At 71.1% G+C, this 56,701-nt stretch carries 52 protein-coding genes and 5 tRNA genes (1 of these 57 cut by a window edge); 21 read left to right on the top strand and 36 right to left on the bottom strand.

Annotation, left to right across the window (positions count from 1 at the left end):
* Positions 1-261 carry the start of an ammonium transporter gene (locus KWI83_RS20870; RefSeq protein WP_218515887.1) on the bottom strand. Its footprint begins 1,080 nt before the window's first position, so only the first 261 of its 1,341 coding nucleotides appear in the window; the start codon lies at positions 259-261; its stop codon lies off the left edge, out of view.
* A gap of 339 nt (positions 262-600) precedes the next feature.
* Positions 601-2,076, bottom strand: a complete 1,476-nt coding sequence (locus KWI83_RS20865) for a hypothetical protein (RefSeq protein ID WP_218515886.1) — start codon at positions 2,074-2,076, stop codon at positions 601-603.
* 446 nt (positions 2,077-2,522) lie between these two features.
* Here KWI83_RS20865 and KWI83_RS20860 point away from each other — a divergent pair, with 446 nt between their 5' ends.
* Positions 2,523-3,185 carry a bifunctional DNA primase/polymerase gene (locus KWI83_RS20860; RefSeq protein ID WP_218515885.1) on the top strand — a complete coding sequence of 221 codons (663 nt, stop codon included), beginning with the start codon at positions 2,523-2,525 and terminating at the stop codon, positions 3,183-3,185.
* A 127-nt stretch (positions 3,186-3,312) separates the two neighbouring features.
* Here the strand turns inward: KWI83_RS20860 and ftsY are convergent, their stop codons facing one another.
* Positions 3,313-4,521 carry a signal recognition particle-docking protein FtsY gene (gene ftsY / locus KWI83_RS20855; RefSeq protein ID WP_218515884.1) on the bottom strand — a complete coding sequence of 403 codons (1,209 nt, stop codon included), beginning with the start codon at positions 4,519-4,521 and terminating at the stop codon, positions 3,313-3,315.
* A 157-nt stretch (positions 4,522-4,678) separates the two neighbouring features.
* Between ftsY and KWI83_RS20850 the strand changes: the two genes are divergently transcribed.
* Positions 4,679-5,650: an LLM class flavin-dependent oxidoreductase gene (locus KWI83_RS20850; protein WP_218515883.1), complete on the top strand. Its 972-nt coding sequence runs from the start codon at positions 4,679-4,681 to the stop codon at positions 5,648-5,650.
* A gap of 88 nt (positions 5,651-5,738) precedes the next feature.
* Here KWI83_RS20850 and KWI83_RS20845 read toward each other — a convergent pair whose 3' ends face one another.
* The 4 genes from KWI83_RS20845 to KWI83_RS20830 form a co-directional block, all read right to left on the bottom strand.
* Positions 5,739-7,157, bottom strand: a complete 1,419-nt coding sequence (locus tag KWI83_RS20845; protein WP_218515882.1) for a sugar porter family MFS transporter — start codon at positions 7,155-7,157, stop codon at positions 5,739-5,741.
* Between the two features lie 221 nt (positions 7,158-7,378).
* Positions 7,379-11,002, bottom strand: a complete 3,624-nt coding sequence (gene smc, locus KWI83_RS20840; RefSeq protein ID WP_218515881.1) for a chromosome segregation protein SMC — start codon at positions 11,000-11,002, stop codon at positions 7,379-7,381.
* A 207-nt stretch (positions 11,003-11,209) separates the two neighbouring features.
* The gene (locus KWI83_RS20835) at positions 11,210-11,416 is read right to left on the bottom strand and encodes a hypothetical protein (protein ID WP_053762838.1); all 207 of its coding nucleotides are present in this window, start codon (positions 11,414-11,416) and stop codon (positions 11,210-11,212) included.
* A 380-nt stretch (positions 11,417-11,796) separates the two neighbouring features.
* Positions 11,797-12,078: an acylphosphatase gene (locus tag KWI83_RS20830; RefSeq protein ID WP_218515880.1), complete on the bottom strand. Its 282-nt coding sequence runs from the start codon at positions 12,076-12,078 to the stop codon at positions 11,797-11,799.
* Positions 12,079-12,237: 159 nt separating this feature from the next.
* Between KWI83_RS20830 and KWI83_RS20825 the strand changes: the two genes are divergently transcribed.
* Positions 12,238-13,377, top strand: coding sequence for a CAP domain-containing protein (locus KWI83_RS20825; protein ID WP_218515879.1), 1,140 nt, complete (start codon positions 12,238-12,240; stop codon positions 13,375-13,377).
* 96 nt (positions 13,378-13,473) lie between these two features.
* Positions 13,474-13,869 carry a helix-turn-helix domain-containing protein gene (locus tag KWI83_RS20820; RefSeq protein ID WP_218515878.1) on the top strand — a complete coding sequence of 132 codons (396 nt, stop codon included), beginning with the start codon at positions 13,474-13,476 and terminating at the stop codon, positions 13,867-13,869.
* On the opposite strand, the gene mutM is transcribed toward KWI83_RS20820, so the two are convergent.
* The 8 genes from mutM to recG form a co-directional block, all read right to left on the bottom strand.
* Positions 13,842-14,702 carry a bifunctional DNA-formamidopyrimidine glycosylase/DNA-(apurinic or apyrimidinic site) lyase gene (gene mutM / locus KWI83_RS20815; protein ID WP_218515877.1) on the bottom strand — a complete coding sequence of 287 codons (861 nt, stop codon included), beginning with the start codon at positions 14,700-14,702 and terminating at the stop codon, positions 13,842-13,844. The genes KWI83_RS20820 and mutM overlap by 28 nt on opposite strands.
* Positions 14,703-14,817: 115 nt before the next feature.
* On the bottom strand, positions 14,818-15,732 hold the full coding sequence (gene rnc, locus KWI83_RS20810) for a ribonuclease III (RefSeq protein ID WP_218515876.1): 915 nt from the start codon (positions 15,730-15,732) through the stop codon (positions 14,818-14,820).
* Positions 15,733-15,751: 19 nt separating this feature from the next.
* A complete protein-coding gene (gene rpmF, locus KWI83_RS20805) occupies positions 15,752-15,925 on the bottom strand; it encodes a 50S ribosomal protein L32 (protein WP_003951102.1) in 174 nt (57 codons plus the stop codon).
* Between the two features lie 2 nt (positions 15,926-15,927).
* Positions 15,928-16,575, bottom strand: coding sequence for a DUF177 domain-containing protein (locus tag KWI83_RS20800; protein ID WP_218515875.1), 648 nt, complete (start codon positions 16,573-16,575; stop codon positions 15,928-15,930).
* 128 nt (positions 16,576-16,703) lie between these two features.
* Entirely contained in the window at positions 16,704-17,747 is a 1,044-nt protein-coding gene (locus KWI83_RS20795) for an ATP synthase F0 subunit B (protein WP_218515874.1), read from the bottom strand.
* 73 nt (positions 17,748-17,820) lie between these two features.
* A complete protein-coding gene (gene coaD / locus KWI83_RS20790; protein WP_218515873.1) occupies positions 17,821-18,300 on the bottom strand; it encodes a pantetheine-phosphate adenylyltransferase in 480 nt (159 codons plus the stop codon).
* Between the two features lie 26 nt (positions 18,301-18,326).
* Positions 18,327-18,914 carry a 16S rRNA (guanine(966)-N(2))-methyltransferase RsmD gene (gene rsmD, locus KWI83_RS20785; protein WP_218515872.1) on the bottom strand — a complete coding sequence of 196 codons (588 nt, stop codon included), beginning with the start codon at positions 18,912-18,914 and terminating at the stop codon, positions 18,327-18,329.
* Positions 18,915-19,080: 166 nt separating this feature from the next.
* Positions 19,081-21,288 (bottom strand): ATP-dependent DNA helicase RecG, encoded by a 2,208-nt coding sequence (gene recG / locus KWI83_RS20780; protein ID WP_218515871.1) that lies wholly within the window; start codon positions 21,286-21,288, stop codon positions 19,081-19,083.
* 188 nt (positions 21,289-21,476) lie between these two features.
* Between recG and KWI83_RS20775 the strand changes: the two genes are divergently transcribed.
* Positions 21,477-23,321: an HSP90 family protein gene (locus KWI83_RS20775; protein WP_218515870.1), complete on the top strand. Its 1,845-nt coding sequence runs from the start codon at positions 21,477-21,479 to the stop codon at positions 23,319-23,321.
* A complete protein-coding gene (locus KWI83_RS20770; protein ID WP_218515869.1) occupies positions 23,318-26,284 on the top strand; it encodes a tetratricopeptide repeat protein in 2,967 nt (988 codons plus the stop codon). The genes KWI83_RS20775 and KWI83_RS20770 overlap by 4 nt, the downstream gene beginning before the upstream one ends.
* A gap of 49 nt (positions 26,285-26,333) precedes the next feature.
* Here the strand turns inward: KWI83_RS20770 and KWI83_RS20765 are convergent, their stop codons facing one another.
* Positions 26,334-28,034, bottom strand: coding sequence for a DAK2 domain-containing protein (locus KWI83_RS20765; RefSeq protein ID WP_218515868.1), 1,701 nt, complete (start codon positions 28,032-28,034; stop codon positions 26,334-26,336).
* A 268-nt stretch (positions 28,035-28,302) separates the two neighbouring features.
* On the opposite strand from KWI83_RS20765, the gene rpmB reads away from it, so the two are divergent.
* Positions 28,303-28,488, top strand: a complete 186-nt coding sequence (gene rpmB / locus KWI83_RS20760; protein WP_003993230.1) for a 50S ribosomal protein L28 — start codon at positions 28,303-28,305, stop codon at positions 28,486-28,488.
* An 80-nt stretch (positions 28,489-28,568) separates the two neighbouring features.
* Here the strand turns inward: rpmB and thiD are convergent, their stop codons facing one another.
* Both thiD and KWI83_RS20750 read right to left on the bottom strand, forming a co-directional pair.
* Positions 28,569-29,360: a bifunctional hydroxymethylpyrimidine kinase/phosphomethylpyrimidine kinase gene (thiD, locus tag KWI83_RS20755; RefSeq protein WP_218515867.1), complete on the bottom strand. Its 792-nt coding sequence runs from the start codon at positions 29,358-29,360 to the stop codon at positions 28,569-28,571.
* Complete coding sequence (locus KWI83_RS20750) at positions 29,357-30,325, bottom strand: thiamine-phosphate kinase (protein WP_218515866.1); 969 nt, start codon at positions 30,323-30,325, stop codon at positions 29,357-29,359. Before KWI83_RS20750 ends, thiD begins: the two co-directional genes overlap by 4 nt.
* 225 nt (positions 30,326-30,550) lie before the next feature.
* Here KWI83_RS20750 and KWI83_RS20745 point away from each other — a divergent pair, with 225 nt between their 5' ends.
* Positions 30,551-30,784, top strand: coding sequence for an Lrp/AsnC family transcriptional regulator (locus KWI83_RS20745; protein WP_003997603.1), 234 nt, complete (start codon positions 30,551-30,553; stop codon positions 30,782-30,784).
* Positions 30,785-30,804: 20 nt separating this feature from the next.
* Entirely contained in the window at positions 30,805-31,305 is a 501-nt protein-coding gene (locus tag KWI83_RS20740; protein WP_218515865.1) for a DUF3515 domain-containing protein, read from the top strand.
* 18 nt (positions 31,306-31,323) lie between these two features.
* Here KWI83_RS20740 and KWI83_RS20735 read toward each other — a convergent pair whose 3' ends face one another.
* Genes KWI83_RS20735 through KWI83_RS20725 form a run of 3 tightly spaced genes read right to left on the bottom strand, consistent with a single transcriptional unit; the run spans position 31,324 to position 34,531 of the window.
* Positions 31,324-32,481: a D-alanine--D-alanine ligase family protein gene (locus KWI83_RS20735; protein ID WP_218515864.1), complete on the bottom strand. Its 1,158-nt coding sequence runs from the start codon at positions 32,479-32,481 to the stop codon at positions 31,324-31,326.
* 59 nt (positions 32,482-32,540) lie between these two features.
* On the bottom strand, positions 32,541-33,551 hold the full coding sequence (locus KWI83_RS20730; protein ID WP_218515863.1) for an NAD(P)H-dependent glycerol-3-phosphate dehydrogenase: 1,011 nt from the start codon (positions 33,549-33,551) through the stop codon (positions 32,541-32,543).
* Positions 33,548-34,531: a lysophospholipid acyltransferase family protein gene (locus KWI83_RS20725; protein WP_308122122.1), complete on the bottom strand. Its 984-nt coding sequence runs from the start codon at positions 34,529-34,531 to the stop codon at positions 33,548-33,550. Before KWI83_RS20725 ends, KWI83_RS20730 begins: the two co-directional genes overlap by 4 nt.
* 144 nt (positions 34,532-34,675) lie before the next feature.
* On the opposite strand from KWI83_RS20725, the gene cofC reads away from it, so the two are divergent.
* Together cofC and KWI83_RS20715 are read left to right on the top strand one after the other, a co-directional pair.
* Entirely contained in the window at positions 34,676-35,314 is a 639-nt protein-coding gene (cofC, locus tag KWI83_RS20720; RefSeq protein ID WP_218515862.1) for a 2-phospho-L-lactate guanylyltransferase, read from the top strand.
* 9 nt (positions 35,315-35,323) lie between these two features.
* Positions 35,324-35,527, top strand: a complete 204-nt coding sequence (locus KWI83_RS20715) for a hypothetical protein (RefSeq protein ID WP_218515861.1) — start codon at positions 35,324-35,326, stop codon at positions 35,525-35,527.
* Between the two features lie 98 nt (positions 35,528-35,625).
* Here the strand turns inward: KWI83_RS20715 and KWI83_RS20710 are convergent, their stop codons facing one another.
* The 4 genes from KWI83_RS20710 to leuC form a co-directional block, all read right to left on the bottom strand.
* On the bottom strand, positions 35,626-36,264 hold the full coding sequence (locus tag KWI83_RS20710; RefSeq protein ID WP_218515860.1) for an HU family DNA-binding protein: 639 nt from the start codon (positions 36,262-36,264) through the stop codon (positions 35,626-35,628).
* 138 nt (positions 36,265-36,402) lie between these two features.
* Positions 36,403-36,633: a hypothetical protein gene (locus tag KWI83_RS20705; protein WP_141311571.1), complete on the bottom strand. Its 231-nt coding sequence runs from the start codon at positions 36,631-36,633 to the stop codon at positions 36,403-36,405.
* Between the two features lie 267 nt (positions 36,634-36,900).
* Positions 36,901-37,494, bottom strand: coding sequence for a 3-isopropylmalate dehydratase small subunit (gene leuD, locus KWI83_RS20700; RefSeq protein ID WP_218515859.1), 594 nt, complete (start codon positions 37,492-37,494; stop codon positions 36,901-36,903).
* A 5-nt stretch (positions 37,495-37,499) separates the two neighbouring features.
* Positions 37,500-38,930 carry a 3-isopropylmalate dehydratase large subunit gene (gene leuC / locus KWI83_RS20695; protein ID WP_218515858.1) on the bottom strand — a complete coding sequence of 477 codons (1,431 nt, stop codon included), beginning with the start codon at positions 38,928-38,930 and terminating at the stop codon, positions 37,500-37,502.
* Positions 38,931-39,131: 201 nt separating this feature from the next.
* Between leuC and ndgR the strand changes: the two genes are divergently transcribed.
* Positions 39,132-39,848 (top strand): IclR family transcriptional regulator NdgR, encoded by a 717-nt coding sequence (gene ndgR / locus KWI83_RS20690; RefSeq protein ID WP_026278050.1) that lies wholly within the window; start codon positions 39,132-39,134, stop codon positions 39,846-39,848.
* Positions 39,849-39,919: 71 nt separating this feature from the next.
* On the opposite strand, the gene KWI83_RS20685 is transcribed toward ndgR, so the two are convergent.
* Positions 39,920-40,402 carry a DUF4188 domain-containing protein gene (locus KWI83_RS20685; protein WP_256362584.1) on the bottom strand — a complete coding sequence of 161 codons (483 nt, stop codon included), beginning with the start codon at positions 40,400-40,402 and terminating at the stop codon, positions 39,920-39,922.
* A 102-nt stretch (positions 40,403-40,504) separates the two neighbouring features.
* Between KWI83_RS20685 and KWI83_RS20680 the strand changes: the two genes are divergently transcribed.
* Positions 40,505-41,152, top strand: coding sequence for a MerR family transcriptional regulator (locus KWI83_RS20680; protein WP_218515992.1), 648 nt, complete (start codon positions 40,505-40,507; stop codon positions 41,150-41,152).
* 50 nt (positions 41,153-41,202) lie between these two features.
* Here KWI83_RS20680 and KWI83_RS20675 read toward each other — a convergent pair.
* From KWI83_RS20675 to KWI83_RS20635, 9 genes are all read right to left on the bottom strand, one after another.
* Positions 41,203-41,275 (bottom strand) — tRNA-Glu (locus KWI83_RS20675).
* A gap of 28 nt (positions 41,276-41,303) precedes the next feature.
* A tRNA-Gln gene (locus tag KWI83_RS20670) sits at positions 41,304-41,375 on the bottom strand.
* Between the two features lie 20 nt (positions 41,376-41,395).
* A tRNA-Glu gene (locus KWI83_RS20665) sits at positions 41,396-41,468 on the bottom strand.
* A gap of 33 nt (positions 41,469-41,501) precedes the next feature.
* Positions 41,502-41,574, bottom strand: a tRNA-Glu gene (locus tag KWI83_RS20660).
* 39 nt (positions 41,575-41,613) lie between these two features.
* Positions 41,614-41,685, bottom strand: a tRNA-Gln gene (locus KWI83_RS20655).
* A gap of 91 nt (positions 41,686-41,776) precedes the next feature.
* Positions 41,777-42,508: an HAD family hydrolase gene (locus KWI83_RS20650; protein ID WP_218515857.1), complete on the bottom strand. Its 732-nt coding sequence runs from the start codon at positions 42,506-42,508 to the stop codon at positions 41,777-41,779.
* 93 nt (positions 42,509-42,601) lie between these two features.
* Complete coding sequence (gltX, locus tag KWI83_RS20645) at positions 42,602-44,086, bottom strand: glutamate--tRNA ligase (protein ID WP_218515856.1); 1,485 nt, start codon at positions 44,084-44,086, stop codon at positions 42,602-42,604.
* Positions 44,079-44,855: a fumarylacetoacetate hydrolase family protein gene (locus tag KWI83_RS20640; RefSeq protein WP_218515855.1), complete on the bottom strand. Its 777-nt coding sequence runs from the start codon at positions 44,853-44,855 to the stop codon at positions 44,079-44,081. Before KWI83_RS20640 ends, gltX begins: the two co-directional genes overlap by 8 nt.
* 127 nt (positions 44,856-44,982) lie before the next feature.
* Positions 44,983-45,171 carry a hypothetical protein gene (locus tag KWI83_RS20635; protein WP_218515854.1) on the bottom strand — a complete coding sequence of 63 codons (189 nt, stop codon included), beginning with the start codon at positions 45,169-45,171 and terminating at the stop codon, positions 44,983-44,985.
* Between the two features lie 590 nt (positions 45,172-45,761).
* Between KWI83_RS20635 and KWI83_RS20630 the strand changes: the two genes are divergently transcribed.
* From KWI83_RS20630 to KWI83_RS20595, 8 genes are all read left to right on the top strand, one after another.
* Positions 45,762-49,562 carry a nitrate- and nitrite sensing domain-containing protein gene (locus tag KWI83_RS20630; RefSeq protein ID WP_218515853.1) on the top strand — a complete coding sequence of 1,267 codons (3,801 nt, stop codon included), beginning with the start codon at positions 45,762-45,764 and terminating at the stop codon, positions 49,560-49,562.
* Between the two features lie 9 nt (positions 49,563-49,571).
* On the top strand, positions 49,572-49,985 hold the full coding sequence (locus KWI83_RS20625; protein WP_218515991.1) for a roadblock/LC7 domain-containing protein: 414 nt from the start codon (positions 49,572-49,574) through the stop codon (positions 49,983-49,985).
* Positions 49,986-50,096: 111 nt separating this feature from the next.
* Positions 50,097-50,495, top strand: coding sequence for a DUF742 domain-containing protein (locus KWI83_RS20620; RefSeq protein ID WP_218515852.1), 399 nt, complete (start codon positions 50,097-50,099; stop codon positions 50,493-50,495).
* Complete coding sequence (locus KWI83_RS20615) at positions 50,476-51,051, top strand: ATP/GTP-binding protein (protein WP_218515851.1); 576 nt, start codon at positions 50,476-50,478, stop codon at positions 51,049-51,051. Before KWI83_RS20620 ends, KWI83_RS20615 begins: the two co-directional genes overlap by 20 nt.
* A gap of 389 nt (positions 51,052-51,440) precedes the next feature.
* Complete coding sequence (locus KWI83_RS20610) at positions 51,441-54,695, top strand: nitrate- and nitrite sensing domain-containing protein (RefSeq protein WP_218515850.1); 3,255 nt, start codon at positions 51,441-51,443, stop codon at positions 54,693-54,695.
* Positions 54,696-54,705: 10 nt separating this feature from the next.
* Entirely contained in the window at positions 54,706-55,119 is a 414-nt protein-coding gene (locus KWI83_RS20605; protein ID WP_004983065.1) for a roadblock/LC7 domain-containing protein, read from the top strand.
* 94 nt (positions 55,120-55,213) lie between these two features.
* Entirely contained in the window at positions 55,214-55,783 is a 570-nt protein-coding gene (locus KWI83_RS20600) for a DUF742 domain-containing protein (RefSeq protein WP_218515849.1), read from the top strand.
* Positions 55,764-56,345: an ATP/GTP-binding protein gene (locus KWI83_RS20595; RefSeq protein ID WP_044384251.1), complete on the top strand. Its 582-nt coding sequence runs from the start codon at positions 55,764-55,766 to the stop codon at positions 56,343-56,345. Before KWI83_RS20600 ends, KWI83_RS20595 begins: the two co-directional genes overlap by 20 nt.
* Before the next feature lie 99 nt (positions 56,346-56,444).
* On the opposite strand, the gene KWI83_RS20590 is transcribed toward KWI83_RS20595, so the two are convergent.
* Positions 56,445-56,642: an acyl-CoA carboxylase subunit epsilon gene (locus tag KWI83_RS20590; RefSeq protein WP_218515848.1), complete on the bottom strand. Its 198-nt coding sequence runs from the start codon at positions 56,640-56,642 to the stop codon at positions 56,445-56,447.
* Positions 56,643-56,701: the final 59 nt, after the last annotated feature.

The raw sequence follows: 56,701 nt of genomic DNA, 5'->3' as shown, positions 1-56,701 counted from the left end.
GGAAGACCAGCCGATGATGCTGCCGGAGTCCGTGCCGAACGCCATGGAGAAGCCGTACAGCACCCACAGGATGGTGACGATTCCCAGGCTGATGAAGCTCATCATCAGCATGTTCAGGGTGCTCTTGACGCGGACCATGCCTCCGTAGAAGAAGGCCAGTCCCGGGGTCATGAGCATCACCAGGGCGGAGCAGATGAGCATGAAGCCTGTGTTGGCGGCAGAGAGCTCCGTCTCTGCGGCAAGCGTGATGGCTGGTGCCATCGGCGTCTCCTCGTCGTTGGATACGGCCCCGTGCGGGCGAAGCCTTGAGCGGTCATGAGGGGTGGGCCGGTTATGCGCCACGAGATTGGCGCAGCGCCGTTTCGGTGGAAGCCCCTCGTTGTTTCGCCGCGGTGACGAAGGCGCCCTGTGTGTTACGCGTCGATGAACTGCCTGCTGCCGCGCTGCGCGATCGTTATCGTGGCGCAACCTTCCGTGGATGTTGCCGCGGGGCGCAGCGAACCGGCCGCGGGCGGCCTTCCGATGACCTGGCACGGGGGAGCCGAGTCGGGCAGTTCGGGAGGGCCGGCCGCGGCCGGAGTCAGGGGTTTCGGCGCTGTGCTAGACCGCCGCGGCGGTCTCCGGCAGCTCGACGGCGAGCTTGTCGGTGAGGTCCACGACCGCGGCGATGTCACCGAAGTCCCGGGCGGCGGTGTCCACGGTCTTTCGAATACGAGTGTTGACGCGCTCGGAACGGACGTTCTTGGCGACCGTCATGGCCCGGTCGGCGAACACGGCGCTCTGCTCGGGCTCACGCTGGAGCAGGTGCACGGTGGCCATGCCGATGAGGTTGAGCGCGTACGACCGCTGGTGCTCGGTGTCCTGCGCGAACAGCTCCACGGCCCGCCGCATCAGGGGCTCGGCCATGGAGGCGTAGGCGGGGCTGCGGCCGGCGACGTAGGCGAGGTCGCGGAAGGAGTGGCTGTTCTCGGCGTACAGCTCGGCCTCGGAGAAGAAGCGGATCCAGTCGGGGTCCGGCTCGTCCCAGTCGTCGGCGTCGGTGAAGGTGTCCTCGGCCATGCGCACGGCCCGCTTGCACTTGCCGGGCTGGCCCATGTTGGCGTACGCCCGGGCCTCCATCGCATACAGCATCGACTGGGTGCGCGGGCTCGCGCAGTCCCGGCTGCCGTACTGCGCGAGGTGGATCAGCTCCAGGGCGTCCTCGGGCCGCCCGAGGTGGATCATCTGGCGGCTCATGCTGGACAGGATGTACGAGCCGAGCGGGCGGTCGCCGGCTTCCTTGGCAGCGTGCAGGGCGAGTACGAAGTACTTCTGCGCGGTGGGCTGGAGCCCCACGTCGTACGACATCCAGCCGGCCAGTTCCGCCAGCTCGGCGGCGACCTTGAACAACTTGCGGGTGGTGGCCTCGGGCTGGGGCTCCTGCAGCAGGTCGGTCACCTCGTGCAGCTGGCCGACGACCGCCTTGCGGCGCAGGCCGCCGCCGCACTGGGCGTCCCACTGGCGGAACATCACCGTGGTGGACTCCAGCAGGTCCAGCTCCGGCCTGGACAGCCGTCCCCGTGAGCGGGTGGACGGCACCGACGCGGGCTCGGGCCGGGGGGCGGGCGGCGCGGGGACCAGCCAGCGCTGCATGGGCTCGATCAGGGCCGGGCCGGCGGACAGGGCCAGCGACGTGCCGAGGAAGCCGCGGCGGGCCAGCATCAGGTCGCTGCGCGAGAACTCGCCGAGCAGGGCCACCGTCTGCGGGGCCGTCCAGGGCAGGTCGACGCCGGTGGTGGAGGGCGCCTGGCGGGCGGTGCGCAGCCCGAGGTCCTCGATCGAGACGACGCAGCCGAACCGCTCGGAGAACAGCTCCGACAGGATCCTGGGGATCGGCTCGCGCGGGTTCTCGCCGTCCAGCCAGCGGCGGACCCGGGAGGTGTCGGTGGAGATGTGGTTGGCGCCCAACTGGCGTGCTCTGCGGTTCACTTGACGCGCCAGCTCGCCCTTCGACCAGCCGCTGCGCACGAACCACGAGCCCAACAGCTCGTTCGGGCGCTTCTCAGCGTTCGCCCCGCCTCCGCCGTTGCCGCCCACTGGAACGCCCCCATCCCTCAGATCGCCTGTCACCGAGTGCGCCAAGCCTTATCAGAATGCCCGTCAATTCAGTCCCCCGTCCGGCAGTTCTCAGTCTTCGAACGAGGAACCGGCTTGCCTGCGGCATACCCACCGGTGCATGTGCCCCGACCGCCGTGCACACACGGTAATCCTACGATCACCCGCTCGGCCACGGCGATCCCGGAAACGCCACCATTCGCCACCCCTTCGAATGAACTACCGGTCGCCTCCGCGCGATTCACTTGACATAGGACAGACGGAAGTGGGCGGACGGGTGCACGCGGGAGCGCGAACACCTGGGCGCACCACCCGGGTTTGCCTCCGGAAGCCGTCTGGACCACGCGACAACCGGGAAGTCGAAAACGGAGAGTAACGTTCTGATTCCGTCTCGTAACCACCGGTGCGTCGGACCCGTTGGAGGGGGCATGGGCTTCACGATCGGCAGCAGTCGGGGGATCCGCGACATCCGGTCCGGCTCGCGCCGCCGCGGCCGCTCGTCCGAGTGCACCGCCGTGGCGGAGTACACCGGGCTGTGGGGCTGGGACGTCGTCCCCGGCGCCCGGGCCGCCGCGGGCACCTGTTCCTGCGGCCGCCCCGAGTGCCGGACGCCGGGCGCGCATCCGCTGGACTTCGCGCCGGAGGTCCCGGCCGGGGCGACGCTGGACGAGGTGACCAAGTCCTGGGCGGAGTTCCCGGGCGCGGCGGTGATGCTGCCGGTCGGGCGGGCGTTCGACGTGATCGAGGTGGCCGAGCCCGCCGGGCGGCGGGCCCTGGTCCGGCTGGAGCGCATGGGCCTTCCCCTCGGCCCCGTCACCGCCACCCCCGACGGCCGCGCCCACTTCCTGGTCGCCCCCGGCTCCACGTCCGAGCTGCCCGCGCTGCTGTACCGGATGGGCTGGGACGACCCGCACCTCGACCTGCGCGGCCTCGGTCCCGGCACGTACATCACGGCCCCGCCCTCCGACCGCGCAGGCCTCGGTCCGGTGCGCTGGCTGCGCCCGCCGGACCTGGACTCGGCACGGAAACCACCGGCGGCGCGACTGCTGCTGGGAACGCTGGCCTATGTGGCACACCGGTCGCGGCCGTAGCCGCACACAGCACCGACTGCGCATCCGTACACAGCACCGGCTGCGCATCCGTACACAGCGAAGCGCCCGCACCCCACTGCACCGTGGGGGCGGGCGCTTTTGGGCACCTACCGAATGTGGCAGGTGGTCACTCTCCGATAAGGGCGTCAACGAACGCCTCCGGCTCGAACGGGGCCAGATCATCGGCTCCCTCGCCAAGTCCGATCAGCTTGACCGGAACGCCCAGCTCGCGCTGCACGGCGACGACGATGCCGCCCTTGGCGGTGCCGTCCAGCTTGGTGAGGACGATGCCGGTGATGTCGACGACCTCGGCGAAGACACGGGCCTGGACGAGGCCGTTCTGACCGGTGGTGGCGTCGAGGACGAGCAGCACCTCGTCCAGCGGGGCGTGCTTCTCGATGACGCGCTTGACCTTGCCGAGCTCGTCCATGAGACCGGTCTTGGTGTGCAGCCGTCCGGCGGTGTCGATGAGCACCACGTCGGCGCCCATCTCCTTGCCCTCCTTGACGGCGTCGAAGGCGACGGAGGCGGGGTCGCCGGCCTCCGGCCCGCGCACGGTGTAGGCGCCGACCCGCTCGCCCCAGGTCTGCAGCTGGTCGGCGGCGGCGGCCCGGAAGGTGTCGGCGGCGCCGAGGACGACGCTGCGGCCGTCGGCGACGAGGACCCGGGCGAGCTTGCCGGTGGTGGTGGTCTTGCCGGTGCCGTTGACGCCGACGACCATCACGATGCCGGGCTTGGTGGTCTCGGGCTCGGTCTTCACGGTGCGGTCGAAGTCGGTGCCGACGAGCGTGAGCAGCTCCTCGCGCAGCAGGCCGCGCAGCTCCTCGGGGGTGCGGGTGCCGAGCACCTTTACGCGCTCGCGCAGCCGTTCGACCAGCTCCTGGGTGGGCTGCACACCGACGTCGGCGGTGAGCAGGGTGTCCTCGATCTCCTCCCAGGTCTCCTCGTCGAGGTGCTCGCGCGAGAGCAGCGTGAGCAGCCCCTTGCCGAGGGCGTTCTGGGAGCGGGACAGACGGGCGCGGAGGCGGACGAGCCGCCCCGCGGTGGGCTCCGGGATCTCGATCTCGGTCGGCGGAAGCTCGACGACGGGCGGCTCCTCGACGGCGGCCGGGGCCGAGCCGTCGGGAAGGTCCACCTCCTCTATCGTGCGGCGCGGTTCCTCCCGCGGCGTCTCGGCCTCGTCGCCGACGTGCGGCTCGGCCGGAGGGGCGGTGATGTCGGGCGTGGTGGGCGGCGGCGGGGGCAGCGGCTTCCTGCGCCGACTGCCGACGACGAGCCCGCCGATCGTGCCGAGCACGACCACGGCGATGACTACAGCAAGGATGACGATGTCCATAACTCGTCCAGTATCAGCCATAGGGCTCGGGCGGACCCAGTTTGTACCTTCGTCCAAGTGATCCGTGGCCCTGTGGCGGCAGCTCTGGCTACCTGACACCCCGTCAGCTACCGTCCCCCCTCACCGGAAGCCCACCCGCCCGGCGAAGGGGAACCCCATGCCCGTCTCGGTCGTCCGTTTCAATCTCGTCGAACCCGGCGCCACCCCCGCCTCCCTCCACGCCCGCTACAGGACGGCCCTGGAGATGGCCAGGTACGCCGACGACCGGGAGATCTCCGTCGTGCAGACGGAGGAGCACCACGGCGTGCCGGACAACTGGCTGCCGTCGCCGTTCGCGTTCGCGGCAGCGGTGCTCGGGGCCACGCGTCGCCTCGCGGTCACCGTGTCGGCGGTCATCGGGCCGTTGCACGACCCGCTGCGGCTGGCCGAGGACATCGCCGTACTGGATCTGCTGAGCGGCGGCCGGCTCGTGACCGTCGCGGGGATCGGGTACCGGCCCGAGGAGTACGAGCTGTTCGGCGTGGACTGGGCGCGGCGCGGGCGGTTGCAGGACGAGGTGCTGCAGACGGTGCTGAAGGCCTGGACCGGGGAGGAGTTCGAGTACCGGGGACGGAGGGTGCGGGTCACGCCGCGCCCGTACTCCGACCCGCACCCCCTGCTCCTGGTCGGCGGCTCCTCCAGGGCCGCCGCTCGCCGGGCCGCCCGCCTGGGGCTGCCCTTCTTCCCCAGCGCGCACCTGCCCGAGCTGGAGGCCTACTACAAGGAACGCCTGGTCGAGTACGGCACCGAGGGCTGGACCATGATGCCCGCCGCCGAGACGCCGCTGCTGCACCTCGCCGAGGACCCGGACCGGACGTGGGCGGAGTACGGCGGGCACTTCCTGCACGAGGCGCGCACGTACGCCTCCTGGCAGTCGGCCGACATCCGCTCGGCCGTGCGGTCGGCGGCCACGACGGTGGAGGAGCTGCGCGCCGAGGGCGTCTACCGGGTGCTCACGCCGGAGGAGTGCGTGGCGCTGGGGCTCGACAGCCTCGTGCTGCATCCGCTGGTGGGCGGGATGCCGCTGGAGGAGGGCTGGCGCAGCCTGCGGCTGTTCTGCGACAACGTGCTGCCCCGGCTCAGTGGCTGAGCCGGGGCGACACGTCTCTTACGAGACGAGGAGAGGGGCAGCGGGGACTTGGCCCGTCTCCTCGGGATCGAGGGCCTCGGGATGAGGCTCAGCCCATCTCCTCCAGCGTCTTGCCCTTCGTCTCCTTGACGAACTTCAGGACGAACGGGACGGAGAGCGCGGCGAAGACGGTGTAGATCACGTAGGTCACGGAGAGGTTCCAGTCGGCCAGCGACGGGAAGCTCGCGGTGATGGCCCAGTTGGCGATCCACTGCGCGGCGGCGGCCACGCCCAGGGCGGCGGCGCGGATCCGGTTGGGGAACATCTCGCCGAGCATGACCCAGACGACCACACCCCACGACAGGGCGAAGAACAGGACGAAGACGTGCGCGGCGATCAGGGCGACCCAGCCCTGGGTGGCCGGGAGCCTGCCGTCGACGAGGTCGAAGGAGAACGCCCAGGCCTCCAGCGCGAGGCCGATCACCATGCCGACCGAACCGATGATCGCGAGCGGCCGGCGGCCGACGCGGTCGACGAAGATCATCGCGATGACGGTGCCGACGATGTTGATGATCGACGTGGTGAACGAGTAGAAGAACGAGTCCGTCGGGTCCACGCCGACCGACTGCCACAGCGTCGAGGAGTAGTAGAACGCGACGTTGATGCCGACGAACTGCTGGAAGACCGACAGGCCGATACCGATCCAGACGATCGGCTTGAAGAAGAAGCTGCCGCCGAGCAGGTCCTTGAACGTGGACCTGTGCTCGCTCTTCATGGCGTGCTCGATCTCGGCGACGCGGACGTCGAGATCGATGTCCCGGCCCTCGACCTCGGAGAGGATCTCGCGGGCGCGCTCGCGCTTGCCGACGGAGAGCAGATAGCGCGGTGACTCGGGGATGGCGAAGGAGAGCAGGCCGTACAGGACGGCCGGGACGACCATGACGCCGAGCATCAGCTGCCAGGCCTCCAGGCCCATCAGCTCACCACGCTGGTCGCCGTCGGCGGCGTTCAGGATGCCCCAGTTGACCAGCTGCGAGACGGCGATGCCGACCACGATCGCGGCCTGCTGGAAGGAGCCGAGCCGGCCGCGGTACGCCGGCGGGGCGACCTCGGCGATGTAGGCCGGGCCGATCACGGAGGCCATGCCGATGGCGAAGCCGCCGACGACGCGCCAGAAGGCGAGGTCGTACAGCGAGAAGGGCAGGGCGGAGCCGACGGCGCTCACGGTGAACAGCACTGCGGCGATCTGCATGCACCGGATACGGCCGATACGGTCGGCTGTGCGGCCCGCCGTGGCGGCGCCGATGGCGCAGCCGATCAGCGCGACGGCGATGACCTGCGCCAGCGCCGCGGAGCCGATGTCGTAACGGTCCCGGATGGCCTCGACGGCGCCGTTGATCACGGAGCTGTCGTAGCCGAAGAGGAAGCCGCCCATCGCGGCCGCCGCCGCGATGAAGATGACGTGCCCGAGATGTTCGGGCTGAGCCGACCTGGCTCCTGGCGTGGGTGCCTGCGCTGTGCTGGTCACGTGTACTCCTCGGGCCACCGGCAACGCTGCCGGAGTGGGGTAAGCCCTCGCAGGTGGCAAACCTGAAGGTAAAAGCAACGTTGCAGAGACTATGCCTTCAAGTTTCGAAGTCAATATCGGGATGTTAAGAGTTTGACGCGAAGACGTGGCCGACCTGCGTTCATTACTTGAATGAGGGGCCCAGTTGGGCAGGTCGGAGCGGGTGCGGCTCCCGTACGCCCTCAGCGCAGCCGCTGGCTGATGACCTTCGACACACCGTCCCCTTGCATGGAGACGCCGTACAGCGCGTCGGCGACCTCCATGGTCCGCTTCTGGTGCGTGATGACGATGAGCTGCGAGGTCTCCTGCAGCTCCTGCATGATCCGGATCAGTCGCTGCAGGTTCGTGTCGTCGAGCGCGGCCTCGACCTCGTCCATCACGTAGAACGGGCTGGGCCGGGCCTTGAAGATCGACACGAGCAGGGCGACGGCGGTCAGCGAGCGCTCGCCGCCGGACAGCAGGCTGAGCCGCTTGACCTTCTTGCCCGGGGGCCGGGCCTCGACGTCGACACCCGTGGTGAGCATGTTGTCGGGGTCGGTCAGCACCAACCGGCCCTCACCGCCCGGGAAGAGGCGGCTGAAGACGCCCTCGAACTCCCGGGCCGTGTCCCAGTAGGCCTCGGTGAACACCTGCTCGACCCGCTGGTCGACCTCCTTGACGACCTGGAGCAGATCGGCGCGGGTCTTCTTCAGGTCCTCCAGCTGCTCGCTGAGGAACTTGTGCCGTTCCTCCAGCGCCGCGAACTCCTCCAGGGCCAGCGGGTTCACCTTGCCGAGCTGCTGGTAGGCCCGCTCGGCCGACTTCAGCCGCTTCTCCTGCTCGGCCCGCCGATACGGCTTCGGCTGGTTGCGCGGATGCTCGGGGTCCTCCGGCAGCTCCTCGCCCTCGGCGGGCAGGGACGGGGGTACGAGCTGGTGGGGGCCGTACTCCGCGATCAGCCCCGCCGGTTCGACGCCCAGCTCCTCCAGCGCCTTGGTCTCCAGCTGCTCGATCCGCAGCCGCTTCTCGGCGCCCAGCACCTCACCGCGGTGCACGGAGTCGGTGAGCTTGTCGAGCTCGGCCTTGAGGTCACGGCCCTCGGTGCGGGCGGCGGCGAGTTCCTGCTCGCGGAGCGCCTTGGCGGCCTCGGCGGCGGTGCGCTCCTCCTCGGCGCGGGCGAGGGAGACCTCGATGTGCGCGAGCAGCTGGCGGGCACCGGAGGCGACGGCTTCGGCGACGGCCGCCTCGTGTCTGAGGCGCGCCCGCCGCTGCTCGGCACGCGCGCGTGCCTCGCGTTCGGCACGGGCGGCCCGGTCGAGCGAGTCGGCCCGTCCGGCGAGCCCCTTGACCCGCTCCTCATGGGTGCGGACCTGGAGGCGGGCCTCCATCTCGGTCTGCCGGGCGTTGGCGCCGTCGGCGGCGAGCCGGTCGCGCACGGAGGTGTCGGGCTCCTCCTCGATCGGCATCTCCTCGGCGACGGCGAGCCGTTCGGCGAGTTCCTCGACCTCCATCAGCGCCTTGTCGACTGCCTCCTGCGCCCGCGCCGCCGCGGCGGCACTCCGCTCGGCCTCCCCGGCGGCGGCCCGGGCCTGCCCGGCGAGCCGCCCGAGCTGCTGCGCCACGGACGACTTCTCCCGGTCGGCGGCCCGCCGTCGCTCCCCCAGCTCCTCGACGAGCGCGGCCGCCTCCTTGCGCCGCTCACCGGCCGCCCGCTGCACCTCGGCGAGTTCCTCGCACCGCACGGCCAGCTCTTCGAGTTCCGCGGCGGCCTCGTCCACGGACGCCTGCACTTCGAGCAGACTCGGCGCCCCCGCGGAACCGCCGTGCGCGAAGTGCCCGCCCAGCAGATCGCCCTCGGCGGTCACGGCGGTGAGGTACGGGTGCGCGTAGACCAGGTCTTCGGCGTTCTCCAGGGTGTCGACCACGACGATGTCGTGCAGGAGGCGGTGTACGGCGGGCATGAGGTCGGGGGGGCCGTGGACGAAGTGCGCGGCGGGAGGTGCCGGTTCGGTGAGTCGGGCGTCTGCGGGGTCGTTGTGGTTGGTCGCGCCCACGTGGCGGCAGCCACATGTCGGACACAGCCCCGCGCCCCTCAGGGGCGCTTCCGTCGCCCCTGACAGCAACATGGCCGCCCGGCCGCCGTCCTGCTTGCGCAGCAGCCGGATGGCCTCTGCCGCCGAGGCGGGTGTCGTCACCGCGATCGCGTCCGCCGCCGCGCCGAAGGCCGCAGCCAGCGGTACCTCGTAGCCGGGCGTCACCGTCAGCAGCTCCGCCGCCGGGCCCAGGACTCCGGTGAGCCGGTCCCGCGCGCCCAGCAGTATTCCGGTGCCGTCCTTGCGACGCAGGCCCATGGCCAGCGCGTCGTGCCGGGCCTGGGTCGCGGCGCGCTTGCGTTCCGCCGCCGTGGCCGCCTCACGGGCCGCGGCGAGGGCGGACTCCGCCTCGGCCAGCCGCTGTTTGGCCGCCTCGTGCCGCTCGGCGAGTTCGGCGTCGCCGGCGTCGAGGCCGTCGACCTCGGCCTTGAGCGCCTCGTACTCCTCCTGCGCGGCGACGGCCCGCTCCTGTGCCTCGTCGCGGGCGGCGGCGAGGCGGTCGATCTCGGCCTGGGCGGAGGCCGCGCGTGAACGGGCCGCGCCGACCTGGCCGTTCAGCCGGGCCAGCCCCTCGCGGCGGTCGGCGATGGCGCGGGCCGCGTCCTTCAGGCGGCGTTCCTCGATCGCCAGCTCGCGCTCCAGTTCGGCGCGGTGGGCGACCGTGTCGTCGAGCGCACGCTGGGCCGCCTCCAGGGCGGCCTCCAGCTCGGCCTCCTGCTCGCGGATGCGGTGGGCCTCGCGCTCCATGTCCTCGGGGTCACGGCCGCGCCGCTCCTCGGGCGGGGCGGAGGTCGCGCTCTTCACCCGGGCCTCGGCCAGCGAGATCGTGCCGCGCACCCGTTCGGCGAGCTGGGACAGCTCGTACCAGGTCTGCTGCGCCCGCTGCAGGCGCGGTGTGAGGCGGCGGACCTCGTCCTCCAGGAGCGCCTCCCGCTGCAGTGCCCTGCGCAGCTCCTGCTCGGCGGCCTCCTTGCGCTGCTTCAGCGCGGCCTCGTCGGCGACCTCGGCCTGGAGCGCCTCCCGCAGCCGTACGAGATCGTCGGCCAGCAGGCGGAGGCGGGCGTCGCGCAGGTCGGCCTGGATGACGGCGGCCCTGCGCGCCACAGCGGCCTGACGGCCCAGCGGCTTGAGCTGTCTGCGCAGCTCGTCGGTCAGGTCCTGCACGCGCGCGAGGTTGGCCTGCATCGCGTCCAGCTTCCTGAGCGCCTTCTCCTTGCGCTTGCGGTGCTTGAGGACGCCGGCGGCCTCCTCGATGAAGGCGCGGCGGCCCATGGGGTCGGCGTGCAGGACGGAGTCCAGCTGGCCCTGGCCGACGATGACGTGCATCTCGCGGCCGATGCCGGAGTCGGACAGCAGCTCCTGGATGTCGAGCAGGCGGCAGGTGTCGCCGTTGATCTGGTACTCGCTGCCGCCGTTGCGGAACATGATCCGCGTGATGGTGACCTCGGCGTACTCGATGGGCAGGGCCCCGTCGGAGTTGTCGATGGTCAGCGAGACCTCGGCGCGGCCGAGCGGTGGCCGCCCGGTGGTGCCGGCGAAGATGACGTCCTCCATCTTGCCGCCGCGCAGCGACTTGGCGCCCTGCTCGCCCATGACCCAGCTGAGCGCGTCCACGACGTTGGACTTGCCCGAGCCGTTCGGTCCGACGACACACGTGATGCCCGGCTCGAACCGGAGCGTGGTCGCCGAGGCGAACGACTTGAACCCGCGGAGGGTCAGGGCCTTGAGGTGCACGCCGCTGGACTCTACCTTCCGGGGTTGTCTCACTCCATGAACCCGCGGTTTCGCCCCTGAACGCCGAGGGCACACCAAACGTTAAAGGCTCTGAAAGGATGCCGGGGGAAAGAAAGAAGGGACGCCGAAGCGTCCCTTGCAACTTCTGACAACTTAGCGGTTGATACGGGCAGCCCAACCACTGCGTGTCGTTGTGCGATGCAGTGATCAGGTGAGCGCAGGCTCCGCCTGGTGTGCGTCGACGCTCTCCATGATCCTGTCGTGGTGAGAAGCGGCAGCCGTCAGCGCGTCGTTCTCCGCCTGGATCCGTACGAGCTCGGATTCCAGGTCCTGTACACGCTGCTGGAGCCGTCGCATCTCGGCGAGGAGTCGAGGGTCGGAGCCGCCGACGTAACCGAGAAGCGCCTTTGCCATGATGGATGGTCCTCCACACTGAGTGACCGACCGATGCGGTGTGGGTCGTGAGGGATTCGCACCCGCGGCCGCTTGGCACTGTGGAGTTGTGCTGCCGTTCATCCATGCCAAACAGCTAAGGTGCGCGGGGCTTTCAGCGTCTCACCAAAAAGTTTGACGGTCAACACGATCACGCCCTGTATTGGGGGACAACCCGGTGGCACACGGCCGGACACGGCGGCGCGGCGACTGACGCGGGGCCCTCAGGGCGTGGCGGTCATCTTTGCGCCTGGAGCCTGCCACGGCAAGCGTTTCTTGGCAATCACCTGCTCGTTTTCGCTCCGGACAGCCGCCTTGGGCATGCTCCGGCACCGCCGCGAGGGTCCTCGTACCGTCAGATGTCAGCGGACGGCGAAGCCGTCGTAGCCGCCGCGAGGTGTGTCCCAGATCTCGGTGACGCCGTCCACGCGCCCGGGCGTGTCGTCACCCTGGAGCCAGTCCAGCAGCCCCTGACAGCCCTCGCGTGAGCCTTCCGCGACCACCTGGACCCGTCCGTCGTCCAAATTGAGAGCAAAACCACTCAGACCGCCGATCTCCAGGGCCTTGGCCCGGGTGTACCAGCGGAAACCCACACCTTGGACGCGTCCTCGCACCCAGGCGACCAACCGCACATCCTCGCTCATGGGTGCAACCTAACCGGCCGATGCCGCTCGGGACACTTCCTCCCCCAGCGCCATGCGGTACCGTCCAGCCCCAATGAATCTCATATGAAACCCACTCGATCGAGTGAGTTTTGTTGATCAAACGGACGAGTGGACCGCGAGGACGAGGAAGGCCATCACATGGGACGCCACCGACGCTCCGCCGCCGGCCGCGCCGCCACGGGCCGCGCCACGGGGGCCGACGAGACGAACAGCCCCGCCGTGGGAGACCAGACCCCGCAGCACTCGCCCATGGGCGACCCGGCGGCGCCGTATCCGAACCCGGAGGCGTACGCCGAGGCGGTCTCGAAGAGCGAGGCCTATCTCTTCGCCCCGGACGACGCCCACGCCGGGGGCCGCGGCACGGACCCGTCCGGAGCCACCGTGACCTTCCCGGCGGCCGAGGTCTTCGGCCCCGACGGCGCCTCCCGGAGCGGCCGCTCGCCCCGCCGCAAGAAGAAGGGCATGACGCCCGTCCGCACCGGTCTGCTCGGTGTCTCCGCCGCGGTCGCGATCGGCGCGGTCGCGGTCGCCACCGGCGTCCTGCCCGGCGGCGACACCTACACGCTCGGCGGGGGCGGCGCCGACAAGGTGCAGGCCGGTGACACGCCGATCAACACCGAGTCCCCGCAGGGCGGCACGTCCGGCACCGCCGAGACGCGCCCCAGCGGCGGCCCGTCGACCAGCCGCGGCACCGAGCGCTCCACGTCACCGTCGGCCTCCCCCTCGACCTCGTCGGCGAAGCCCACCACCAAGGCACCGACGACGAAGGCGCCGGTCACCAAGACCCCCTCCAAGAAGCCGACGACCACCCCGTCGTCGAAGAAGCCGACGCCGACCCCGTCCCGTACGCCCTCGCAGGTGCCGACGCAGCGGACCACCCCGCCGGTGACGATCTCCCCGGAGACCGCCGCCGAGGCCGAGGTGCTCAAGCTCGTCAACGACGAGCGCGCCAAAGCCGGGTGCAGCCCGCTGGCCGCGAACAGCGCGCTCGCGGAGCTGGCCGGGAACTTCAGCGAGGCCATGGCCGAGCAGGGCTTCTTCGCCCACACCGACCCCAGCGGGCGCACCCCCTGGGACCGCGCGGAGGCGGCCGGCATAACCAACCTCGGCGGCGAGAACATAGCCCGGGGCCAGGCGGACGCGGCGGCCGTCATGGAGGCCTGGATGAACAGCCCCGGGCACCGGGCCAACATCCTGAACTGCGACTTCAAGACACTCGGCGTCGGTGCGCACTACGGGCCGGGCGGCCCGTGGTGGACGCAGGCCTTCGGGTACTAGCCCCAATGCCGACGGCATTGGTACCAGCCCGGCCGAGCGCTCACTGATGGTGAGCGCAACCTATTGGTCAGCGCTGTCCGCCCGTACGCTTGGGGCATGACCGTCGGGCGCACACCTGAGCAGGACCTCCCGTACGACGTGTTCTCCAAGGCCTGCCCGTCCCGGGGCACGCTGGAGCACATCACGGGCCGCTGGGGCGCGCTCACCCTCGGCGCCCTGCACGAGGGCTCGCTGCGCTTCAACGAGCTGCGCCGCCGGGTCGACGGGGTGAGCGAGAAGATGCTCTCCCAGACCCTGCACGCGCTGGAGCGCGACGGCCTGGTGCACCGCGAGGCCCAGCCGACCAACCCGCCCCGCGTGGACTACGAGCTGACGCCCCTCGGACACGAGGTCGCCGAGCGCCTGCTGGCGCTCATCCATCACCTGGAGGGGCGGATGGACGAGGTCCTCGCCGCCCGGGCGCGCTACGACGAGATGCGCGGCGGCCGCTGACACTTCGGGCAGTAGTAGCTGGACCGGTTCATCCACGGGCGTCGGCGCATCGCCGTACCGCACCTGCGGCAGGGCAGCCCCTCACGTCCGTACGCGTCGAGCGAGCGGTCGAAGTAGCCCGACTCGCCGTTGACGTTGACGTACAGGCTGTCGAAGCTCGTGCCGCCCACCGACAGGGCGGCGTTCAGCACGTCCCTGATGTGGCCGAGGAGTTCGAGCGTGCGCGGGCGAGTGAAGGGGGACGTCGGGCGGTCGTAGTGGAGGCGGGCGCGCCAGAGGGCCTCGTCCGCGTAGATGTTGCCGACGCCACTGATCAAGGACTGGTCCAGCAGGGCGCGTTTGACGGTGCTGCGCTTGCGGCGCAGCGCCTGGTGGAAGGCCTCGTCGTCGAACTGCGCATCGAGGGGGTCGCGGGCGATGTGCGCGATGACGTCGGGCAGGCCGTCGGGGGTGGTGTCGTGCAAGGACAGACCGCCGAAGGTGCGTTGGTCGACGAAGCGCAGCTCGGTGCCGAGGGCGTCGGCGAACCGGACGCGGATACGCAAGTGCTTCTCGTCGGGTGCCGTGTGCGGCTGGACCAGGAGCTGGCCGCTCATGCCGAGGTGGGCGAGGATCGCCTGGCCGGTGTCCGCCAGCGGCAGCCACAGGTACTTGCCGCGCCGGCTCGGGGTGCCGACACGGTGGCCCTTCAGGCAGTGCGCGAAGTCGTCGGCGCCGGCGAGGTGACGGCGTACGGCACGTGGGTGCAGCACCTCGACGTCGGTGACGGTCCGGTGGGCGACCCACTGCTCCAGTCCCCGCCGGACGACCTCCACCTCGGGCAACTCGGGCATCGCGCCTCCCCCGTCCAAACCGTCGTACGAGCCGAGCGCCCGCCCCGGGGCTGGGGCGGGCGCTCGGGTGTGCTGTTCTCCTGCGTTTCCGCAGGTGCTGTGTGGCCGGAGCCGGTCAGCCCGACGCCGAGGGGGCGCCCATGCTGTCGCCGTCCGCGGCGGTCCCGGCGGCCGGGGCCGCCTTGGTGGCCTCCACGGCCGCCGCCTCGGTGGGCACCGCGCCGTCCGTCAGCGGGACCGCGTCCACGGCCGGTGCCGCGCCCGTGGCCGAGGCGGCCTTGGCGCGTTCGTCCGCGGCCGCGCGGATGGACCGCCAGGCGGACTCGGCGGCCTGCTGCTCCGCCTCCTTCTTGCTGCGGCCGGTGCCGGTGCCGTACGAGACGCCTCCGACGCGGGCGGCAGCAGTGAAGGTCTTCTCGTGGTCGGGGCCGGTCTCCGTGACCAGGTACTCGGGCACGCCGAGCCCCTCGGTCGCGGTGAGTTCCTGGAGGGATGTCTTCCAGTCCAGGCCGGCTCCGAGGTTCGAGGACTTCTCGATCAGCGGGTCGAACAGGCGGTGCACCAGCTCCGCCGCCGAGTCCAGGCCCTGGTCGAGATAGACCGCGCCGATCACCGCTTCGAGGGTGTCGGCGAGGATCGATGCCTTGTCCCGGCCGCCCGTGCCCTCTTCACCGCGGCCGAGCCGGATGAAGGAGCCGAGGTCGAGCGTCCGCCCCACGTCCGCCAGCGCGCGCGAGTTCACCACCGCGGCCCGCAGCTTGGCCAGCTGGCCCTCGGGCAGGTCGGGGTGGGTGCGGTACAGCGTGTCGGTGACGACGAGGCCGAGCACGGAGTCCCCGAGGAACTCCAGCCGCTCGTTCGTCGGCAGACCGCCGTTCTCGTACGCGTAGGAACGGTGGGTCAGCGCTCGCACCAGAAGGGCGGACTCGACCTTGTAGCCGAGCCGCCCTTCCAGAAGCGTGTGGGACGAGGCCTGGTTGTCCGGTCCACCCCCGCTCGCGCGGGAAGACTGCTTCTTCGGTGTGGACACAGTGCCTCTCACCAGCCGCTCAGACCTCGAGGACCTGGCGCTTGTTGTAGGTGCCGCACGACGGGCACGCGATGTGCTGCTGCTTGGGCTCGTGGCAGCGCTCGCACGCAACCAGGGTGGGGACCGCAGCCTTCCACTGCGACCGGCGGTGGCGCGTGTTGCTGCGCGACATCTTCCGCTTCGGAACAGCCACGGCTACTTCTCCTGCTTCTCGTCGACGCCCGCTTCGGCGCCGCTCTTGTCGTCCTTATCGCCGGGTTCGAGTGAATCGGCGAGTCCCTGCAGTGCCGCCCAACGGATGTCGACGGCGTCGTGGTGGTGGTCCGGGTCGTCCGCGAGGCGTGCGCCACACTCGGCACACAGTCCTGGGCAGTCTTCCTGGCACACCGGCTGCATCGGCAGTGCGAGCACCACCGCATCGCGCAGCAGAGGTTCGAGGTCGAACATGCCGTCCTCGAGGAAGAGCCTGTCCTCGTCGTCCTCGGCGTCGTCGCCGGGTTCCGCGTGGTGCACGCGGCCCCGATCGTCGACGTCAGGGTACGAGAACATCTCCTGGAAGTCCGCTTCGAGCTCCAGCTCGACCGGCTCCAGACACCTTACGCACTCCCCCTCGGCCCGTGCACGGGCGGTGCCTGTGACAAGGACACCTTCCATGACCGACTCCAGGCGGAGTTCGAGCTCCACCGGGGCGCCTTCCGGCACTCCGATGACGTCCTTCAGACCGAGGTCCTTCGGGGCGTCGACCGTGCGGGTCAGGCGCTGCAGCGCACCGGGCCGCCGCCCCAGCTCGTGTGTGTCGAACACGAGAGGCTTGCGGTGGTCGAGGCGGGCGTTCAGAGCCATTCCTGCTTTCGATCTTGTGAGCTCGGTGGACGCTGCCCTCGGTGTTCCCGGGCAGCGCTGATCGCGGACGTACGCGCGACCGAAGAGCCAGGATACTGGACCATGCGCCGACGGCCCAATCGGCGGCGTCAGCCGTTGCCGCGGCCCTGTTCGTACGCCCGCAGCTGCTCCGCGCTGATCATGCTGGTGTCGAAGAGACTGGTCTCGTCGAGGCCCTGCGTCTGCTGCTGCTGCGCGTAGGTCTGCTGGTGCGGATCGTACGCGGGCTGCTGCGGGTACGCCGCGTACGGATCGGCCTGCTGGTAGCCGTAGGGGTCCTGCTGGGCGTACTGCTGCTGGTAGCCGTAGGGATCCTGCTGCGGCTGCTGCGGAGGCTGCTGCTGGTAGGCGTAGGCGTCCTGGGTGGCGTACGGCTGCTGGGCCGGGACCGCCGGTGGCTGGGCGGGCTCGGCCGGGGTGTCGGCCATGGCGGCGAGGTCGGCGAGGTAGTCGGCGTCGCTGCTGTGCTGGACGGTGGTGGTGTCGAGGGAGCCGAGGTCGTCGGTGGCGATCCGGCCGTGCAGCTTCTGCCGGCCGCGGCCGACCGCCTCCAGGGTCTTGGCGAGGACCGCCTCGAAGGCGCCGAGCTTGACGTCGACGTACTCGTCGGCGGTGCGGCGCAGCGTCTCCGGGTCGTGGCTGCGCTCGGGGGCGTCCTCGTCCTCGTACCCCTGCTCGTCGAGGCCGGGGCCGGTGCCGAGCAGCTTCTCGCGGCCGCGGCCGACGGAGCCGAGGGTCTTGGTGAGGACGACCTCGAAGTTGGCCAGCTTGGAGTCCACGTAGTCGTCGGCCTCGGCGCGGATCTCCTCGGCCTCCTTGCGGGCCTCGGCGAGGATCCGGTCGGCCTCGGCCTGGGAGCGGCGGGCGACCTCGGTGTCGGAGATCAGCGAGCCGCGCTCGGCGTGCGCGCCCTGGATGATCCGCTCGGCCTCCTGGCGGGCCTGCTCGACCATCTGCTCGCGGTCGCCGATCAGCTCCTGGGCCTGGGCGAGGGAGTCGGGCAGGGCCGCGCGCACCTCTTCCAGCATGGCGAGCAGGTCGGCGCGGTTGACCACGCACGAGGCCGACATGGGCATGCCCCGGGCACTGGAGACCGCCGCGACGATCTCGTCGAGCTTCTTCTGTACGTCCACCGGTTGCTCGCCACTCTCTACAGCTGTGTTGGAGACGGACGGGACGACTGTAGCCCGTTGAGGTGTGGCCCGTTCAGGCCTGGCGCAGGCGCTTGTTGAGAGCGTCCAGGACGGCCGGCGGCACCAGGTGGGAGACGTCGCCGCCCCACTGTGCGACCTCCTTGACCAGGGAGGAGGACAGGAAGCTGTAGGTGGGGTTGGTGGGCACGAAGAGGGTCTCGACCCCTGAGAGGCCGTTGTTCATCTGGGCCATCTGCAGCTCGTAGTCGAAGTCGCTGACCGCGCGCAGGCCCTTGACGATGGCGGGGATGTCGCGCTGCTTGCAGAAGTCGACGAGGAGGCCGTGGAAGGCCTCGACCCGGACGTTGCCGTATTCGGCGGTGACCTCGCGGATCAGGTCGATCCGCTCGTCGATCTCGAAGAGGCCCTTCTTGGACTTGTTGATCATCACCGCGACGTAGACCTCGTCGTAGAGGCGGGAGGCGCGGGCGATGATGTCCAGGTGTCCGTTGGTGATGGGGTCGAACGACCCGGGACAGACGGCTCGGCGCACTTGAGATCCCTCGCTCTCAGGTCCGGTCATGGTGCGTCTTCGCACGTGGAGGCGGCGCGACCGTACCAAAACGTTCCCTCGCCGTACCGGCGGGTGCGCAGGGCCTCGAAGCCCTCCGGCCACCCGAATTCACCGCCTCTGGTGCTGCGCTCCACGGTGACGAGGGCTTCTTCGGCGAGCCACCCCTCCGTGCGGAGTGTGAGCAGGATCTCGCGAAGATCGTCGTCCGTGACGGCGTACGGCGGGTCGAGGAACACGATGTCGTACGGCTCGCCCGGCGGTGGGGTTCGGATGATCTGTTCCGCTTTGCCCGACCTGACCTCGGCGCCGGGCAGGCCGAGGTTTCTGACGTTCTCGCGGATCGTGCGGGCGGCCCGGGCGTCGGCCTCGACCAGCAGGGTGTGCGCGGCGCCGCGCGAGAGGGCCTCCAGGCCGACGGCGCCGGAACCTGCGTAGAGGTCCAGCACGCGTTCGCCGTCCAGGGGGCCGCCGAGGAGGGACTGCCAGGTGGAGAAGAGACCCTCGCGGGCGCGGTCCGAGGTGGGGCGCGTGCGGGATCCCTGCGGGACGGCCAAGCGACGTCCCCCTGCCCGGCCGGCGATCACGCGGGTCATCTTGGGTCCTTGGTTGTGGGTGGTTACGGATCCAGTTTGGCAGGCGGTCGGTGGGGGTGCGGATCGCCGTGGGGCCGAAGCGTCGCGGGCGGCTGCGGGTTCGTCGTGGTGGTTCGCGCAGTTTTCCGCGCCCCTAACGGCGCTGCCCCACCCGGCGACGACATCGCTACCCCTTCTCCAGATACTGCTCTCTCTCCTCGTCCAAGAGGGCGTCCAGGGCCGTGCGCAGGCCCGGGAGGCCGGTCAGCTCGGGGTCGGCGGCGACCACCTTGGCCGCCTCCTCGCGGGCCTCCGCGATGATCTCCTCGTCCTCGATGACGGCGAGCACCCGCAGGCTGGTGCGGGCGCCGGACTGGGCCTGGCCGAGGACGTCGCCCTCGCGCCGCTGTTCGAGGTCGATGCGGGAGAGTTCGAAGCCGTCGAGCGTGGCCGCCACCGCGTTCAGCCGCTGGCGGGCGGCGCCGGCCTCGGGCATCTCGGTGACCAGCAGGCACAGTCCGGGCGCCGAGCCACGGCCGACGCGGCCGCGCAGCTGGTGGAGCTGGGAGACGCCGAAGCGGTCGGCGTCCATGATCACCATCACCGTGGCGTTCGGCACGTTGACGCCGACCTCGATGACCGTGGTCGCCACCAGGACGTCCGTCTCACCGGCGGCGAACCGGCGCATGACGGCGTCCTTGTCGTCGGGTTGCATACGGCCGTGCAGGACCTCGACCTTGAGTCCCTGGAGCGGGCCGTTGGCGAGTTGGTCGGCCATGTCGAGGACGGCGAGCGGGGGGCGCTTGTCGGCCTCGTCCTCGGGGGAGGTCTTCTTTTTCGCCGCCCTGGGGTCGTCCTCCTCGTCGCCGATGCGCGGGCAGACGACGTACGCCTGATGGCCCTGGGAGACCTCCTCGCGCACCCGCTCCCACGTCCGGGCCAGGAAGTGCGGCTTGTCGGCGGCCGGGACGACATGGCTGGCGATCGGGGAGCGACCGGCCGGGAGCTGGTCGAGGACCGAGGTCTCCAGGTCGCCGAAGACGGTCATGGCGACCGTGCGCGGGATCGGTGTGGCGGTCATGACCAGCAGGTGGGGCGGCTGCTTGCCCTTGCCGCGCAGGGCGTCGCGCTGCTCGACGCCGAAGCGGTGCTGCTCGTCGACGACGACCAGGCCGAGGTCGTGGAACTGCACCCGGTCCTCGATCAGCGCGTGCGTGCCGATCACGATCCCGGCCTCGCCGGTGGCCAGGTCGAGCAGCGCCTGGCGGCGGGCGGCGGCGCCCATCGAGCCGGTGAGCAGCACCACCTTGGTGGCGTGCTCGGCGCCGCCGAGCATCCCGCCCTCGGCCAGCTCGCCCATCATCTCCACGACCGAGCGGTGGTGCTGCTGGGCGAGCACTTCGGTGGGCGCGAGCATCGCGGCCTGCCCGCCCGCGTCGACGACGGCGAGCATGGCGCGCAGGGCGACCAGGGTCTTGCCGGAGCCGACCTCGCCCTGGAGCAGCCGGTGCATCGGGTGCTCGGTGGCCAGGTCGGCGAAGATCTCCTCGGAGACCTTCCGCTGGCCCTCGGTGAGGGTGAACGGCAGCCGGTCGTCGAAGGCGGCGAGGAGGCCGTCCGGCCCGGGCCTGCGGGGCACCGCGGGGAGCTGGGCGTCGGCGTGCCGGCGGCGGGCGAGGGCGACCTGGAGGACGAAGGCCTCGTCCCACTTGAGGCGGTCGCGGGCGTCGGCGATGTCCGCCTTGGTGTGCGGCCGGTGGATCTTCAGCAGGGCCTCGGGGAGGGAGACCAGGCCGCGGCCCTCGCGGAGGGAGTCCGGAAGCGGGTCCACGGCTTCCTGGGCGCTGGGCAGCACGGTCTGGACGGCCTTGCCGATCTTCCAGGACTCCAGCTTGGCGGTGGCCGGGTAGATCGGGATGAGGGCGCCCGCCCAGGTGTCGACCGCCTCCTCGGCGTCGCCCTTCAGCAACTCGTACGCCGGATGGGCCAGTTGCAGTCGGCGGTTGAAGACGGAGACCTTGCCCGCGAACATCGCGCGCGTGCCCGGCAGCAGTTCCTTGTGGGGTTTGTGCACGCCGTGGCCGAAGAAGACCAGTTGGAGCCGGCCGCTGCCGTCGGTGATCGTCACCTCCAGGCGCTGGCCCTTGCCGCGCGGCGCCTTGGCGGAGGCGAAGGTGTGCAGGCGGGCGTCGGCGACCTGGGCGACCACCGTGACGTGCTCGTCCAGGGGGAGGTCGGCGAGGTGGGTGAGCTGGCCGCGCTCCTCGTATCTGCGCGGGTAGTGGTGCAGCAGGTCGCCGACGGTGTGCAGGCCGAGATGCTCGGCCATCACCTTCGCGGTGGCGGGGCCGAGCACCTTCTTGAGTGGTTCGTCCAGTGCGGGCACGAGATCCATTGCACACCACCGCACTGACAACGGCGCAGAGGTCCCGGCGGCAGATCCGTATACGTCTCCCGAAACCCCTGGTCAGACGGCTCGTTCGAGCTCTAGGATGACGCGCTCCGGCCATCCTTTCGCGGTCACCGCCTCACCGGGACCGCCCGACCCCGCGCCGACGCGCTCCCCCCACCGGCGCTGTGACGATGGACTCCCAGACCTCAGCGGCATCACAGGCATCCTCTTCACCTCATACGTTCCAGGTCGACCTGCGTGGCTTGGTGGACCTGCTCTCCCATCACCTCTACTCCAGCCCCAGGGTCTACCTGCGCGAGCTGCTGCAGAACGCGGTCGACGCCATCACCGCCCGCCGGGCCGAGCAGCCCGACGCCCCGGCGCGGGTGCGGCTGTACGCCGAGGAGGGCGGCCTGCGGGTGGAGGACTCCGGCATCGGGCTCACCGAGTCCGACGTGCACAACCTGCTGGCGACCATCGGGCGCAGCTCCAAGCGGGCCGACGGCATCCGGGAGGCGCGCTCCGGCTTCCTCGGGCAGTTCGGCATCGGGCTGCTGGCCTGTTTCGTGGTGGCCGAGCGGATCCGGGTCGTCAGCCGCAGCGCCCGTACGCCGGACGCCCGGCCCGTGGAGTGGACGGCGACGGACGACGGCTCGTACACCGTACGGACCCTGCCGGACGCGGCCCGGCCCGTGCCGGGGACCACCGTGTATCTGGAGGCGCGGGCGGATGCCGGTGAGTGGCTCACCGAGGAGCGGGTGCTCGCGCTGGCGCGGGACTTCGGCTCGCTGCTGCCGTACGACGTGCGGGTGGGCGACGAGGAGGTCACCGACCTGCCGGCGCCCTGGGACCGGCCCTACCCCTCCCCCGCCACCCGGCGGGTGGCGCTGGCCCGGCACTGCCATGAGCTGTTCGGCTTCACCCCGCTGGACTCGATCGAGCTGAACGTGCCGCTCGCGGGGATCCGCGGGGTGGCGTACGTCCTGCCGTCGGCGGTCAGCCCGGCCCGGCGCGCGCGGCACCGCGTCCACCTCAAGGGCATGCTGCTGACCGAGCGGGCCGAACAGCTGCTGCCCGACTGGGCGTTCTTCGTGCGCTGTGTGCTCGACACCGACAGTCTGCGGCCCACGGCGTCGCGCGAGTCGCTGTACGAGGACGAGACCCTGGCCGCCGTACGGGAGGCGCTCGGCGAAAGGATTCGGTCCTGGCTCACCGGGCTCGCGGCCGGTGACCCGGAGCGGCTGGCGGCCTTCCTGTCGGTGCACCACCTGGGGGTGAAGTCGCTGGCGCGGCACGACAAGGAGATGCTGCGCACGATGCTGCCGTGGCTGCCGTTCGAGACGACGGACGGGCAGCTGTCCCTGGAGGAGTTCGCGCTGCGCCACCCGGTGGTGCACTTCACGCGCACGGTCGAGGAGTACCGGCAGGTCGCCCCGATCGCGTCCGCGCAGGGCGTCGGGGTCGTCAACGGCGGCTACACGTACGACAGCGAGCTGGTCGAGGCGCTGCCGTCGGTACGGCCGGGCACGGTCGTCGCCGAGCTCGACGCGGACACCGTGACCGCCCATCTGGACGCCGTCGACCCGGCCGAGGAGCTGGCCGTGGCGGGCTTTCTGGGCGCCGCGCGGGCCACGCTGGACCCGCTGGGCTGCGATGTGGTGCTGCGGGCCTTCCACCCGCTGTCCGTGCCCGCGCTGCACCTGGACGACCGGGCGGCCCGGCACGAGCAGGCCCGGGCGGCGGCCGAAGAGGAGGCCGACGACCTGTGGGCGGGCATCCTGGGCTCGCTGCGCGGCAGCGCGCCCCGCGCGCGTCTGGTGCTCAACCACCTCAACCCGCTGATCCGCAGGATCAGTTCACTGAACGATCCGGAGCTCGTCGGCACCGCCACGGAGTCGCTGTACGGCCAGGCGCTGCTGATGGCGCAGCGTCCGCTGCGGCCCGCCGACTCCGCCCTGCTCAACCGGGCGTTCATCGGCCTGCTCGAATGGGCCACCCACAGCGACTCCGACTCCCCGGGGGACGGTCACCGATGAGTGAGATCACGGACTTCGACGCGCTGCGCCGGGCGATGGCGGAGAACTCCGAGCAGCCGGAGGGACCCGCACGCAACGCGCGCGCGGAGCAGCTGCTCGCCGAGGCCGAGAAGCTGAACATCCCGCTCGCCGTGATCGAGGCGCTCGGACACCAGCTGAAGGTCTACAACTACAGCTCCGAGAAGGACAAGATGTTCGTCCCGTTCGCGCGTCTGCTGCGCATGTGGGACGAACACCCCGAGGACTTCGACGAGTACGAGACGCACTCGCTGCACTGGGTCTTCAAGTGGATGTCGTCCGGGATGCTCGACCAGCCGCACATCCCGCTGGCCTCCATCGAGAAGTGGCTGGGCGAGATGGAGCACCGCTACCGCCTCGCCGGCCACTCCGAACGCGCCGTACGCAGCGCCGAGTTCAGCGTGGCGGCGCACATCGGGGACGTGGAGCGAGCGGAGCGGGCGTACGCGGCGTGGCTGGCGGCGGACCGGGACAGCATGGCCGACTGTCACGCGTGCGAACTGGACGGGCAGGGCTGGTGGCAGGCGGAGCGCGGCCGGGACACGGAGGCCCTTCAGCTGTGGGCGCCGGTGCTGAGCGGCGAGTTCACCTGCGCGCACGAGCCGCACACCGTCCTGGCGTCCTCTCTGGTGCCCCTGCTGCGGCTGGGCCGCCTGGACGAGGCGCGCGCCCACCATCTGCGGGGCTTCCGGCTGGTGCGGGCCATGGAGAGCATGCGTGGCGCCTACGCGGACCACGTCGAGTTCTGCGCGCTGACCGGCAACGAGGCGCGCGGCCTGGAGCTGCTGGCGGAGCGTCCCGCGTACTTCACGGACACCGGACACCCGCGGAGCCGGATGGACTTCTTGAGCGTGGTGACCCTGCTCATGGACCGGCTGACCGAACGGGGCCTCGGCGACCAGCAGGTGCCGGGCCCGGCGGGCCGGACATGGACCGCGCGCGAACTCGCCGCCCACGCGCGTGGGGAGGCTCTCGCCCTGGCGGCGCGGTTCGACCGGCGCAACGGCACAGCGCACGTCAGCGAGCGGGTACGCACACGTATGGGGCAGCGTCCGCTGGTGGAGCGGCTCCCCCTGGGGGTGCGCTCGGAGCGGCTGGCGCACCCCGCGCGCCCCGTCGCCCCGGCCCCCGTGACGCCCCCGTCCACCGCGACCGGAAAGGAGCCGGACCTGGCCGCGCTGCTGGCCGAGGCGCGGCGGCTGTCGGACACCCTGCAGCCGAACGCCGTCGAGGCCTGGGCGGCCGTCGGGCGCGCCGCGGAGGGGGCCGGTCTGGACGCCCGTGACCGGGCGGAGATCGCCGACCACGAGGCGATGGGCCTGGGCCCCGAGGGCGCCGAGCTGTTCGAACGCGCGGCCGAGCTGTATGCCGAGGCGGGCGACCCGGGCGAGGCCTTGGCGGCACGCGCGCGTGCGGCGTACGTCCGCGCGCTCGCCGGTCAGGTCGAGGAGGCCGTCGAGGCGGTCGCCGGGCCCTACGACGAGGTCCTCGCCCTCTACGCCGAGGACGGCACCGGCGTACGGCAGACCGCGTCCGTGCTGATGGGGCGGGCGCGGATCCTGATGCGGCGGGTGCACGAGACCGACGACTCCACCGCGGGCGGCACCCCGCAGGAGACCGTCCTGGCGGAGGCCGAGGGCGCCGCTCGGGAGGTGCTGGCGCTCGTGGAGGGGCACACCGGCGACGACGTCCGGCTCGCCGCACGGGCGGCCGAGGCGCGGGCGATGCTCGCCGAGCTGGCCGTGCACCACGGGGACGTCGAGCAGGCCGCCGAGCTGTTCGCGCGGGCCGCGGCGGCGTACGTCGACGCGGGGCTGCCGTGGTTCGCGGTGGAGTACGAGGCCCGGCTGGCCGGCCTCGCCCAGCACCTCGGGGACACCGCGGAGGCCGAGCGGGCCCTGAAGGCGGCCCTGGAGCACGGCGGACCGCACCTGCAGGCCACCGGCCGGGCCCAGCTGCACCTTCAGCTGGCCGAGGTGCTCGGCGGCCGGGGACAGTCCGCGGAGGCCGCCGAGCACGCCCTGGACGCGGCGCACTGGGCCGACGAGGCGGGCGAGGGCCCGACCTTCGGCGCCTGGGCGCGGCACCTGCTCGGCGGGTTCCTGCTGCGGCAGGGACGGTGGGCCGAGGCCGCGGAGGTGCTGGAGTCGGCGCTGCTCGACCTGAGCGCCGAGACGCACGGTGACGGCGCGATCGTCCAGACCCAGTGGTGGCTCGGCGACTGCCTCAGCGAGCTCGGGGAGCACCGGGCGTCCGCCGAACGCCGGTTGCGGGCCGCCGAGATCGCCCGGCACTGGCCCGAGCAGCACGACCACGCCACCTTGGCCCACCTCGCCGCCGAGTCCCTGGGCCAGGCCGGGCTGCCCACCGAGGCGGACCGGGCCTACGCGCGCGCGGGCGAGCTGTGGCGCTCCCTGGGCAACGTCCACGGCCTCGTCCGCTCCCTGCGCGCCCGCGCGTGGCTCGCGCTGCGCACGGACGACGGCGCGGAGACCGCGCGGGAGTTGATGGCGACCGCCGTCCACGAGTGCGTCAGCGCCCTGGGCACCGCGGCCGACGACGAGTCGCGGCAGCGGCTCACCGCCGAACTCGGCCACACCCACCGCCAGTTCGGCGACCTGCTCGCCCGTACGTCCGCCGAGGACGCCGAGGACGGCTCGATCCGGGCCACGTTCGAGGAGGCCCTGACCGAAGTGGAGGAGGCCGTCTCGGTGTTCGCCTCACTCGGTGCCGACGCCCGGCACGCCCGCACCGGCGCCGAACTCGCCGCGGGCTGGCTGGCGGCCGACCTGGGCCGCTGCGCCGAGGCGGCGGCACGCGCGCGTGCGGTACTGGAGGCGTACGCCGACGCCACCGAGGACGACGAGGCGGCTCAGGAGCGGCGGGCGGAGGCGGAGCAGATGCTGCGGGTGGTGCGGGAGGCGAGGGAACAGGAGGATCGTTGAACGACGGCGCGCTCCACCCGAGGATCGTTGAACAACAACCCTGTTCCGCTCACTCCACCCCGATCAGCAGCAACGCCCCCTGCCGCCCACCCCGGTACACCACCGTGTCGACGGCGAGATAGGCCTCCCGCACCCGCGCCTCGAGGTGCTCGGCGACGGACTCCGGGGCCTCGTCGCCGAGCACCAGGGTCACCAGCTCCCCACCGGCCGCGAGCATCCGGTCCAGCACGGTCTCGGCGGTGGCCGTGACGTCCGCCCCGATCACCGCCACGTCCCCGTCGATGAGCCCGAGGACGTCCCCTGCCTGGCAGATCCCGGCCATGGTCCAGGCCTGGCGCTCGGCGACGGCGACCTCGCCGTAGCGGGTCGCGCCCGCCGCCGAGGTCATGGACACCACGTCCTCGTCGAAGCGGCGCTCCGGCTCGTGCACCGCGAGCGCAGCGATGCCCTGGACCGCGGAGCGGGTGGGGATCAGGGACACGCGGACGCCCTCCGCACGGACCTGCTCCACCGCCGCCGCGGCGGTGTGGCGCAGCTCGGGGTCGTTGGGCAGCAGCACGACCTCGCGCGCGTGGGCCCGCCGCAGCGCCTCGACGAGTTCCCCGCTCGCGGGTGGCTCCCCGGGACGCGCGAGCACGGTCGTGGCGCCCGCCTCGGCGTACAGCCCGGCCAGCCCCTCGCCGGGCACGACGGCCACCACGGCCCGCTGGACGCGTTCCCGGGGGCGCCCCTCTCCTCGTACCGTGTGCACGTCGCCGGCACCGAAGTGCGTGATTCTGATCCGGTACGGCCGCCCGGCCTCGACGCCCGCCTCCACGGCGGCGCCCGCGTCGTCCACGTGCACATGGACGTTCCACAGCCCGTCACCGCCGACCACCACGAGTGAGTCCCCGAGGGCGTCCAGCCGCTCCCGCAGCCGTGCCACGGCGTCGTCGTCGGCCTCCAGGAGGTAGATCACCTCGTACGCCGGACCGCCCTCCTCGGGGGCGCCGTCCACGCACTCGGCCGCGCCCGCGACGCCCTGGCTGCCGTCGGACAACCGCACGCGCGCGTGCCGGGCGTCGGCCGTCACCGCCACCGCACCCGGCACCTCCCCCGTGAACGTCTCCACCAGCGCCGCCAGCACCGCCACCAGCCCCCGCCCGCCGGCGTCCACCACCCCGGCACGCTCCAGGACGGCCAGCTGCCCAGGCGTCGCGGCGAGAGCCGTCCGCGCCCCTTCGTAGGCGGCCCGCGCGACCGTCCCGCAGTCGCCCTCCGCTCCCCCGGCCGCGTCGGCGGCGGCCGAGGCGACCGACAGGACCGTGCCCTCCACGGGGTGCGCCACGGCCTGGCGGGCGGCGTCGGCCGCCCGGCACAGCGCGAGCCGCAGGCCCTGCCCGTCGGTGTGAGCGCCGTCACCGTCGTCGGCGAGCACCTGCGCCATGCCGCGCAGCAGCTGCGCGAGGATCGTCCCGGAGTTGCCCCGCGCCCCGATCAGCGCCCCGTGGGCCATCGCCCGCGCGGCCTCGGCCAGCGAGGGACGCCCGGGGTCGGACGCCTCGACCTCGTGGGCGGCGAAGACCGCCTCGACCGCGGTCACCGCCGACTCGACGGTCAGATACAGGTTCGTGCCGGTGTCCCCGTCCGCGACCGGGTACACGTTGATCGCGTCGATCTCCTCGCGCGCGCGTCCGAGCGCCTCCAGCGCGAGACCGCACCAGGTGCGCACCGCGAGAGCATCGAAGAATGTCTGCGGCACCTGCGCCACCTGCGCCTCCTAGGACTGCTGGACGTCGGACGCAGCGTAGCCCCGGGGCCGGTACCCGCCGGAAGAGGGCGGGAGCGGGCCCCTGAGCAGCCATGCTAATTTCGTTGTACGGGCGCAGCCGTTGTATGCTGCTCCGGTTGCCCGATCCTGATCGGGCCATTCCCCTGGCAACGCCACTCAGATCTCGGATCGCTCGCAAGAGCCCGGGATCCTGATCCCGGCATGCCGGGATCAACCGTAAGTGCATCTGAAGTCTTTGGAGTGACCCGTGGCTGCCAACTGCGACGTCTGCGGCAAGGGGCCGGGCTTCGGCAACAACATCTCGCACTCGCACCGCCGTACGTCCCGCCGCTGGAACCCGAACATCCAGCGTGTGCGTACCGTGGTCGGCGGGACGCCGAAGCGCGTGAACGCTTGCACCTCGTGCATCAAGGCCGGCAAGGTCTCGCGCTGACGCACAGCGCGGCCACTGCTGGTTCGCTGCGAAAAGCCGGTCCACCTCGGGTGGACCGGCTTTTTGCTGCACCCGGGACGTCAGCTGCGGAACCGCCACCCGTGATCCACCGGCCCGATCCCCCCGCCGAGCGCGAACCCCGCCTTGATCGCCCCGGTGACATACTCCTTCGCCGCCGCCACCGCCTCCGGCACAGCCAGTCCCTTCGCGAGCCCTGAAGCGATCGCGGAGGCGAGCGTGCAGCCCGTGCCATGGGTGTGCCGGTTGTCATGCCGAGGCGCCCGCAGCCAGTGCTCCTGGGAACCGTCGGTGAGCAGGTCCACGGCATCCCCGGGCAGGTGCCCGCCCTTGATCAGCACCCATCGCGGCCCATACGCCAGTACCGCCGCCGCGGCCCCCCGCAACTGCTCCTCGGACTCGACATGCACGCCCGTCAGTTGCGCCACCTCGTCCAGATTCGGCGTCGCCACGGTCGCGACCGGCAGCAGCCTCGTCCGCACCGAATCGAGCGCGGAGGCCGCGAGCAGCGCATCCCCGTGCTTGGAGACCCCCACCGGGTCGACCACGGCGGGCGCGTCCGTGCCCCCGATCAACTCGGCCACCACCTCGACGAGTTCGGCCGACGCGAGCATCCCCGTCTTGATCGCCTGGACGCCGATGTCGTCGACGACACTGCGGTACTGGGCCCGCACCGCCTCCACCGGAAGCTCCCAGGCGCCCTGCACGCCGAGGGAGTTCTGCGCGGTCACCGCAGTGATCACGCTCATGCCGTGCACACCGAGCGCGAGCATCGTCTTCAGGTCGGCCTGGACGCCGGCGCCCCCACCGGAGTCGGAGCCCGCGACCGTCAGCACCCGGGGCGGCGCGCTCATGACTCGATCTCCCCGCCGAAGTGGTCCCAGCCGCCCTTGGTGACCCAGGGGGCCCCGTCGACGGTCACCTGGGGCAGCGCCGACGGGTTGAGCACCTCACCGATCACCTTCCAGCGGGCGGGCAGCTTCACGTCCGGCGGGAAGGTCGCCACGATCGCGTGGTCCTCTCCCCCGGTCAGCACCCACTGGAGGGGGTCGACGCCCACCGTCTGCCCGATGTCGTGCATCTGCGAGGGGATGTCGATGGCGCCGGAACGGACATCGATACGGACCTTGCTGGCCTCCGCGATGTGCCCGAGGTCGGCGATCAGCCCGTCGCTCACGTCGCACATCGCCGTCGCGCCCAGCGCGGCCGCCGCAGGACCCGCGTGGTACGGCGGCTCCGGGCGCCGGTGGGCCTCGACGAAGGCGCGCGGCGAGCGGAACCCGCGGGAGAGCACCGCGTACCCGGCCGCCGACCAGCCCAGCCAGCCGGTCACCGCGACGAGGTCACCGGGCTGCGCGCCGGCCCGCGTCACGGGCTCCTGGTTGCGCAGATCGCCGAGTGCGGTGATGGACACCGTGATGGTGTCCCCTCGTACGACATCGCCGCCGACCACGGACGCGCCCGCCACCTGGCACTCGTCGCGCAGCCCGTCCATCAGCTCGGTCGGCCAGGTGACCGGGAGTTCGGCCGGTACGACCAGGCCGAGCAGCAGGGCGGTCGGTACGGCGCCCATGGCGGCGATGTCCGCGAGGTTCTGCGCGGCCGCCTTGCGCCCGACGTCGTACGCCGTGGACCAGTCCCGGCGGAAGTGCCGCCCCTCCAGCAGGATGTCGGTGCTGGCCACGACCCGGCGGTCGGGCGCGGCGACCACCGCGGCGTCGTCGCCGGGGCCGACCCGCACCGCCGGGGTGGTGGTGAGACGGGAGGTGAGCTCCCTGATGAGCCCGAACTCCCCGAGCTCACCAACAGTGCCCTTCATTGCCCTTACGCCCCTTCTGTCCCTGTGCGTGCCCGGTCGCGGGTCATCAGTGTCCTCGATACGGTCGAAGTGACCGGCAACCGGTCCCCCCTCCGTCAACATCCGTCGTGCCTGCACCCCGGCACGCGTGCCCCGGCTACCGCAGGTCTCCCCGCGGCGAGCGGCGACGCGATACCGTGGCGTTCCTTTTCCCCACATGATCCTCGTGGCCGCCCTGGAGGTTCCGTGGTACAGGCGTACATCCTGATCCAGACTGAGGTCGGCAAGGCGTCGACCGTCGCCGAGACGATCAGCAAGATCCCTGGGGTGATCCAGGCCGAGGACGTGACAGGACCGTACGACGTCATCGTGCGCGCCCAGGCCGACACCGTCGACGACCTGGGACGCATGGTGGTCGCGAAGGTCCAGCAAGTGGACGGCATCACCCGCACTCTGACCTGCCCGGTCGTCCATCTGTAGTCCCCGTCTACCCTTGGCCGGTGAAGTTTCTCCGTCACCGGCTCATCGGTCTGCCCGCGTTCGCCCTGCTGATCGCTGTCGCGGGCTGCTCCTCAGCAGACGACAGCGCGAGCGTCGCGGTTCCCAGTCCGTCTCCGGCGGTCACGAAGCTGTGCCGGAACCTGGACAAGGCGCTGCCCCGCACGGTGGACGGCCTGAGCCGGAACGACCCCGAGCCCGAGTCCGTGCTCACGGCGGGTTGGGGAAGCCCGGTGATCATACTGCGGTGCGGGGTGGAGCGGCCGCCGAAGATGATCGACCCGAAGGTGGCCGAGGGCCGCGATCCCGACGCCGTGGCCGGGGGCGTGAACGGCGTCGACTGGCTGCAGGAGGAGCGGGACGGCGGCGGGTACCGGTTCACCAGCGCGAACCGTAAGGCCTATGTCGAGGTGAGCGTGCCGGAGGGGCGCGACAGCGCGGCGGTGCTCGTCGATGTGGCGTCGGCTGTGAAGTCGGCGATTCCTGCGGGGATCGCCGACTGATCGCCGTGGGGCCCCAGGTCAGCGCAGTCCGGTCGGGCGGTGAAGTGCCGCCTGGATCAGGCGGTCCACCAGCTCCGCGTATGTCACTCCGCTCGCCTGCCACATCTGCGGATACATCGAGATCGGCGTGAAACCGGGCATCGTGTTGATCTCGTTGATCACGAACTCGCCCGCCTCGGTGAGGAAGAAGTCCGCGCGGACCAGGCCCTCGCAGGACGCCGCCTCGAAGGCCGCCACGGCGAGTCGCTGCACCTCGGCGGTCTGCTCCGGCGTCAGCGGGGCCGGGACGACGCCGGGCGTCGAGTCGATGTACTTCGCCTCGAAGTCGTAGTACGCGTGCGTGTCCGGCGGTGGGATCTCCGCGGGGACGGAGGCCCGGGGGCCGTCCTCGAACTCCAGGACGCCGCACTCGATCTCGCGGCCGCGCACCGCTGCCTCGACGATGATCTTCGGGTCGTGGCGCTGGGCCTCGGCGATCGCCTCGCCGAGGCCGGACAGGTCGTCGACCTTGGTGATGCCGATCGACGAACCCGCGCGCGCGGGCTTCACGAACAGCGGCCAGCCGTGCTCACCGGCGAAGTCGACGATCTTCTTGCGGGCGGCCGACTCGTCCCGCTGCCACTCGCGCGGCCGGATCACCAGGTACGGGCCCACCCGCAGTCCGAACGAGGCGAACACCCGCTTCATGTACTCCTTGTCCTGGCCGACGGCCGAGGAGAGCACGCCGGACCCCACGTAGGGGACGCCGGAGAGCTCCAGGAGGCCCTGGAGGGTGCCGTCCTCGCCGTACGGGCCGTGCAGCACCGGGAAGACCACGTCGACCTCGCCCAGGGCCTTGGGCACGGAACCCGGCTCGCTGTAGACGACTTCGCGGTTGGCGGGGTCGACGGGGAGCACGACGCCGCCCTCGCCCGAGTCGGTGAGGTCCTCGACATTGGGCGTACGGCGGTCGGTGATCGCCATCCGCTCCGGCTCGTCGGCGGTGAGCGCCCACCGGCCGTCCTGGGTGATGCCGATCGGCAGGACCTCGTACTTGGTCCGGTCGATGGCCCGCAGTACGGCGCCGGCGGTGACCACGGAGATCCCGTGTTCGGAGCTGCGCCCGCCGAACACGACGGCCACACGCGGCTTGCGGGACGGCTGCTCGGGGCTCTGGGGGAGGTTCTCGGTGCTCATATCGCGATGAGAGTACCCGTTGGTAGGGGCCGGAGACAGCGTCCGTACGGCCGCGTCGCTCAGCGTCGTTCCGGCTTCGCGCTGCGCGACATCAGCTCCTTGAGGGCGACCACCGGAGGCTTGCCCTCGTGCACGATGCCGACCACCGTCTCCGTGATCGGCATGTCGACGCCGTGCCGTCGGGCCAGATCCAGCACCGACTCACAGGACTTGACGCCCTCGGCGGTCTGCTTGGTGACCGCGATGGTCTCCTGCAGGGTCATGCCCTTGCCGAGGTTGGTGCCGAAGGTGTGGTTGCGGGAGAGCGGCGAGGAGCAGGTGGCCACCAGGTCGCCCAGGCCCGCGAGTCCGGAGAAGGTCAGCGGGTCGGCGCCCATCGCCAGGCCCAGCCGGGTCGTTTCGGCGAGGCCGCGGGTGATGAGCGAGCCCTTGGCGTTGTCGCCGAGGCCCATGCCGTCCGCGATGCCGACGGCGAGCCCGATGACGTTCTTGACCGCGCCGCCGAGTTCGCAGCCGACCACGTCGGTGTTGGTGTACGGGCGGAAGTACGGGGTGTGGCAGGCGGCCTGGAGCCGTTGGGCGACCGCCTCGTCGGTGCAGGCGACCACGGCGGCGGCGGGCATGCGGGCGGCGATCTCGCGCGCGAGGTTGGGTCCGGTGACGACGGCGACCCGCTCCGCGGGGACCTTGGCGACGTCCGTGACGACCTCGCTCATCCGCATGGCGGAGCCGAGTTCGACGCCCTTCATCAGCGAGACCAGGACGGTGTCGGGGGCCAGCAGCGGCGCCCAGTCCGCGAGGTTGCCGCGCAGGGTCTGCGAGGGGATGGACAGGACCGTGAAGTCGGCCCCGGCGGCCGCCTCGGCGGCGTCGGTGGTGGCGCGCAGGTTCTCGGGGAGCTCGAAGCCCGGGAGGTAGTCGGGGTTGGTCCGGCCGGAGTTGATGGCCCCGGCGACCTCCGCGCGACGCGCCCACAGGGTGACCTCGCACCCCGCGTCGGCGAGCACCATGCCGAAGGCCGTGCCCCACGAACCGGCGCCGAAGACCGCCGCCTTGACCGGCTTGCTCACTTGCCCAGCCCCTCTTCCACACCGGCCTGCCCGGCCGCTTCCCGACCGGGTTCCCCGGCGAACTCCCGCCCGTACTGTCCAGCCGCGTCCGGACCGGTGTCCCGGCCCGACTGCCCGACCAGTTCCCGACCGGGTGCCCCACCGGGTTCCCGGCCAGGCCGACCAGCCTCGTCCGGACCGGCTTCCCGGCCCGGCAGCCCGGCGACTTCGCGGCCCAGCCCGGCGACCGCCGTCCTGCCCTGCTTCTGCGCCTCGGTCCGGCGCCGCTGCTCGATGCGTTCGCGCTTCGGGTCGTACGGCGTCTCGGGTGCCCGCTCGCCGCGGATCTCCTCCAGCTGGCGGGTGATCGCGGCCATGATGACCTCGGTGGCCTCCTTGAGGACCTCCGCGGTCATGTCCTTGCCGTAGAAGCACGAGAGGTCCACCGGCGGACCGGCCAGCACGTGATGGGTCTTGCGCGGCAGGAGGTTGGGCTTCCTGGCGTACGGCGGCAGCAGTTCGTTGGCGCCCCACTGGGCGACCGGGATGACCGGGCACTTGGTCTTCAACGCGACGCGCGCGGCACCGGTCTTGCCGGTCATGGGCCAGCCGTTCGGATCCCGGGTGATGGTGCCCTCGGGGTAGAAGGCGACGCACTCGCCGCGCTCCACGGCGTCGATCGCGGCCCGGAAGGCGCTCAGCGCGTCCGTGCTCTCCCGGTAGACGGGGATCTGCCCGGTGCCGCGCATCGCGGCGCCGATGAATCCCTTCTTGAAAAGCCCGCTCTTCGCCAGGAATCGCGGAACCCGTCCGGTGTTGTACTGAAAGTGCGCGTACGCGAAGGGGTCGACGTGCGAATTGTGGTTCACCACGGTGATAAAGCCGCCCTCGGCCGGAATGTGCTCCATTCCGCGCCAGTCCCGCTTGAGCAGAACCACCAGCGGCGGTTTACAGATCACCGCGGCGAAGCGGTACCAGAAGCCGATCCTGCGGCGGGGCACACGGACACCTTCCTTCTAGGGCCTGGGGGGCCGCACAAGTGTCGCCCCAGGCCGCCGGTCTGTCGAGAACACCGTACGCCCCGCCTCCACGCGCGCCGGGAGGCCCGGGTGACAATGGCCGCGACAAGAGAGGGACGAACGCTCGTGCAGTGGACCTTGGTGATACCTGTGAAGCCTCTGGCGCGGGCCAAGAGCAGGCTCTCGGACGCCGCCGCCGACGGGCTGCGCCCGGGCCTCGCCCTCGCCTTCGCCCAGGACACGCTGGCCGCGGCGCTGGCCAGCCCGGCGGTGCGGGATGTGGCAGTCGTCACGGACGACGCCCTGGCGGGCCGGGAGCTGGCCGCGCTGGGCGCCCGGATCGTCGCCGACGAGCCGGGCGGCGGGCTGAACGCGGCTCTGGCGCACGGAGCGGCGGCCGTACGGGCACGGCGTCCCGAAAGCCCGGTCGCGGCCCTGAACGCCGATCTTCCGGCACTGCGCCCGGCGGAATTGGCCCGGGTCCTGGACGCGGCCGCGGAATTCCCGCGTGCTTTTCTCCCGGACGCCGCCGCAATCGGTACGACGCTGCTGGCGGCCGGTCCGGGCCGGGAATTACTCCCGGCATTCGGCAGGGATTCGCGCGCCCGGCATCGCGTCGGCGGAGCGGTGGAACTCGCTCTCGCGGGCGTGGATTCCGTACGTCAGGACGTGGACACCGCCGACGACCTGCGGGCGGCGCTGGCGCTCGGGGTGGGGCCGCGCACGGCGGCGGCGGCCGCGCGGCTGCTGATTCCCGGGCAGTAGGCTGCCGTCATGCACGCGACCGCATACACGTACGACGCCGAGACGCGCAGCGGGCAGGTCCTGCTCGACGACGGCACTGCCGTGCCTTTCGACGCCGCCGCGTTCGACGCGGGCGGGCTGCGGCTGCTGCGGCCCGGGCAGCGGGTCCGGATCGAGGTGGAGGGGCCGAAGGAGAGCCCGAGGATCACGCTCGTGACGTTGCAGACGCTCTGACCTGGCCGTTGAACAAGACCTCCGACCTTGCCCTGAACACGCCGCGGGCCGGGCTCCGACGCGGAGTCCGGCCCGGCGCGTGAGTACCTGCGCCTCGCCTACTGGCGGGCGGTGGTCTTCTTGGCGTTGGTCTTGCGAGCCGTCGCCTTCTTGGCGGGGGCCTTCTTGGCCGGGGCCTTCTTCGCCGGGGCCTTCTTGGCCGTCGCCTTCTTCGCGGTGGTCTTCTTCGCGGCGGTGGTCTTGGCGGTCGCCGTGGTCTTCTTGGCGGGCGCCTTCTTCGCCGTGGTCTTCTTGGCGGCGGCGGCCTTCTTGGTCGGCGCCGCCTTCTTCGCCGTCGTCTTCTTCGCGGCCGCCTTGGTGGTCTTCTTGGCCGCGGCCTTCTTGACCGTGGCCGCGGCACCGCCGGTCAGGCTGCCCTTGGGCGCCTTCTTGACGGCCACCTCACCGCCGCGCGGGAGCTTCTTCGAGCCGCTCACCAGGTCCTTGAAGCCCTGGCCCGCGCGGAACCGCGGCACCGAGGTCTTCTTGACCCGAACCCGCTCGCCCGTCTGCGGGTTGCGGGCGTAGCGAGCCGGGCGGTCGACCTTCTCGAAAGAGCCGAAGCCGGTGACCGAGACCCGCTCACCTGCGACGACAGCGCGGACGATGGCGTCCAGTACATGGTCGACAGCATCGGCGGCCTGCTGACGGCCGCCCATCTTGTCGGCAATCGCTTCTACGAGCTGCGCCTTGTTCACGTCTTCCCCTTCGGAGACATCGCCAGAACGAAAGTGTTCAAGCTTTTTCGCACGTTAGGCAGATATATACCGCAAATCAAACACGAAACGGGCTAATCACCCTTGTGCCGCAACCGACTCGGCTGCCCCTGATGTGATTCAGCCTTCCTCTTCGGGGAATCGCCCCGCATCGAGGTCGGCGGTGAACCGCTCCAGACGCTTTGTCGCATCGGCGAGGTCGTGCTTGGCCGCGGCCGTGATGACCAGCAGCTTCCGGGTCAGCGCCATCCGTACGCCCTCCGGGACTTGCAGTGCGCGCACCCTTGCGTGCGCTTCCTTGAGTTGGTCCGCGACTGCCGCATAGAGCTCGAGTTGGCCGTCGTGTTCCATGCACAGATTGTGCCATCTGGGGCGAGTTGTCGCCCGCCCGGGGGGCAACTGGCGCCTCAGACGGCCCTTCGGCGCGCCGCCGAAGCCACGTTGTCAAGACTCGCGTACCCCAACAACAACCGTCATAACGTGGGAAGTTGGAGGAACACCCGGTGCCGGGTGCGGCCATCCGGGTGTGAAAAAAGGCTGCACCCCCGATCGGGCCGATCGGGGGTGCAGCCGGGGTGTTGGGGTGGCCGAAAGTCGACCGCCACGAGGGCCGAAGGTTCAGACCTTCAGGGTGCGCGGCTTGTAGACGGAGCGCACCGCCTCGTACGCGGCGATGTCCTCCTCGTTCTGCAGCGTGATGGAGATGTCGTCCAGCCCGTTCAGCAGCCGCCAGCGGGAGTTCTCGTCCAGCTCGAACGAGGCGGTGATGCCCTCGGCGCGCACCTCTCGCGTCACAAGGTCCACAGTGACCTCAGCAGTGGGGTCCTGTTCGGTCAGCTCCCACAGCGCGTCCACGACCTTCTGCTCCAGTACGACCGTGAGCAGGCCGTTCTTCAGCGAGTTGCCGCGGAAGATGTCGGCGAAGCGGGAGGAGATCACGGTCTTGAAGCCGTAGTTCTGCAGCGCCCAGACGGCGTGCTCACGGGAGGAGCCGGTGCCGAAGTCGGGGCCGGCGACCAGCACGGTCGCGCCCCGCCGCTCGGGCCGGTTGAGCACGAACTCCGGATCTTTGCGCCAGGCCTCGAACAGCCCATCCTCGAACCCGTCCCGGGTCACCTTCTTGAGCCAGTGGGCGGGGATGATCTGGTCGGTGTCGACGTTGCTGCGGCGCAGCGGGACGGCCCGGCCGGTGTGCGTGGTGAAAGCTTCCATGATCCTCAGACTCCAGCGGGCGTACGGGTCTCGGCGTCGGACAGGTCGGCCGGGGAGGCCAGGTGCCCCAGGACCGCGGTCGCGGCGGCGACCTGCGGCGACACCAGGTGCGTACGGCCGCCCTTGCCCTGCCTGCCCTCGAAGTTGCGGTTGGAGGTGGACGCGGAGCGCTCACCCGGGGCCAGCTGGTCGGGGTTCATGCCCAGACACATCGAGCAGCCCGCGTGCCGCCACTCGGCGCCGGCCTCCTTGAAGACCACGTCCAGGCCCTCGGAGACGGCCTGCAGACCCACGCGCGCGGAGCCGGGAACGACCAGCATCCGTACGCCGTCGGCGACTTTGCGGCCCCGCAGCAGGTCCGCGGCGGCGCGCAGGTCCTCGATGCGGCCGTTGGTGCAGGAGCCTACGAAGACGGTGTCCACCTTGATGGACCGCAGCGGCTGCCCGGCCTCCAACCCCATGTACTCCAGGGCCTTTTCGGCGGCGAGGCGCTCCGAAGCGTCTTCGTACGAAGCGGGGTCGGGGACGGTCGCCGAAAGCGGCGCGCCCTGACCGGGGTTGGTGCCCCAGGTGACGAACGGCGACAGCTCGGCGGCGTCGATGACGACCTCGGCGTCGAACTCGGCGTCGTCGTCGGTCTTCAAGGTCTTCCAGTACTCGACCGCGGCGTCCCAGTCGGCGCCCTCGGGGGCGTGCGGGCGGCCCTTGAGGTAGGCGAAGGTGGTCTCGTCGGGAGCGATCATGCCCGCGCGGGCGCCGGCCTCGATCGACATGTTGCAGATGGTCATCCGCGCTTCCATCGAGAGCTTCTCGATGGCCTCGCCGCGGTACTCCAGGATGTAGCCCTGGCCGCCGCCCGTACCGATCTTCGCGATGATCGCCAGGATCAGGTCCTTGGCGGTGACGCCCTCGGGCAGCTCGCCGTTGACGGTGATCGCCATGGTCTTCGGGCGGGCCATCGGCAGCGTCTGGGTGGCCAGGACGTGCTCGACCTGCGAGGTGCCGATGCCGAACGCCAGCGCGCCGAAGGCGCCGTGCGTGGAGGTGTGCGAGTCGCCGCAGACCACGGTGGTGCCGGGCTGGGTGAGTCCCAGCTGCGGGCCCACGACGTGGACGACGCCCTGCTCGACGTCGCCCAGCGGGTGCAGGCGCACGCCGAACTCGGCGCAGTTCTTGCGCAGGGTCTCCAGCTGGGCACGGGAGACCGGGTCCGCGATGGGCTTGTCGATGTCGAGGGTGGGGGTGTTGTGGTCCTCGGTCGCGATGGTCAGGTCGAGGCGGCGCACCTTCCGGCCGCTCTTGCGGAGGCCGTCGAAGGCCTGCGGGCTGGTCACCTCGTGCAGCAGGTGCAGATCGATGTAGAGAAGGTCGGGCTCGCCCTCGGCGCGCCGGACGACATGGTCGTCCCAGACCTTCTCCGCGAGTGTCCTACCCATCGCTTTCCCTCCGGCCGGCGACAAAAGGTGCGCCGACCCAACTAGAGATCTTGAGGAGCGGCGGGTGCGCGCCCTGGTCCCGGGCGTCCGCCGCCAGGCCCTTTCGTCCACCGGGCCGCTGTGACTTCGTGACATCCAGAGTGGCGCGTTCCACCGAAAATTGAACTTGCGTTTCACAGAGTGAGACGCAAGTATCGTTGCATGGACAACAGTAGCGGCGTCGGCGTTCTGGACAAGGCGGCCCTCGTCCTGAGCGCTCTGGAGTCCGGTCCGGCCACCCTCGCGGGTCTGGTCGCGGCCACCGGACTGGCACGACCCACGGCTCACCGCCTGGCCGTGGCTTTGGAACACCACCGTATGGTGGCGCGCGACATGCAGGGCCGTTTCATTCTCGGCCCGCGTCTGGCCGAGCTGGCCGCGGCAGCCGGTGAGGACCGTCTCCTCGCCACCGCCGGGCCGGTGCTCACCCACCTCCGTGACGTCACGGGCGAGAGCGCGCAGCTCTACCGCCGCCAGGGCGACATGCGCATCTGCGTCGCCGCGGCGGAGCGCCTGTCCGGACTGCGGGACACGGTCCCGGTCGGCTCGACGCTCACGATGAAGGCGGGCTCCTCCGCCCAGATCCTCATGGCCTGGGAGGAGCCGGAGCGCCTGCACCGTGGTCTGCAGGGCGCCCGCTTCACGGCGACGGCCCTGTCCGGCGTACGGCGCCGGGGCTGGGCCCAGTCCATCGGCGAGCGCGAGCCGGGTGTCGCGTCCGTCTCCGCGCCCGTGCGCGGCCCGTCGAACCGGGTGGTGGCCGCCGTCTCGGTCTCCGGCCCCATCGAGCGCCTGACCCGCCACCCCGGCCGGATGCACGCCCAGGCGGTCATCGACGCCGCGGCCCGCCTCTCCGAGGCCCTGCGCCGCTCCGGCTGACCAGCGGCCTTGATCGGGAGGAGGGCCGGCCTCAACGCCGCGGCAGGCCCGTCCCCCGACGTCCGCCCCGCTCACTTCACCCTGAGCCGATCAGCCGCACGGTCGCCGCGCCGGGCGACCGGCACCACCCCGGTGGCCCGGCCCAGGCCGAACTCGGGCATGTTCACGTAGACCGACTCGTAGGACCCGGCGGGCACGACGTACGTCTCGTGCCAGAAGCCGACCTTCCCCTTCCCCTCGCGCAGCCGCCGGTTGAAGGCGGCCCAGGCCGGGCGGTGCCGCCTGTCCGGCGCCGAGGCGTACGCGAGGAGCTTGTCCTTCGAGTCCCAGTACTGCACGACGTACAGCACCCGCGGGAAGCCCAGCAGGTACTGATACCCCAGCAGTCCGCTGCCCTTCTCGCGCGAGAGCTCCGCGAGCATGGGCGGCATGGTCCTGGCGACCGGCCACCAACTCCGCGGCGCCGCGAAGCTGTTGATGCGCATCCCGATGAGGAAGACGACGATCTCGCCCTCACCCGCGGCGGTCATGCGCCCTTCCACCGGCTTGCTCATGATGTCCCCCATCCACCGTCGTTGGATAGCTTCGCTATCCATGCTTGGATAGTGGCACTCCCCAAGAGGGGACGCAAGCGGAAACGCGAACACGGGACGGACATGCGACTGGCGGAGCTGAGTGAGCGCAGCGGCGTCTCCACGGCCACGATCAAGTACTACCTGCGCGAGGGACTGCTGCCGCCGGGCCGCCGGATCACCGCCACCCAGGCCGAGTACGGCGAGGAGCACCTGCGCCGGCTGCGTCTGGTGCGGGCGCTGATCCAGGTCGGCGGGGTGTCCGTGGCTTCCGCCCGCGAGGTGCTCGCCGCGCTGGACGACGACTCCCTGGACCACAACAAACGCCTGGGCACCGCCGTCTGGGCCCTCCCGCACGGCAAACCCGCCGACCCGGACGACCCGGCGACCGAGACGGCCCGCAAGCGCGCGGACCGCCTGCTGGAACTGCTCGGCTGGGGCTACGGCCCCAAGCCCGACGTGGCACCGCCCGCGTACGCGATGCTGGTGAGGGCGATCGCCACGCTGGAGCGGCTCGGATACCCCTGCGCGGTCGAGGACTTGGCGCCGTACGCGCGTACCCTGGGGCAGCTCGCCGTCCACGATCTGGATCTGGTGGAGCGGTACGGCGGGACGGCGGACGAGCAGGTGGAGGCGGCCGTGGCGCTGACCGTGCTGTACGAGCCGGTGCTGCTGGCGCTGCGCAGGCTGGCGGAGGCGGAGGAGTCACGCCGCAGGTTCGGCGGGCAGTGACGCCGGACACGCCGATGGGCCCCCACCGAAGTGGAGGCCCATCGATTGCGTACCCCCGACCGGATTCGAACCGGCGCTACCGCCTTGAGAGGGCGGCGTGCTAGGCCGCTACACAACGGGGGCGTGGACTCTGCGTTTCCGCAGGTCCGAGCTGGTCTACCTGGACTCGAACCAAGACTAACTGAACCAGAATCAGTCGTGCTGCCAATTACACCATAGACCAATGTGGTTTAGACCAGTCAGTACCCCCGACCGGATTCGAACCGGCGCTACCGCCTTGAGAGGGCGGCGTGCTAGGCCGCTACACAACGGGGGCCTTGATCCTTGAAGGACTCCCTCAATGGATCCGTACCCCCGACCGGATTCGAACCGGCGCTACTGCCTTGAGAGGGCAGCGTGCTAGGCCGCTACACAACGGGGGCTTGCGGATGTGATCCGCGAGTGCAGATGAGCTCTGCGAGCTGGCCTACCTGGACTCGAACCAAGACTAACTGAACCAGAATCAGTCGTGCTGCCAATTACACCATAGGCCACTGGAACGCAAGCCCCTGAGGGGATCTTGTTCTAGTTCGCGCTTCCGGTTCCCGGGCTCTCGGCCCGCTCCCCGGCGGCGCAGGAAGAACATTACCTGAAGGTGGACGGGGCTCCAAAACGAGTATCCGAGCCGAGGATCGCGGGGAGTTCGGCGAGCGAGGCGATGCGGTGCGGGCGGGCGGGGGCGTCGGCCCAGGTGTGCGCGCCGTTGCGATCGATCCACACGGACACCAGTCCGGCGTCGGCGGCGCCCCGCCCGTCGATCTCCGGGTGGTCGCCGACGTACGCGACGAGGTGCGGCGGCAGGTCCAGCGCCGCGCACGCCGCGAGGAAGGCGCCGGCCTCCGGCTTGGAGACGCCGAGCTCGGCGGCGCACAGGATGGTCTCGAAGCGGTCGTGCACGCCGAGCACGCGCAGCTTGCGGTCCTGGACGTGGAGGCTGGAGTTGGACAGCACCGCGTGCCGGTGGCTGGCGGCGAGAGCGTCCAGGACGGGCAGGACGTCGGGGAAGAGCGCCCAGGCGGCCTCGTAGTGCCCGATGTACCGCTCGAACCAGGCCTCCGCCTCGGCGTCGGTGAGGTCCCGGCCCAGGAACACCCGCACGCGGTCCCGGCGCTGCTCCTCGAAGGACACCTCACCGGCCGCGAACCGTGCCCACTGGCTGTCGGTGACCGCCCGCCAGTGCGAAAGGGCCTGCTCGACGCTTTCGTAGGCGTCGAGCAGGCCCTCGGTGGCCAGGTGGGCGCTCATGCCCGCGCGGTCCGCGGTCGTGTAGTCGAACAGCGTGTCGTCGACGTCCCAGACCACGGCCCGAATGCTCATGGTCCGACGGTAACCCGGCGGCCGCGGGTCCCGGGCGCGTACGGCGAAAGGGCGGCACCCGCTTCCGGATGCCGCCCTTCGCCTGCGCGTGCGCTACGCCGCCAGCTTCGCCAGCGCCGCGTCGATGCGGGCCAGGGTCCTGTCCTTGCCCAGCACCTCCAAGGACTCGAAGAGCGGCAGGCCGACCGTGCGGCCGGTGACGGCGACGCGGACCGGGGCCTGGGCCTTGCCGAGCTTGAGGCCGTGGGCCTCACCGGCCTCCAGCACGGCCGTCTTCAGCGACTCGGGGCTGGTCCAGTCGGCCGCTTCGAGCTTCTCGCGGGCCGTGCGCAGCAGGGCGTCGGAGCCCTCCTTCATGGCCTTGGTCCAGCTGGCCTCGTCGAAGACCGGCTCCGGCAGGAACAGGAAGTCGACGTTGTCGGTGATCTCGGACAGGACCTTCACGCGGGTCTGCGCGTGCGGCGCGATGGCCTGCCACTTCACCTCGTCGAAGGGCTCCGGGGCCCATGGGGCGAACGGGGCCTGCAGCCACGGGCGGCAGCGCTCCGTGAAGTCCTTCACATCCAGCAGCCGGATGTGGTCGCCGTTGATCGCCTCGCACTTCTTGAGGTCGAAGCGGGCCGGGTTGGGGTTCACGTCCTTGATGTCGAAGGCCGCGACCATCTCGTCCATCGTGAAGACGTCCTGGTCGGCCGAGAGCGACCAGCCCAGGAGGGAGAGGTAGTTGAGCAGGCCCTCCGGGAGGAAGCCGCGCTCGCGGTAGAGGTTGAGCGACGACTGCGGGTCACGCTTGGAGAGCTTCTTGTTGCCCTCGCCCATCACGTACGGCAGGTGGCCGAACTCCGGGATCCGCTGGGCGATGCCCAGCTCGATCAGCGCCTTGTACAGGGCGATCTGCCGCGGGGTGGAGGAGAGCAGGTCCTCGCCGCGCAGGACGTGGGTGATCTCCATCAGGGCGTCGTCGACCGGGTTCACCAGCGTGTAGAGCGGGGCTCCGCTCGCTCGTACGATCCCGTAGTCCGGGACGTTCTCGGGGGTGAAGGTCAGCTCGCCGCGGACCAGGTCCGTGAAGGTGATCGTCTCGTCGGGCATGCGGAAGCGGACGATGGGCTCGCGGCCCTGGGCCCGGTACTGCTCGACCTGCTCGGCGGTCAGCTCGCGGCAGTGGCCGTCGTAGCCGGACGGCTTGCCGGCGGCGCGGGCGGCCTCGCGGCGGGTGTCCAGCTCCTGCTGGGAGCAGTAGCAGTGGTAGGCGTGACCGGCCTCCAGCAGCTTTCGGGCGACGTCCTTGTAGAGGTCCATGCGCTGCGACTGGCGGTACGGCGCGTGCGGGCCGCCGATCTCGGGGCCCTCGTCCCAGTCGAAGCCGAGCCAGCGCATCGAGTCGAGCAGCTGCTCGTAGGACTCCTCGGAGTCGCGGGCCGCGTCGGTGTCCTCGATGCGGAAGACCAGGGTGCCGCCGTGGTGCCGGGCGAACGCCCAGTTGAACAGGGCGGTGCGGACCAGGCCCACGTGCGGGTTACCGGTGGGCGAGGGGCAGAAACGGACGCGTACGGGTGAGCCGGGTGCGCTAGCCACGCTTGACAACCTTGTTGGTGAGAGTGCCGATGCCTTCGATGCTGACGGAGACCTCGTCGCCGACAGCGAGGGGGCCGACCCCTGCCGGGGTGCCCGTGAGGATCACGTCGCCGGGGAGCAGCGTCATGGCCTCGGAGATGTTGACGATCAGATCCTCGATCGGGTGGATCATCTCGCTGGTGCGGCCGAGCTGGCGTTGCTGTCCGTTGACGGTCAGCTGGATGGTCAGGTCGCTCGGTTCCAGGTCGGTCTCCACCCAGGGGCCGAGCGGGCAGGCGGTGTCGAAGCCCTTGGCCCGGGCCCACTGCTTCTCGCGCCGCTGGACATCACGGGCGGTGATGTCGTTGGCGCAGGTGTAGCCGAGGATGACGTCCCGGACGCGCTCGCGGGGCACCTCGCGGCACATACGGCCGATGACGACGGCCAGCTCGGCCTCGTGGTGGAGTTCCTCGGTGAAGGAGGGGTACTGGATCTCGTCGCCGGGGCCGATCACCGAGGTGGACGGCTTGAAGAAGGCGAACGGGGCGTCGGGCACCTCGTTGCCCAGCTCGCGCGCGTGCTCGGCGTAGTTGCGGCCGAAGGCCACGACCTTGTTGGGGAGGACCGGCGGCAGTAGCCGTACCTTGCTCAGCGGCACCTTGGTACCGGAGAGCTGGAAGTCCGCGAACGGGATGCCCTTGATGATGTCGAGGACGAGCTCGTCCGGCTTGTCGCCCTCGACCGCGCCGAAGGCGACGTTCCCGTCGATGGAGAACCTGGCGATGCGCACGGGATCCTTGCGCCCCTTACCTGAACTGGCTGGAGTCTGACGATCCAGGCTAACGCGGCAGGCCCTGGGGCAGGCGCCCCGCGAGACTGGCGTGCGGGGCGCCTGGTGGCGTACTGGGTGCTACGTCCTACTCGGCCGCGACCGCCCCGGCCGGGACGTCCATCAGGACCGTGCGCCGGGGGTTGGCGGTCTGGGCGGGGAGGTCGACGGAGTGCTCCGGGTGGTCCGGGGTCCGCAGCTCGTCGGCGTCCTTGAGGTGCGCCAGCGTGGTGCGCCGCGGGTTGGCTATCGTGCGGAACATCATCGTCGTCTTCACGGTTGTACTGAACCCTGTCGTGTACGGGGCGCCGGAAGCGCCGGTTGGCAGAACGTTGCCTCTTGTAAAGCGTCAGGCTAAACATCCGGTTCCCCGCCGACGGCCCGAAGCGCCATCACGTTCTGTGTGAGTTTGCTCACGTACTCGCACTCAAACCGGTCAATTCAGGCTGACAACTCATGCCAACGAATCGGACATTGACCCCCTGAAGCCCTCATTCCGCTCCTGATCATGGCGACTGGGACACCCCGCACACCCCGGCGACTCGTTCGGTTATGTCCGCTATAAGACGGAGGCCGCTCTACGTGTCGTGACGTCACCCTCACGTGGTGTCACGGAGGTCACAGCCTGACCAACTGGCCTTGTTGGAGATCCTGCACTGTGCTGGAATTCCACGGACCGCCGCAGGATCGAGCCGGCGCGCAGGGGGCGCGAAACAGCGTCGCTCCTGACGAGTGAGCGGCGAGAAGGGGGAGTCCAGCGCCGGTCACTCACGACCACCCGGGTGCGTATTCAGGGCGCGCCCGACGACGCCGACACCGTCCTTCCGTTCACGCGGAGGGGCGCCTGGTCCAGAGGTTGCGACGCTAGTGCAGGGACGTTTCAAGAGGGATGGCAGCGCTTCGGCGGAGCCGGAGCCGCATGGCGGGACCGACCGCGGTTCCTCGCCCCAGCACGCCCAGGGCCCGGGCCCGGCCGCGTCCGGCGACGGCGGTCAGCGCTCGGGGCGCCCCGGCGCGTCCACGGCCTCGGGTCGCCCCGGCGCCTCGGCGTCCCCGGGCTCTTCCACCCCCGCTTCGACGGTGAAGTCGCCGCAGGGCGCGACCGGCCCCGGACCGCGAATAGCCCTGCGCAACTGGCGCATCTCGACCCGCCTGGTGGCGCTGCTGACGCTTCCGGTGGTCGCGGCCACCTCGCTCGGCGCGCTGCGCATCAGCCAGTCCATGGACGACATCGAGCAGCTCGACAACATGAAGCTGCTCACCGACATGACCAAGCAGGCCACCGAACTGGCCGCCGCGCTCCAGGAGGAGCGCGACCAGTCCGCCGGCCCGCTGGCGCACGGCTCCACCGCCAGCGCGATCACGGTCAAGGGCTTCCAGGACAAGACGGACCGGGCGCTGGAGAACTTCCTCAACGCGTCCGAGGAGGTCGACTCCGCCAGCAAGGACGGCAACCTCCAGGGCGTGCGCGACAGCGTGGTCGGCCTGGCCCGGGACCTGAACGGCCTCAACGAGATCCGCAGCAACGCCTACGAGGCCGAGGGCAACTCCACGCAGACCGTGGAGGCCTACCACCGCCTCATCGACCACCTGCTGGACCTCTCGCAGGACATGGCGGAGGCCACCAGCAACCCCGACATGATCCAGCGCACCCGCGCCCTGTCCGCGTTCTCCTCCGCCAAGGAGTACGCGTCGGTCCAGCGCGCGGTCCTGGCGGCGGCGCTGCCGGCCAACAACAAGACCTTCGGCGACCTCTCCGAGAACGACCGGCTCTACGCCCAGTCGGCGCTGGAGAGCCAGGTCTCCGAGCTGCGCAGCTTCTCCAGCATCTACGGCGACGGCGCCGAGGAACTCCTCAAGCCGATCGACCAGAACAACGCGACCATCGAGGCCACCGACAAGTACGCCAGCCGCGCGCTGAGCCGGGAGAACGGCCTGCAGGCCCTGGAGAAGCGCTCGTACCGCGACTGGCTGGACGACAGCTCCACCAAGATCCAGCAGATGAAGAACATCGAGCGCACGCTGCTGGAGGACATGGAGCAGAAGGCGCGCGAGCTGCGCAGCGCGTCGGAGCGCGAGGCGATCATCTCCGGTGCGCTGGTCCTGCTCGTGCTCGGCGTCTCGCTGGTCGGCGCGTTCGTGGTGGCCCGGTCCATGATCCGCTCGCTGCGCCGGCTGGAGGACACCGCGACCAAGGTCGCCCAGGAGCGGCTGCCCGAGCTGGTCAAGCAGCTGTCCGAGTCCGACCCGCAGGACGTCGACACGTCCGTGGAGTCGGTCGGTGTGCACTCCCGCGACGAGATCGGCCGGGTGGCCGCGGCCTTCGACGACGTGCACCGCGAGGCGGTCCGCCTCGCCGCCGAGCAGGCCCTGCTGCGGGGCAACGTCAACGCGATGTTCACCAACCTCTCGCGCCGCTCCCAGGGTCTGATCCAGCGCCAGCTGTCGCTGATCTCCGAACTGGAGTCCCGCGAGGCGGACCCGGACCAGCTGGCCTCGCTGTTCAAGCTGGACCACCTCGCCACCCGTATGCGCCGCAACGGCGAGAACCTCCTCGTCCTCGCCGGTGAGGAGCCCGGCCGGCGCTGGACCCGGCCGGTCCCGCTGGTCGACGTGCTGCGTGCCGCCGCGTCCGAGGTGGAGCAGTACGAGCGCATCGAGCTGGCGTCGGTGCCGACCACCCAGGTGGCCGGCCGTGTGGTCAACGACCTCGTGCACCTGCTCGCCGAGCTGCTGGAGAACGCCACCTCGTTCTCCTCACCGCAGACCAAGGTCAAGGTCACCGGTCACGCGCTGCCCGACGGCCGGGTGCTGATCGAGATCCACGACACGGGTATCGGCCTCTCCCCCGAGGACCTCGCCCAGATCAACGAGCGGCTCGCCTCGCCGCCCACCGTGGACGTCTCCGTCTCCCGCCGCATGGGCCTCTTCGTGGTCGGCCGCCTCTCGCAGCGCCACGGCATCCGCATCCAGCTGCGCCCGTCCGACTCCGGTGGTACGACCGCGCTGGTCATGCTGCCGGTCGACGTGGCCCAGGGCGACAAGAAGCCGCAGGGCAAGCCCGGTCAGGGCGGACCGGGTGGCGGTCCGGCCGCCGCGCAGGCCGCCGCCGGTGCGGCCGCGGCCCGGCGTGGCAACGACTCCTCGCTGGGCGCCGGTGCGGCCGGTGGTGGTGCCCTTGGTGCCGGTGCGGCCGGCGGTGGCCGGCTCGGCGCCGGTCAGGGCCCGCGGGCCGCGCTGCCGGGCCGCGACTCGGGCGGTGCCCCGGGTGCGCCGGGCGGGGCACGTGGACCGCAGACTCCTCCGGCCCCGCAGCAGGGCCGGCCCACCGGTGTGGGCAACGCGCAGACGCCGGTTCCCCCGCAGGGCCAGGACGCCCGCGGCCCCGTGCCGCCGCAGCGCGGCGGTGCGGACGCCGGTGGCGGGCGCGGTCGGCGCGGCCGTCAGCCGCAGCTGCCGCCGCGTGGCGGAGCGCGGGCCGAGCTGCCGGGCGGCAACGAGCCGCAGCAGCGCCCGAGCTGGAGCGACGAGAACGCGCAGCCGCCGGTGCCGCGCGCCGCGCTGGACACCCCGCGCGGCCATGACGAGCAGCGGGACCCGTCCCAGACGGCCCCGATGCCGCGGATCGACGACCGGCAGGGCCCGGGCTCCACGGCGGAGTTCCCGGCGGTTCCCCGTGTCGACGACCGCCAGGCGCCCGGCACCCCCGACGAGTTCCCGCACCCCGGCGCGAACGGGCCGCAGAACAACGGCCAGTTCGTCCGCTCGGACGTCTTCGGCGGCCCGACCGGCCCGGGCAACCCGAACAGCGCCTCCGACCCGGGCCAGTCCGCCGTACCGCGGAGCTACGACAACGGCTCCACCGGCCAGTACCCCGCTCCGCAGCGGCAGGACAACGGTGCGACCGGCCAGTACCCCGCGCCGCAGGGCTACGACCACGGGTCCACGGGTCAGTTCCCGGCTCCGTCGGGTTACGACAACGGGGCTACCGGCCAGTACTCCGGGTGCGACGGCTCCTCCACCGGTCAGCACACACTGCCCGGCGGCCACCGGAACCCCTCGGGCACGGGCCAGTTCGAGCGACCGCAGGGCGACTTCGGTGGCCAGCGGCCGCCGGGCCCGCAGCGTCCGCAGCAGCGGCCCGGCCGTCCGGAGCCGGAGGCCCTGCCGCCCGCGTCGGGTCCCGGTGACGGGCGTACGCCGCTGTACGACACGCTGGAGACGAACTGGTTCCGCGGCCAGGCAGGTCAGCAGGGCCAGCCCGGTCAGCCGCCGCAGCCGGGCCGGGCCCAGCGCCCGCAGGGCGGCTCCGCGCCGGCCCCGCAGCAGCCGCAGGGCCCCTCGGCTCCGCAGGCTCCGCAGCGTCCCGCCGCCCCCGCCTGGCGCAGCTCGCCGAACGACGACCTCGTCCGGCAGGCCGAGCGCGTACGGCAGCCCGCCGCGGGCGGTGTCACCACCTCCGGCCTGCCGCGCCGGGTGCCCCGGGCGAACCTCGTCCCGGGCACCGCTCAGCAGCAGCCGCACCAGAGCGGTCCGCAGGTCTCGCGCGCCCCACAGGACGTGCGCGGTCGGCTGACCAACCTCCGTCGGGGTATCGCACAGGGCCGTCAGGCCGGGTCCGGCCAGACGGGCAGTTTCCCGAGCCCCACTCACCAGCAGGAGCGTTAGTTGAGTCCGATGAGCCAGGCGGCACAGAACCTGAACTGGTTGATCACCAACTTCGTGGACAACACCCCCGGGGTGTCCCACACCGTCGTCGTGTCCGCCGACGGACTCCTTCTGGCGATGTCGGAGGGCTTTCCGCGCGACCGCGCGGACCAGCTGGCGGCGGTCGCGTCGGGGCTCACCTCACTGACGGCCGGGGCGTCCCGGATCTTCGAGGGCGGCAACGTGGCGCAGACGGTCGTGGAGATGGAGCGGGGATTCCTCTTCCTCATGTCCATCTCGGACGGCTCGTCGCTCGCCGTGCTCGCGCACCCCGATGCGGACATCGGCCTCGTCGGCTACGAGATGGCGCTGCTGGTCGACCGGGCGGGAGCCGTGCTCACCCCGGACCTGCGCGCCGAACTGCAAGGAAGTCTGCTCCACTAACGTCCCCGGATCCACCCGTCTCACCACATCACCGTCCGGCCGCCACATTCCCCCCACCGGCCCCCGTCAGACGGCACGACTGACCAACTTGCTGTACCGCCCGGAGGATTCATGACCCCGCCCACCGCCTCTCATGATCCGTACACAGATCCGTACGGGGACGAGGGCGACCAGCCGCTGGTCCGTCCGTACGCGATGACCGGCGGCCGGACCCGGCCGCGCTATCAGCTCGCCCTGGAGGCGCTGATCAGCACCACGGCCGACCCGGCAGCGCTCATGGCACTGCTCCCGGAGCACCAGCGCATCTGCCACCTGTGCCGTGAGGTGAAGTCGGTCGCCGAGGTCTCGGCGCTGCTCGCCATGCCGCTCGGCGTGGCCCGGATCCTCGTCGCGGACCTGGCCGAGGCCGGACTCGTGGCCGTCCACCAGCCGGGCGGCGACGAGAACAACGGCGGTGCGCCCGACGTGACACTGCTCGAAAGGGTGCTCAGTGGCCTTCGCAAGCTCTGAACCGAGAGGTGCCACCACCTCTGCCAAGATCGTGGTGGCGGGTGGCTTCGGCGTGGGCAAGACCACGTTCGTCGGCGCCGTCTCGGAGATCAACCCGCTGCGCACCGAGGCGGTGATGACGTCCGCGAGCGCGGGCATCGACGACCTCACGCACACCGGGGACAAGACCACCACGACGGTGGCGATGGACTTCGGCCGTATCACCCTGGACCAGGACCTGATCCTGTACCTCTTCGGTACGCCCGGTCAGGACCGCTTCTGGTTCATGTGGGACGACCTGGTGCGCGGCGCCATCGGTGCCGTGGTGCTGGTGGACACCCGCCGACTGGCGGACTGCTTCCCGGCGGTGGACTACTTCGAGAACAGCGGCCTGCCGTTCGTGGTCGCCCTCAACGGCTTCGACGGACAGCAGCCGTACGCGCCGGAGGAGGTCCGCGAGGCGCTGCAGATCGGCCCGGACACCCCGATCATCACCACCGACGCCCGGCACCGGGCCGACGCCAAGTCCGCGCTGATCACGCTGGTGGAGCACGCCCTGATGGCGCGGCTGAAGTAACACTCAAGTGGGCGGCTTCGTACGGCAGTTGCCGTAGGTGCCGTCGTCGTGGCAACGGAGCCTGCTGTGGCCTTTGACACGGTCGGCTCCGGTGTTCATAACGTTTCGGCAGAGGAATCGGGTGGTACCGCCACGCGTCGCGGTCATGCGGTGTCGCTGCGCGCACAAAAGCCCCGTCTTTTGACGGGGCTCGCTCTTTATGACCGTTTTATCTGGGGCTTACCTCACAAGGAATCCGCCCTTTCCCATGTTTGGAAGAGCGCAGGTCGACGTGCTGGAATGCCTGAACTGCCCAAAGGTCAAAGACGTACTCAGTGGTCGATGGCGAACTGGGCTCTGAGACACTGCGGCACGACGTAGGTGCCCGCCGCCGAGAGGTTGTTGGTCGAGTGAGGCGAAGCAACAAAGGTCCCGAGCCGCCCGCCCGGGGCAACTTCACCCCGCCGCCGCGCGGAGCGGCGTCCGCCCCCGCTGTGCCCGGTTCGGAGCAGGTGGCCGCGCCCGCTCCGAGCGGCGGCCGTTTCTCCCCGCGCAACTGGCGCGTGGCGACCCGGCTGAACGCGATCCTGCTCATCCCCGTGCTGGTCGGTCTGGTCATGGGCGGCTTCCAGGTGAAGAGCTCGATCGACACCTGGCAGGAGGCCGAGGACGCCGAGAACACCGCGCGCCTGGTGCGGGCCGCGCTGGTCTACGGCAACGAACTGCTCGTCGAGCGCGACGTGACCGCCGCGCCCCTGCTCGAGGGCAAGGGCGAGAAGGACCCGACAGTCGTAGAGGCCCGCGCGAACACCGACAAGGCGGCCGACGCCTTCGACGAGGCCGTCCAGAACATGCCGGACCGGCCCAACCTGGTGCGGCGCCTGGAGCGCTTCCGCGAGGCGGAGCCGCGGCTGGCGGAACTCCGCGCGGCCGCCTACACCGACAAGCTCACGGGCGTGCAGACCGAAGAGGGCTACGTCGATGTCGAGCACCGGTTGCTGGAGTTCGCCAACGAGCTCGGTCTGGGCACCGGCAACATCACCAGCTACGGCCGTACCGTCTACGCCATCTCGCTGACCAAGGGCGCGCTCTCCCTGCAGCGTTCCATCGGCATGCACATGCTGATCAAGCCCGGCCCCGAGACCGCGGACCTGGCCAGGCAGCGCGTCGCCCTCTCGTCGTACGCGTACCTGGAGGGCATCGCGATCCAGGAGTACGAGAGCGGCGGTACCGCGCAGGACATCGCCAAGCTGAGGGCGGCCGAGAAGCAGATCAAGGCCGACGGCGCGAAGATGGCCGCGGAGGCCAAGGCCGAGGACCCGGACTACGTGCCGCCGCCCTCCAACCCCACCGCGATGGTCACCCGGCTCGCCGCGCTGCCGTCCACGGACACGAGCGCACGCGCCGCCCTCGCCCAGCAGGGCGTCACCGCGGAGAACTGGTGGGCGGTCAACACTCTCAAGTTCAACGCGTACAACAAGATCGAGTCGGACCTGGCCGACACCGCGGTGAACGAGGCCTCCGACATCGCCGACGACGCCAGGCGGGACGCCATCATCACCGGCGCCATCGTCGTGGTCGCCCTGCTCGCCGCGTTCATCCTGGCCGGCATGGTGGCCCGCCAGATGAGCCGCTCGATGCGCCAGCTGCGCAACGCCGCCTTCGGCATCGCCGAGCAGCGCCTGCCGATGCTGGTCGACCAGCTTTCGCGCACCGACCCCGGCCGCGTCGACACCCGTGTCTCGCCCATCCCGATCACCTCCACCGACGAGATCGGCGAGGTCGCCCGCGCCTTCGACCAGGTGCACCGCGAGGCCGTCCGGCTCGCCGCCGAACAGGCCCTGCTGAGGGGCAACATCAACGCGATCTTCACCAACCTCTCGCGCCGCAACCAGTCGCTGATCGAGGGCCAGCTGACCCTGATCACCGACCTGGAGAACAACGAGGCCGACCCGGACCAGCTGGAGAACCTCTTCAGGCTGGACCACCTGGCGACGCGTATGCGCCGCAACGGCGAGAACCTCCTGGTCCTCGCCGGCGAGGAGCCCGGCCGCCGCTGGGACCAGCCGGTCCCGCTGGTCGACGTGCTACGCGCCGCCTCCTCCGAGGTGGAGCAGTACGAGCGCATCGAGATATCCGGCGTGCCCGAGGCCGACATCCACGGCCGTGCCGTGACCGACCTCGTGCACCTGCTGGCCGAGCTGCTGGAGAACGCGACCACGTTCTCCTCCCCGCAGACCAAGGTCCGCGTCACCGCGACCCGGCTGCCGGACGGCCGCGTGATGATCGAGATCCACGACAAGGGCATCGGCCTGACCGCCGAGGACTTCGCGGACATCAACCACAAGCTGGCCAACCCGCCGACCGTGGACGCCGCGATCTCCCAGCGCATGGGCCTCTTCGTGGTCGGCCGCCTCTCCGACCGGCACGGCATCCGCGTCCAGCTGCGCCCCTCCGGCGAGCAGGCCGGGACCACCTCGCTGGTCATGCTCCCCGACGCCATCACGCACGGCGGTGGCGGCGAGCAGGCGCCGGAGCGCGAGGAGTTCACCGTCTCGCAGATCATCCCGGAGCAGCAGTTCCAGGGTGAGAACTTCCACCAGCAGCCGATGCGTACGGCCGCCGAGCTCGGCTTCGACGACAGCCGCTACACCGAGGTCCCCGACGACATCCGCGAGCTGGACCCGGTGGGCCGCTCCCTGATGCGCGAGGAGCGCCGCGCGGCCCTGGAGGCCCAGGCCCACGGCCAGCAGCCCGCCCAGGAGCACACCGAGTCCCAGGCGTACGCCGACGGCGGCTACGACGGCCGGCCGGGCCAGCAGGCCTACGACAACGGCCAACAGCCCTACGACAACGGCCAGAACGCCTACCCGGACCAGGCCGCGGCCTACGGTCAGCAGACGGCGTACCAGGAGCAGACGTCGTACGAGGACCAGCAGCAGCGGTCGTACGACGAGCAGTACTACGCGCCGAACGGGCTGCCGCAGAGCGATGGTTTCCCGACCAACGGCGGCTATCCGGAGCCCGGTTATGCGGAGTCGGCCCAGGAGGAGCCCGCGGCGGTCCCGTCCGGGGCGTCGGAGACCTTCTCGGCCTTCGAAGAGCAGTCCTACCAGGGCGACTGGCAGCAGCGCGACGGCTACCAGAACGGGTACGCCGACCAGTACGCTCCCGAAACGGAATCTGCGCAGGCCGCTGACGCGAGTGAGCGGGACCGCGTAGGCTTCGACCGTCCGGAACCGGGCCACACCGCAGGGCACGCGCTGACCGACGCCGGGCTTCCCCGCCGGGGAGCCACCGGTGGCGGCCAGGCGGCGGGCGGGCCCGCGAACCGGGACACGGCGGCCCCTTCGGCGGAGCGCAACGCCGAGGACAGCTGGCGCTCGGCGAACGACGAGCGCTGGCAGCAGGCCGCGCAGCTCCGCAAGCCCAAGGCGGGCGGGGTTACCTCCTCCGGCCTGCCGCGGCGGGTGCCCAAGGCCAATCTGGTCGAGGGTGCCGCGGAGTCGACCCCGCAGGGCGGCCCACAGGTCTCCCGCGCCCCCGAGGACGTCCGGGGCAGGCTGAGCAACCTGCGCCGGGGTGTCCAGCGGGGACGCAGCGCAGGAAGTGAAACGAACGGCCAGGGCTTCGGTCCTGACAGCACCTACAACCAGGAGCGTTAGTGTGAGCCCGATGAGCCAGGCGGCACAGAACCTGAACTGGTTGATCACCAACTTCGTGGACAACACCCCCGGGGTGTCCCACACGGTGGTGGTCTCCGCCGACGGACTCCTTCTGGCGATGTCCGAAGGCTTTCCCCGCGACCGCGCCGACCAGCTCGCGGCCGTCGCCTCCGGTCTGACCTCACTGACCGCCGGCGCCTCGCGCATCTTCGAGGGCGGCAGCGTGAACCAGACGGTTGTGGAGATGGAGCGAGGATTCCTCTTCATCATGTCCATTTCCGACGGCTCGTCGCTCGCGGTTCTGGCGCACCCCGAAGCGGACATCGGCCTCATTGGGTACGAGATGGCGCTTTTGGTCGACCGCGCGGGCACGGTCCTGACTCCGGATCTTCGTGCGGAGCTCCAAGGAAGCCTTCTCAACTAAAAGACAGACGGTGCGATTTCGCGTCCCGTGGCCGTAAGGTTTCGGGACGCGGCTCCACAGCGATGGGTGCCCGGCACAGTCGGAGGAGGAGAAAGTGGCAACACCCCCAAGCGGTTCATCAGGCAACTGGTCGTACGGCCCTGGCCAGGGGCAGAACGACGGTTCCCCGAACCGGTACAACTTCCCCTCCGCACCGAGCCACCGGCAGCCGTACGCACCGCAGGGGCCTGGGCCCTCGCCGTACGACCAGCCGAACGCGCCGCGCGTCCAGCCCGTGCAGCCGCAGCGCCGCACCCCTGAGCCGGCGCCCGCCGGGGCGTCGCACAACCCCCTGGTGCGCCCGTACGCGATGACGGGCGGCCGCACCAGGCCGCGGTACCAGCTCGCCATCGAGGCGCTGGTGCACACCACCGCGGCTCCGCACCAGATGCAGGGTCAGCTGCCCGAGCATCAGCGGATCTGCAACCTCTGCCGGGAGATCAAGTCGGTGGCCGAGATCTCGGCCCTGCTGACGATCCCTCTCGGCGTGGCCAGGATCCTCGTCGCCGACTTGGCGGAGGCGGGCCTGGTCGCCATCCATCAGCCCGGCGGCGACGAGAACGCCGGCGGCCAGCCAGACGTGACACTGCTCGAAAGGGTGCTCAGTGGACTTCGCAAGCTCTAGCGGCGGTCCTTCCCGCTCCACCACCTCCGCGAAGATCGTGGTGGCGGGCGGCTTCGGCGTGGGCAAGACCACGTTCGTCGGCGCCGTCTCGGAGATCAACCCGCTGCGCACGGAGGCCGTCATGACGTCTGCTTCGGCAGGCATCGACGACCTCACCCACACCGGAGACAAGACCACGACGACCGTGGCGATGGACTTCGGCCGTATCACCCTGGACCAGGACCTGATCCTGTACCTCTTCGGTACGCCCGGCCAGGACCGCTTCTGGTTCATGTGGGACGACCTGGTGCGCGGCGCCATCGGCGCGGTGGTGCTCGTGGACACCCGGCGCCTGGCCGACTGCTTCCCCGCGGTCGACTACTTCGAGAACAGCGGCCTGCCGTTCGTCATCGCGCTCAACGGCTTCGACGGACAGCAGCCGTACTCGCCGGACGAGGTCCGCGAGGCGCTGCAGATCGGCCCCGACACCCCGATCATCACGACGGACGCCCGCCATCGCGCGGACGCCAAGTCGACGCTGATCACGCTGGTGGAGCACGCGCTGATGGCCCGCCTGCGGTAGACCCCCGGTCGAACACGAAGAAGGGGCCCCTCCTGACGGAGGGGCCCCTTCTCGGCGTTGGCAACCGGTCGAGGATGGCAACCGGTCGAGCGGCGCAGCCTAGCCGTGCCAGCTGTGCGGGGCGCGGAAGCCCGGCTCGCGTTCCAGGCGGCGCCAGCCGGCCTTGGCGCGGCCTCGGTGGGCCGGGGTGGACGTGGCGGTGTGGGCGGCGGCGCGGGCCAGGAGGATGGCCGTGATGGCGGCGACTTCCTCGGGCTCGGCGTGGCCCTTCTCGACGCGGATGTCAGGGTGGTCCATGGCTGTCAGTCTCCGTGGATGAGGTTTCCGCGGGGGTGCCGCGGAAAGTCCGCTGGGTT

The sequence above is a fragment of the Streptomyces sp. TRM70350 genome (genome assembly GCF_019219825.1).
Lineage (GTDB): Bacteria > Actinomycetota > Actinomycetes > Streptomycetales > Streptomycetaceae > Streptomyces.
Note: the sequence above shows the minus strand (reverse complement) of the source record. Positions and strands in the feature narration are given on the sequence as shown.

Excerpts from the sequence above, each read along its gene's own strand:
- KWI83_RS20860 (WP_218515885.1), top strand. The coding sequence starts at position 2,523 with ATGGGCTTCACGATCGGCAGCAGTCGGGGGATCCGCGACATCCGGTCC.
- ftsY (WP_218515884.1), bottom strand. The coding sequence starts at position 4,521 with ATGGACATCGTCATCCTTGCTGTAGTCATCGCCGTGGTCGTGCTCGGC.
- KWI83_RS20850 (WP_218515883.1), top strand. The coding sequence starts at position 4,679 with ATGCCCGTCTCGGTCGTCCGTTTCAATCTCGTCGAACCCGGCGCCACC.
- KWI83_RS20835 (WP_053762838.1), bottom strand. The coding sequence starts at position 11,416 with ATGGCAAAGGCGCTTCTCGGTTACGTCGGCGGCTCCGACCCTCGACTC.
- KWI83_RS20830 (WP_218515880.1), bottom strand. The coding sequence starts at position 12,078 with ATGAGCGAGGATGTGCGGTTGGTCGCCTGGGTGCGAGGACGCGTCCAA.
- KWI83_RS20825 (WP_218515879.1), top strand. The coding sequence starts at position 12,238 with ATGGGACGCCACCGACGCTCCGCCGCCGGCCGCGCCGCCACGGGCCGC.
- KWI83_RS20820 (WP_218515878.1), top strand. The coding sequence starts at position 13,474 with ATGACCGTCGGGCGCACACCTGAGCAGGACCTCCCGTACGACGTGTTC.
- mutM (WP_218515877.1), bottom strand. The coding sequence starts at position 14,702 with ATGCCCGAGTTGCCCGAGGTGGAGGTCGTCCGGCGGGGACTGGAGCAG.
- KWI83_RS20800 (WP_218515875.1), bottom strand. The coding sequence starts at position 16,575 with ATGGCTCTGAACGCCCGCCTCGACCACCGCAAGCCTCTCGTGTTCGAC.
- rsmD (WP_218515872.1), bottom strand. The coding sequence starts at position 18,914 with ATGACCCGCGTGATCGCCGGCCGGGCAGGGGGACGTCGCTTGGCCGTC.
- recG (WP_218515871.1), bottom strand. The coding sequence starts at position 21,288 with ATGGATCTCGTGCCCGCACTGGACGAACCACTCAAGAAGGTGCTCGGC.
- KWI83_RS20775 (WP_218515870.1), top strand. The coding sequence starts at position 21,477 with ATGGACTCCCAGACCTCAGCGGCATCACAGGCATCCTCTTCACCTCAT.
- KWI83_RS20770 (WP_218515869.1), top strand. The coding sequence starts at position 23,318 with ATGAGTGAGATCACGGACTTCGACGCGCTGCGCCGGGCGATGGCGGAG.
- thiD (WP_218515867.1), bottom strand. The coding sequence starts at position 29,360 with ATGAGCGCGCCGCCCCGGGTGCTGACGGTCGCGGGCTCCGACTCCGGT.
- KWI83_RS20750 (WP_218515866.1), bottom strand. The coding sequence starts at position 30,325 with ATGAAGGGCACTGTTGGTGAGCTCGGGGAGTTCGGGCTCATCAGGGAG.
- KWI83_RS20735 (WP_218515864.1), bottom strand. The coding sequence starts at position 32,481 with ATGAGCACCGAGAACCTCCCCCAGAGCCCCGAGCAGCCGTCCCGCAAG.
- KWI83_RS20715 (WP_218515861.1), top strand. The coding sequence starts at position 35,324 with ATGCACGCGACCGCATACACGTACGACGCCGAGACGCGCAGCGGGCAG.
- KWI83_RS20705 (WP_141311571.1), bottom strand. The coding sequence starts at position 36,633 with ATGGAACACGACGGCCAACTCGAGCTCTATGCGGCAGTCGCGGACCAA.
- leuD (WP_218515859.1), bottom strand. The coding sequence starts at position 37,494 with ATGGAAGCTTTCACCACGCACACCGGCCGGGCCGTCCCGCTGCGCCGC.
- leuC (WP_218515858.1), bottom strand. The coding sequence starts at position 38,930 with ATGGGTAGGACACTCGCGGAGAAGGTCTGGGACGACCATGTCGTCCGG.
- ndgR (WP_026278050.1), top strand. The coding sequence starts at position 39,132 with ATGGACAACAGTAGCGGCGTCGGCGTTCTGGACAAGGCGGCCCTCGTC.
- KWI83_RS20685 (WP_256362584.1), bottom strand. The coding sequence starts at position 40,402 with ATGAGCAAGCCGGTGGAAGGGCGCATGACCGCCGCGGGTGAGGGCGAG.
- KWI83_RS20680 (WP_218515992.1), top strand. The coding sequence starts at position 40,505 with ATGCGACTGGCGGAGCTGAGTGAGCGCAGCGGCGTCTCCACGGCCACG.
- KWI83_RS20650 (WP_218515857.1), bottom strand. The coding sequence starts at position 42,508 with ATGAGCATTCGGGCCGTGGTCTGGGACGTCGACGACACGCTGTTCGAC.
- KWI83_RS20625 (WP_218515991.1), top strand. The coding sequence starts at position 49,572 with ATGAGCCAGGCGGCACAGAACCTGAACTGGTTGATCACCAACTTCGTG.
- KWI83_RS20620 (WP_218515852.1), top strand. The coding sequence starts at position 50,097 with ATGACCCCGCCCACCGCCTCTCATGATCCGTACACAGATCCGTACGGG.
- KWI83_RS20605 (WP_004983065.1), top strand. The coding sequence starts at position 54,706 with ATGAGCCAGGCGGCACAGAACCTGAACTGGTTGATCACCAACTTCGTG.
- KWI83_RS20590 (WP_218515848.1), bottom strand. The coding sequence starts at position 56,642 with ATGGACCACCCTGACATCCGCGTCGAGAAGGGCCACGCCGAGCCCGAG.